The organism is Salegentibacter agarivorans, from assembly GCF_900113135.1.
GTDB lineage: Bacteria > Bacteroidota > Bacteroidia > Flavobacteriales > Flavobacteriaceae > Salegentibacter > Salegentibacter agarivorans.
The window spans coordinates 1-57671 of the sequence record NZ_FOOH01000016.1 but is presented as its reverse complement, the minus strand read 5'-3'; the positions used below and the strand labels follow the sequence as shown (position 1 = coordinate 57671).

The 57671-nt window shown below is 35.4% G+C and carries 61 protein-coding genes and 1 other RNA gene (1 of these 62 running past the window's edge); 26 read left to right on the top strand and 36 right to left on the bottom strand.

Annotated elements, in window-relative coordinates; genetic code table 11:
* From BM084_RS12620 to BM084_RS12520, 21 genes are all read right to left on the bottom strand, one after another.
* A protein-coding gene (locus BM084_RS12620) for a DUF262 domain-containing protein (RefSeq protein ID WP_093305182.1) crosses the window boundary here: on the bottom strand, window positions 1-379 show its start. It extends 1103 nt beyond the left edge of the window; the window shows 379 of its 1482 coding nt (coding positions 1-379); its start codon is at window positions 377-379; its stop codon lies off the left edge, out of view.
* 6 nt (window positions 380-385) lie between these two features.
* Window positions 386-925, bottom strand: coding sequence for a hypothetical protein (locus BM084_RS12615; RefSeq protein WP_093305180.1), 540 nt, complete (start codon window positions 923-925; stop codon window positions 386-388).
* A complete protein-coding gene (locus BM084_RS12610; protein WP_093305178.1) occupies window positions 922-2106 on the bottom strand; it encodes a restriction endonuclease subunit S in 1185 nt (394 codons plus the stop codon). Before BM084_RS12610 ends, BM084_RS12615 begins: the two co-directional genes overlap by 4 nt.
* Window positions 2097-4505 (bottom strand): type I restriction-modification system subunit M, encoded by a 2409-nt coding sequence (locus BM084_RS12605; RefSeq protein WP_093305176.1) that lies wholly within the window; start codon window positions 4503-4505, stop codon window positions 2097-2099. Before BM084_RS12605 ends, BM084_RS12610 begins: the two co-directional genes overlap by 10 nt.
* A 48-nt stretch (window positions 4506-4553) precedes the next feature.
* Window positions 4554-6077: a hypothetical protein gene (locus BM084_RS12600; protein ID WP_093305174.1), complete on the bottom strand. Its 1524-nt coding sequence runs from the start codon at window positions 6075-6077 to the stop codon at window positions 4554-4556.
* Window positions 6078-6126: 49 nt separating this feature from the next.
* Window positions 6127-6933 (bottom strand): PDDEXK family nuclease, encoded by an 807-nt coding sequence (locus tag BM084_RS12595; RefSeq protein ID WP_093305172.1) that lies wholly within the window; start codon window positions 6931-6933, stop codon window positions 6127-6129.
* A gap of 42 nt (window positions 6934-6975) precedes the next feature.
* A complete protein-coding gene (locus BM084_RS12590) occupies window positions 6976-7662 on the bottom strand; it encodes a hypothetical protein (protein WP_177195699.1) in 687 nt (228 codons plus the stop codon).
* An 18-nt stretch (window positions 7663-7680) separates the two neighbouring features.
* Window positions 7681-8616 carry a hypothetical protein gene (locus BM084_RS12585; RefSeq protein ID WP_143083657.1) on the bottom strand — a complete coding sequence of 312 codons (936 nt, stop codon included), beginning with the start codon at window positions 8614-8616 and terminating at the stop codon, window positions 7681-7683.
* Between the two features lie 5 nt (window positions 8617-8621).
* Window positions 8622-9881, bottom strand: coding sequence for a coiled-coil domain-containing protein (locus BM084_RS12580; RefSeq protein ID WP_093305166.1), 1260 nt, complete (start codon window positions 9879-9881; stop codon window positions 8622-8624).
* A 9-nt stretch (window positions 9882-9890) separates the two neighbouring features.
* A complete protein-coding gene (locus BM084_RS12575; protein ID WP_093305164.1) occupies window positions 9891-10292 on the bottom strand; it encodes a hypothetical protein in 402 nt (133 codons plus the stop codon).
* A 357-nt stretch (window positions 10293-10649) separates the two neighbouring features.
* Window positions 10650-10973, bottom strand: coding sequence for a hypothetical protein (locus tag BM084_RS12570; protein ID WP_093305162.1), 324 nt, complete (start codon window positions 10971-10973; stop codon window positions 10650-10652).
* Between the two features lie 431 nt (window positions 10974-11404).
* Entirely contained in the window at window positions 11405-11782 is a 378-nt protein-coding gene (locus tag BM084_RS12565; RefSeq protein WP_093305160.1) for a hypothetical protein, read from the bottom strand.
* A gap of 15 nt (window positions 11783-11797) precedes the next feature.
* On the bottom strand, window positions 11798-12838 hold the full coding sequence (locus BM084_RS12560) for a hypothetical protein (protein WP_093305158.1): 1041 nt from the start codon (window positions 12836-12838) through the stop codon (window positions 11798-11800).
* A 197-nt stretch (window positions 12839-13035) separates the two neighbouring features.
* Window positions 13036-13362, bottom strand: coding sequence for a hypothetical protein (locus BM084_RS12555; RefSeq protein WP_093305155.1), 327 nt, complete (start codon window positions 13360-13362; stop codon window positions 13036-13038).
* A gap of 58 nt (window positions 13363-13420) precedes the next feature.
* On the bottom strand, window positions 13421-13858 hold the full coding sequence (locus tag BM084_RS12550) for a hypothetical protein (protein ID WP_143083656.1): 438 nt from the start codon (window positions 13856-13858) through the stop codon (window positions 13421-13423).
* A gap of 161 nt (window positions 13859-14019) precedes the next feature.
* On the bottom strand, window positions 14020-14685 hold the full coding sequence (locus BM084_RS12545) for a class I SAM-dependent methyltransferase (RefSeq protein ID WP_093305150.1): 666 nt from the start codon (window positions 14683-14685) through the stop codon (window positions 14020-14022).
* A gap of 38 nt (window positions 14686-14723) precedes the next feature.
* Window positions 14724-15620: a helix-turn-helix transcriptional regulator gene (locus BM084_RS12540; RefSeq protein WP_093305147.1), complete on the bottom strand. Its 897-nt coding sequence runs from the start codon at window positions 15618-15620 to the stop codon at window positions 14724-14726.
* 112 nt (window positions 15621-15732) lie between these two features.
* On the bottom strand, window positions 15733-16221 hold the full coding sequence (locus BM084_RS12535; protein ID WP_093305144.1) for a YqiA/YcfP family alpha/beta fold hydrolase: 489 nt from the start codon (window positions 16219-16221) through the stop codon (window positions 15733-15735).
* Between the two features lies 1 nt (window position 16222).
* The gene (locus tag BM084_RS12530) at window positions 16223-16450 is read right to left on the bottom strand and encodes an ATP synthase subunit B family protein (RefSeq protein ID WP_093305142.1); all 228 of its coding nucleotides are present in this window, start codon (window positions 16448-16450) and stop codon (window positions 16223-16225) included.
* 113 nt (window positions 16451-16563) lie between these two features.
* Window positions 16564-16851, bottom strand: coding sequence for a hypothetical protein (locus BM084_RS12525; RefSeq protein ID WP_093305140.1), 288 nt, complete (start codon window positions 16849-16851; stop codon window positions 16564-16566).
* Between the two features lie 27 nt (window positions 16852-16878).
* Window positions 16879-17094, bottom strand: a complete 216-nt coding sequence (locus tag BM084_RS12520; protein ID WP_093305137.1) for a hypothetical protein — start codon at window positions 17092-17094, stop codon at window positions 16879-16881.
* 475 nt (window positions 17095-17569) lie between these two features.
* Between BM084_RS12520 and BM084_RS12515 the strand changes: the two genes are divergently transcribed.
* The 4 genes from BM084_RS12515 to BM084_RS12495 all read left to right on the top strand — a co-directional run bounded on the left by BM084_RS12515 (window position 17570) and on the right by BM084_RS12495 (window position 20906).
* The gene (locus tag BM084_RS12515) at window positions 17570-18637 is read left to right on the top strand and encodes a leishmanolysin-related zinc metalloendopeptidase (RefSeq protein ID WP_093305134.1); all 1068 of its coding nucleotides are present in this window, start codon (window positions 17570-17572) and stop codon (window positions 18635-18637) included.
* 641 nt (window positions 18638-19278) lie between these two features.
* Window positions 19279-19557 carry a helix-turn-helix domain-containing protein gene (locus BM084_RS12505; RefSeq protein ID WP_093305129.1) on the top strand — a complete coding sequence of 93 codons (279 nt, stop codon included), beginning with the start codon at window positions 19279-19281 and terminating at the stop codon, window positions 19555-19557.
* Between the two features lies 1 nt (window position 19558).
* Window positions 19559-20266 carry a hypothetical protein gene (locus tag BM084_RS12500; protein WP_177195698.1) on the top strand — a complete coding sequence of 236 codons (708 nt, stop codon included), beginning with the start codon at window positions 19559-19561 and terminating at the stop codon, window positions 20264-20266.
* Window positions 20250-20906, top strand: a complete 657-nt coding sequence (locus tag BM084_RS12495; protein ID WP_093305127.1) for an ATPase — start codon at window positions 20250-20252, stop codon at window positions 20904-20906. Before BM084_RS12500 ends, BM084_RS12495 begins: the two co-directional genes overlap by 17 nt.
* Before the next feature lie 190 nt (window positions 20907-21096).
* Here BM084_RS12495 and BM084_RS12490 read toward each other — a convergent pair whose 3' ends face one another.
* A complete protein-coding gene (locus tag BM084_RS12490) occupies window positions 21097-21303 on the bottom strand; it encodes a DUF5712 family protein (protein WP_093305125.1) in 207 nt (68 codons plus the stop codon).
* A 6-nt stretch (window positions 21304-21309) separates the two neighbouring features.
* A complete protein-coding gene (locus tag BM084_RS12485; protein ID WP_093305122.1) occupies window positions 21310-21666 on the bottom strand; it encodes a BfmA/BtgA family mobilization protein in 357 nt (118 codons plus the stop codon).
* A 1143-nt stretch (window positions 21667-22809) separates the two neighbouring features.
* On the opposite strand from BM084_RS12485, the gene BM084_RS12475 reads away from it, so the two are divergent.
* From BM084_RS12475 to BM084_RS12430, 10 genes are all read left to right on the top strand, one after another.
* Entirely contained in the window at window positions 22810-23382 is a 573-nt protein-coding gene (locus BM084_RS12475) for a hypothetical protein (protein ID WP_143083655.1), read from the top strand.
* 155 nt (window positions 23383-23537) lie between these two features.
* Window positions 23538-24200 (top strand): hypothetical protein, encoded by a 663-nt coding sequence (locus BM084_RS12470; RefSeq protein WP_093305116.1) that lies wholly within the window; start codon window positions 23538-23540, stop codon window positions 24198-24200.
* 163 nt (window positions 24201-24363) lie between these two features.
* Window positions 24364-25401 carry a serine hydrolase domain-containing protein gene (locus tag BM084_RS12465; RefSeq protein WP_093305114.1) on the top strand — a complete coding sequence of 346 codons (1038 nt, stop codon included), beginning with the start codon at window positions 24364-24366 and terminating at the stop codon, window positions 25399-25401.
* A gap of 113 nt (window positions 25402-25514) precedes the next feature.
* Window positions 25515-26138: a DUF4386 domain-containing protein gene (locus BM084_RS12460; RefSeq protein ID WP_093305111.1), complete on the top strand. Its 624-nt coding sequence runs from the start codon at window positions 25515-25517 to the stop codon at window positions 26136-26138.
* A 4-nt stretch (window positions 26139-26142) separates the two neighbouring features.
* Window positions 26143-26910, top strand: a complete 768-nt coding sequence (locus BM084_RS12455; protein WP_245764372.1) for a DUF6090 family protein — start codon at window positions 26143-26145, stop codon at window positions 26908-26910.
* 233 nt (window positions 26911-27143) lie between these two features.
* Window positions 27144-27677 carry a hypothetical protein gene (locus BM084_RS12450; RefSeq protein WP_093305109.1) on the top strand — a complete coding sequence of 178 codons (534 nt, stop codon included), beginning with the start codon at window positions 27144-27146 and terminating at the stop codon, window positions 27675-27677.
* A gap of 226 nt (window positions 27678-27903) precedes the next feature.
* On the top strand, window positions 27904-28404 hold the full coding sequence (locus BM084_RS12445; RefSeq protein ID WP_143083654.1) for a hypothetical protein: 501 nt from the start codon (window positions 27904-27906) through the stop codon (window positions 28402-28404).
* Window positions 28404-29201, top strand: coding sequence for a tetratricopeptide repeat protein (locus tag BM084_RS12440; RefSeq protein ID WP_093305105.1), 798 nt, complete (start codon window positions 28404-28406; stop codon window positions 29199-29201). The genes BM084_RS12445 and BM084_RS12440 overlap by 1 nt, the downstream gene beginning before the upstream one ends.
* 141 nt (window positions 29202-29342) lie before the next feature.
* Window positions 29343-30215, top strand: coding sequence for a carboxypeptidase-like regulatory domain-containing protein (locus BM084_RS12435; protein ID WP_093305103.1), 873 nt, complete (start codon window positions 29343-29345; stop codon window positions 30213-30215).
* A gap of 266 nt (window positions 30216-30481) precedes the next feature.
* On the top strand, window positions 30482-30823 hold the full coding sequence (locus BM084_RS12430) for a hypothetical protein (protein ID WP_093305101.1): 342 nt from the start codon (window positions 30482-30484) through the stop codon (window positions 30821-30823).
* Window positions 30824-30959: 136 nt separating this feature from the next.
* Here BM084_RS12430 and BM084_RS12425 read toward each other — a convergent pair whose 3' ends face one another.
* Window positions 30960-31337 (bottom strand): MotA/TolQ/ExbB proton channel family protein, encoded by a 378-nt coding sequence (locus BM084_RS12425; protein ID WP_093305099.1) that lies wholly within the window; start codon window positions 31335-31337, stop codon window positions 30960-30962.
* 81 nt (window positions 31338-31418) lie between these two features.
* On the opposite strand from BM084_RS12425, the gene BM084_RS12420 reads away from it, so the two are divergent.
* The 3 genes from BM084_RS12420 to BM084_RS12410 all read left to right on the top strand — a co-directional run bounded on the left by BM084_RS12420 (window position 31419) and on the right by BM084_RS12410 (window position 35366).
* Window positions 31419-32189, top strand: a complete 771-nt coding sequence (locus BM084_RS12420; RefSeq protein ID WP_093305097.1) for a LytR/AlgR family response regulator transcription factor — start codon at window positions 31419-31421, stop codon at window positions 32187-32189.
* Window positions 32190-32616: 427 nt separating this feature from the next.
* Window positions 32617-33804 carry an alpha/beta hydrolase family protein gene (locus tag BM084_RS12415; RefSeq protein WP_177195697.1) on the top strand — a complete coding sequence of 396 codons (1188 nt, stop codon included), beginning with the start codon at window positions 32617-32619 and terminating at the stop codon, window positions 33802-33804.
* A 179-nt stretch (window positions 33805-33983) separates the two neighbouring features.
* Entirely contained in the window at window positions 33984-35366 is a 1383-nt protein-coding gene (locus BM084_RS12410) for a S41 family peptidase (protein ID WP_093305092.1), read from the top strand.
* 35 nt (window positions 35367-35401) lie between these two features.
* Here BM084_RS12410 and BM084_RS12405 read toward each other — a convergent pair whose 3' ends face one another.
* Window positions 35402-36664 (bottom strand): site-specific integrase, encoded by a 1263-nt coding sequence (locus BM084_RS12405; RefSeq protein WP_093305090.1) that lies wholly within the window; start codon window positions 36662-36664, stop codon window positions 35402-35404.
* Between the two features lie 256 nt (window positions 36665-36920).
* Window positions 36921-37323, bottom strand: a transfer-messenger RNA (tmRNA) gene (gene ssrA, locus BM084_RS12400).
* A gap of 134 nt (window positions 37324-37457) precedes the next feature.
* Between ssrA and BM084_RS12395 the strand changes: the two genes are divergently transcribed.
* Window positions 37458-38663: an NAD(P)-dependent oxidoreductase gene (locus BM084_RS12395; RefSeq protein ID WP_093305087.1), complete on the top strand. Its 1206-nt coding sequence runs from the start codon at window positions 37458-37460 to the stop codon at window positions 38661-38663.
* Here the strand turns inward: BM084_RS12395 and BM084_RS12390 are convergent.
* The 5 genes from BM084_RS12390 to BM084_RS12370 all read right to left on the bottom strand — a co-directional run bounded on the left by BM084_RS12390 (window position 38645) and on the right by BM084_RS12370 (window position 41178).
* The gene (locus tag BM084_RS12390; protein ID WP_245764371.1) at window positions 38645-39049 is read right to left on the bottom strand and encodes a ribosomal maturation YjgA family protein; all 405 of its coding nucleotides are present in this window, start codon (window positions 39047-39049) and stop codon (window positions 38645-38647) included. The genes BM084_RS12395 and BM084_RS12390 overlap by 19 nt on opposite strands.
* Before the next feature lie 20 nt (window positions 39050-39069).
* On the bottom strand, window positions 39070-39852 hold the full coding sequence (locus BM084_RS12385) for an oxygenase MpaB family protein (protein ID WP_093305084.1): 783 nt from the start codon (window positions 39850-39852) through the stop codon (window positions 39070-39072).
* 34 nt (window positions 39853-39886) lie between these two features.
* Window positions 39887-40171, bottom strand: coding sequence for a hypothetical protein (locus BM084_RS12380; protein WP_093305082.1), 285 nt, complete (start codon window positions 40169-40171; stop codon window positions 39887-39889).
* A 75-nt stretch (window positions 40172-40246) separates the two neighbouring features.
* Window positions 40247-40549 (bottom strand): winged helix-turn-helix domain-containing protein, encoded by a 303-nt coding sequence (locus tag BM084_RS12375; RefSeq protein WP_075327642.1) that lies wholly within the window; start codon window positions 40547-40549, stop codon window positions 40247-40249.
* Window positions 40549-41178, bottom strand: coding sequence for a hypothetical protein (locus BM084_RS12370; protein WP_093305080.1), 630 nt, complete (start codon window positions 41176-41178; stop codon window positions 40549-40551). The genes BM084_RS12375 and BM084_RS12370 overlap by 1 nt, the downstream gene beginning before the upstream one ends.
* 121 nt (window positions 41179-41299) lie before the next feature.
* On the opposite strand from BM084_RS12370, the gene BM084_RS12365 reads away from it, so the two are divergent.
* The gene (locus BM084_RS12365; protein WP_093305078.1) at window positions 41300-42133 is read left to right on the top strand and encodes an endonuclease/exonuclease/phosphatase family protein; all 834 of its coding nucleotides are present in this window, start codon (window positions 41300-41302) and stop codon (window positions 42131-42133) included.
* Window positions 42134-42235: 102 nt separating this feature from the next.
* Here the strand turns inward: BM084_RS12365 and BM084_RS12360 are convergent, their stop codons facing one another.
* From BM084_RS12360 to kdsA, 4 genes are all read right to left on the bottom strand, one after another.
* Entirely contained in the window at window positions 42236-43093 is an 858-nt protein-coding gene (locus tag BM084_RS12360; RefSeq protein ID WP_075327639.1) for a universal stress protein, read from the bottom strand.
* 12 nt (window positions 43094-43105) lie between these two features.
* Entirely contained in the window at window positions 43106-44731 is a 1626-nt protein-coding gene (locus BM084_RS12355; RefSeq protein WP_093305076.1) for a BCCT family transporter, read from the bottom strand.
* A gap of 23 nt (window positions 44732-44754) precedes the next feature.
* Window positions 44755-45909 (bottom strand): hypothetical protein, encoded by a 1155-nt coding sequence (locus BM084_RS12350; RefSeq protein ID WP_245764370.1) that lies wholly within the window; start codon window positions 45907-45909, stop codon window positions 44755-44757.
* Between the two features lie 335 nt (window positions 45910-46244).
* Window positions 46245-47063 carry a 3-deoxy-8-phosphooctulonate synthase gene (gene kdsA / locus BM084_RS12345; RefSeq protein WP_093305074.1) on the bottom strand — a complete coding sequence of 273 codons (819 nt, stop codon included), beginning with the start codon at window positions 47061-47063 and terminating at the stop codon, window positions 46245-46247.
* 145 nt (window positions 47064-47208) lie between these two features.
* On the opposite strand from kdsA, the gene BM084_RS12340 reads away from it, so the two are divergent.
* The 4 genes from BM084_RS12340 (at window position 47209) to BM084_RS12325 (ending at window position 50277) form a co-directional block, all read left to right on the top strand.
* Window positions 47209-47694, top strand: coding sequence for a DinB family protein (locus BM084_RS12340; RefSeq protein WP_075327636.1), 486 nt, complete (start codon window positions 47209-47211; stop codon window positions 47692-47694).
* A 41-nt stretch (window positions 47695-47735) separates the two neighbouring features.
* Complete coding sequence (locus tag BM084_RS12335) at window positions 47736-47933, top strand: hypothetical protein (protein ID WP_093305072.1); 198 nt, start codon at window positions 47736-47738, stop codon at window positions 47931-47933.
* Between the two features lie 143 nt (window positions 47934-48076).
* Entirely contained in the window at window positions 48077-49876 is a 1800-nt protein-coding gene (typA, locus tag BM084_RS12330) for a translational GTPase TypA (protein WP_075327634.1), read from the top strand.
* Window positions 49877-50016: 140 nt separating this feature from the next.
* Entirely contained in the window at window positions 50017-50277 is a 261-nt protein-coding gene (locus BM084_RS12325) for a YgjV family protein (protein WP_075327633.1), read from the top strand.
* Here the strand turns inward: BM084_RS12325 and BM084_RS12320 are convergent.
* On the bottom strand, window positions 50274-50957 hold the full coding sequence (locus BM084_RS12320) for a cell division ATP-binding protein FtsE (RefSeq protein WP_075327632.1): 684 nt from the start codon (window positions 50955-50957) through the stop codon (window positions 50274-50276). The genes BM084_RS12325 and BM084_RS12320 overlap by 4 nt on opposite strands.
* Window positions 50958-51118: 161 nt before the next feature.
* Between BM084_RS12320 and BM084_RS12315 the strand changes: the two genes are divergently transcribed.
* From BM084_RS12315 to BM084_RS12305, 3 genes are all read left to right on the top strand, one after another.
* Window positions 51119-54136, top strand: coding sequence for a tetratricopeptide repeat protein (locus BM084_RS12315; RefSeq protein WP_093305070.1), 3018 nt, complete (start codon window positions 51119-51121; stop codon window positions 54134-54136).
* An 82-nt stretch (window positions 54137-54218) separates the two neighbouring features.
* Window positions 54219-55895, top strand: coding sequence for a TonB-dependent receptor domain-containing protein (locus BM084_RS12310; RefSeq protein WP_243870528.1), 1677 nt, complete (start codon window positions 54219-54221; stop codon window positions 55893-55895).
* Window positions 55896-56162: 267 nt separating this feature from the next.
* On the top strand, window positions 56163-57290 hold the full coding sequence (locus BM084_RS12305) for a hypothetical protein (RefSeq protein WP_075327629.1): 1128 nt from the start codon (window positions 56163-56165) through the stop codon (window positions 57288-57290).
* Window positions 57291-57671 lie beyond the last annotated feature (381 nt).

Genomic DNA, 57671 nt, shown 5'->3' with positions numbered 1-57671 from the left:
TATTCCTTCGGATACACTTTTCTGAATCGCTATGATTGAAGCTAAGCTTCTTAGATAAAGTAATTGCTTCCTCAGATTTTAACTGCCGTAGAATTAATATAAGGGTAGTAATACGTTGTTGCCCATCAATGACATAAAAATCACTTTTTTCATTTTCAAACAAAATAACGCTTCCAATTCTATAGGCACTCTTTACTTGTTTCCAACTTCCGTAAATATCTTCTAAAAGCTGTAAAACATTTTTCTCCTGCCATCTATATGGCCTTTGATAATATGGAATTTGTAAATCTTGACTTAGAACAGCGTTTACCTTCTTTATTTCTGCCTGAATTGTTTTATCCTGTTTGGTTGCTGCATATAAAACTTTAGCTTCAATCATTTAAATCTATTTTTTCACATCGTTAAATATTATCTGTGCCATTTGAAGATCCTCTTCGGTAATTTTTACATTCGCATGCCCTATTTTATTTAAATCATTAAAAAGGATATCTGCTTCAAACATATTTATCAATGCAGTTTCTATAGATTCTGCTACTTTTCTTTTTCGCTTATGTTCTATTGTTTCATCGTTAATGAATTCCTCAATTGGATAAAAACTGGTCGCGATTAAAATTTTCTTTTCAAATAAGGCTTTATCTATAATCTGTCTTTTACTTATACCCTTTATCTTCTCTAAAATGCCTTTTTTAAATAAAGCCTTTATTAATTGGGAGTCTGTTCCGCTTTTTGAATTATATGGATTAAAATGCCCCCATAATCTATAGAATGGAGAACGAGCAGCGGTATATTTTCTATCCCCTGTTTGCCCTATATAATAGAAGGTTTTAAGGTTGTGAACTACAGTTATTACATATACATAGTACCTTGATTGAAACCAGCTGCCATCAAAATTAATTTGTAGTTTGTCTTCTAAAACCTCACTCATACCAACCTTATTTTCCCGGTTAACAACTGCTGCATCATTCCTTGTTTTACATTTTGATACTTCGCTAGCCTTTGCTCCAGCTGCTCAATTTCTTTGTCCATATCAGAAAGAATTTCAGCTGTCTCTATTTGCTCCTTTTTAGATGGATATTCAATTTCCATTTGATTTAAAGCTCTGAAACTAATTGCTGCCATTGTAGTCGAACTTGACAGATTTAAGACATCATCATTTCTATACGTAAAAAGGTGGTAAAAGAATTTTGGGAAAATGGATGTTTTAGGGATCAAACGAAATAAATTATTAGCAATGACTCCATTAAATCCATAACCTAATAATCCTGGACTACCATATCTAACCATAAAGAGATCCGTGTCTTTTATAATATGAGAGGAATTAGGTTTACTAATATATCTTGGTAATTCTTTGTTATTGGTTAAATCCACAATCCTAACGAACCTAACTAAACCTTCTTTCTTTAATTCATATTGTTCTTCAACTGGACATTGCAACCCTTGTTTTAATAAAAATAATTCTTCCAAGGTTTTTACTTCCCACCCCTCCTTAGGCTTCAGCAGTTCCTGCATTGCGCCTTTTTTAATCATTGCTTTCTTGGCGATCTTTTTTTCAAGAGCCTGGATGAGGGCATCGGTATCACTCAGCACCCTGGCAATGGCTTTCTGTTCGGTGAGGGTTTGGGGGACGGCTGCAGTAACTTCTTTAACTTTGCTCGGACTGATTTCAAGAAAAGTACTACCACTTGCTTTACTTATAATTTTAGATTTTAAAGTAGAGAGTAAATAATAAATGTATTCATTGTAGTAGTCCTCATAAACTAACAAAGATTGAAATCCCTGATTTGTAGATGCTTCTTTGGTTAGAATTCCTAAATCTCCAATTCCCGCTCTGCTTGTGAGTAAAATAGTGCCAATAGGCAATATTTGAGCGGAGGAATTCTGAAGCCCTTCTAAGGATATTTTTCTTTTACTCTCCTTTAAATATTTTCGCTCACCGACTTCAGTGGGAGTAAACCAGGAGATATTTCCATTCCAATACTGTAAGACATTTGTCTTAGGCGTACCACCACCTATTACTTTTGCTATTTCACCAAGTGTTCTCACTTCCCAATCCTCCGGAATCAAGCCTACTTCTGTTTGTTTGTATTTGGTTGCTGTTAGTTCCATACAAATCCCATTTTTTCCAGATGAGCGTTTACGCTGGTTTCAAGTCCTTCTACTTCAGTGTTTATAGCTGGTAATGGAGTGTCATAACGGTCTGCCAGTTCTTTAATGCGGTTGGTAAGGCGCTGGCTAATCTGGTCTATCTCGCCGCTCAGGGCATTTTTAATAGTACTAAGCCATTTGTCATTCACTACCAGTTCTTTGATCTCGTCTTCATTTAACTGGGGATATTTGGTAAAAAGAGCATCGTCCAGTTGCTTTTCTTTTTGTTTGATCTCCTTGTTGGCAGCTGATAATTGCGTATGCAGTTTAACGTATTTCTTCAGAGCGTTTAATTCCTCCTCCAGTTCAGTATCCTTTTCTTTCTGAATTTCTTTGATGCGCTTGTTAGCATTGCCTTTATTGACTTTGTCAAGTTCAGCAAACAGTCCGTCTTCACCACTGTGCTCTTCTTCCAGTTCGGTTATTTGAGCAGAGAGAGTCTCCTTAGTATTTTCTAGTTGGGATATTTCCTCTTGTTCTTCAGAAAAATACCTGTTGATCACCAGTTCTTTGGGGATCAAATCGCAGGCCCAGCCTTTATCTACCATCTTCTTCTGTTTGTTTTCTATCAGGATGCGATAAGTTTCGGCTTTCCAGCCGTCATAGGAAATGATGTAAATATCGTCCTGCATTACCTCGTGCCAATAGCTAAGAAGATGTTGATACACATCGTAATTATTTATAAGTGGCTTCTCCCGGTAGGTTTCTAACAAGTTTTCAGAAATATCATTTATGGCTTCTTTTGGGTGACAATCTTTATCTAAAGCTTTTAGATAGGTTTCGGTGTCTTTCGCCCAACCGGTGTAAAGGTTATTCATTTCTTTTATAAAAGCTTCAAACTCCCGGTGGCTATAAATGCTGTTGTTTACCCGGTCGTTTTCAATTTTCAGTCGGGAATAGCCCGTGCGAAATTCCTCAAATAAATCAGCCTTTAGGTTGGGATACACCTTCCAGTACTTTTCCAGGGCTTCAATATCCTTATTGGGAATACCGCCATTAAGGTGAGCATCTATGTCCTGGATATCTTCTTTATCCTGCGCATCTATATAACGTGGTATGTTGAGATTGAATTCATTTTCTTCAATGGCCGCCACAGAGACCATTTTGCTGTAACCCTCTATTACGGTTTCCTGGTTGAATACATCGGTAATTCTGCGAATATCTTGCTCCCTAAGTCGGTTCTTATTCCCGTCTTTTATAAAACCTTTACTGGCGTCAATCATAAAAACAGCTTTTCGGTTACCGGCGTTTTCCTTATCGAGCAAAATAATACAGGCGGGTATGCCGGTACCATAAAATAAGTTGGCCGGCAAACCGATGATTCCTTTAATATACCCGCGTTGGATAAGATTTTTCCTTATCTCAGCCTCAGCATTTCCTCTGAACAGCACTCCATGTGGAAGGATGACCGCTCCTTTACCCTGGCGTTTTAGCGACCGAAGGATGTGTAGGAGGTAAGCAAAATCACCATTTTTGGAAGGTGGAATTCCGAAGCCTTCAAAGCGGTTGTAGCTTCCATCATCGGGAAGCGATAAACCATTACTCCAGCGTTTATCACTAAAAGGTGGATTTGCTACTACAAAATCAAACTGTTTGAGGTTGTTGTTTTCTTCAAATAGTGGTTTGGATAAGGTATTTCCCTGTTTGATTTCCGCTGTGGGATAATCGTGCAGGATCATATTCATTCGGGCCAGGTTGGCAGTCGCTGAATCTTTCTCCTGTCCGTAAAGCGTTACCTGTGTATTAGCGGCAGAACCTATTCTCAAAAGAAGAGATCCCGAACCACAGGTAGGATCATATACAGTGGTGTTGGCACTGGTCTGCGCATCTGAAATCCCTATAATCATCGCCATAATACGACTTACTTCAGCAGGAGTATAGAACTGGCCTTTGCTCTTTCCGCTTTCCGTAGCGAAATGGCGCATCAAGTATTCATAAGCATCCCCTAATATATCATCACCTTCAGCCCTGTTTTTACTGAAATCGAGTTCCGGTTTTTCAAAAATCGCAATCAGATTGGTAAGACGGTCGACCATTTCTTTACCATCGCCCAGTTTTGATACATCATTAAAATCGGGCATATCAGAAAGATTATTTGCCTCTTTTAATGGCGCAATAATTTTCTTGTTGATCTGGTCACCAATGTCTGATTTACCTTTGAGAGCTACCATATCTTTAAAGCTTGCGCCCGAGGGTATGGTAATAGGGGCATACAATTGCCCTGCCCATTTATCACTAATGTATTTGACGAACAACATTACCAATACATAATCTTTGTATTGGCTTGCATCCATGCCGCCTCTTAGTTCATCGCAACTCGCCCAAAGGGAGCTGTATAATTCTGATTTTTTAATTGCCATTTACGGGTGATTTGTTTTGTCTTAGATATGCTTCAAATTTAAATTTTTTTAAGCTGTCCCCTTAGCAGAAACAGGCTTTTTAATAAACAACTTTGGTTCTGTACCCCTGTTATCAAGCAGAATTTCATTTTCAGCCTTGAAGCCGGTAAGAATCTGAGAATTCATGGTTTCCAGGTTTTGGTAACTGGAATCACAAATTTCAAAAAATGAATCGAAGGAGTTTTTACTATTATTTATTAAAGAGTCTATATCTGATTTAGCCAGAATGGATTGTTGCTTCAATTCGGTATACCGATTGTCTAATTTCTGGTTAAACTCCAACACTGCATCCTTCAAAGATTTGTGAATAAGGTTTTTTCTTTTGAAGTTTTCAATTTCAGCTTTCAGCTCCTCTATTTTCCCTATTCGGTCTTCATCCATATTAGTTACAGACATATTCATTTTTAATTTAATGAGCTGGGTCATTTGGTATAACTCTTCAGCAGTAATAGCAAGTTTCAGGGCATATAGAAGCCCTAATTCCTCTATTTTCTGATTGATAGTTTCTACCTTGGTTTGGCTGCTACGCAAAAGGTTACCTGCACCGTCCAGACCAGAGTGCAATACGTTAACTGCCTTAGAATTTTTAATACCAGACATTCCTTTATTAAAAAGATGTTTTCCCTTTTCTAAAAAATTGGCTTCTTCCGCTAAAATAATTTCATCGTTTTCTTTATTGGAACTAACAGCCGAGACCAGTTTGTTTATTTCCTGCATCTTTTCGATACTGCTAATCACATACTCTTCGCGAATGGTCTTGAGATCATAGGAGATATGATCCAGATGGACAAAATCCTCCAGAACAAAATATCTTCTGTCAGCATACTTTTTTAATGAAGAAAAGGCATATTTCAATTTTGATTCACGTTCAATATGATGCAGACGTTCCAGACTACTCAGTTTATCAAGAACCTTATTTAACTGGTCTGAAAGATTATTAAAATAATACTGGCCTGTGACCATGGAAGCCATTTGAAAAACAATTAGGGGAGTGAATGCTGAAGGCCCCGCGGAATGAAAAGGTATATGTTCCACTATTTTTCCTTCTACTCTAACTGCTGTTCCCACACCATCTTTTAATGCCGATAATTGTGAAGCAGTTGCCGTAGTAGTATATAATCCACTAGAGGATTGAATTGTAGCGCCTGTCAGGCCACCTAAACCGGCAGCCGAAGAAAGAATGTTGCTCCAATTGCTTTTTTGCCCGGCTGTGGTATTTAACTCCAGCCAGTCACTTGCCACCAGATCATTTTCCTTTAAAGTAAAGGTGACTGCTGTATCCTTTTTTTTATTATCGATAGAAAAACTTCTAGCTAGTGGCAATTGGGGATTTTCTGAATTTTTTATTTCGCCTGCTTCCTCTTTAGAGGGTTGAAGGTACCTTATTTTATTTTCGGTAGATTGATCTTTTAACTTTTCAATTTCAGAAGTAATTGAAGTATATTGATCCAGGATTCTTTTTTGTGAATCCAACACATTTTTTTCTATGGTATCCAAACCAATTAAATCTCTAAGCCAGGTTTTTAAACTCATTTTTTTCTTTTTTGATTTTATAGAAGTTCAATGATAAGACGAGAGGACGTCAAATAATGTCGTTTCCGTTGTTGCTGCTGAATACCGAGAATAAACTGCTGTAATTCACTTTTTCAAAATCTATTTCTTCGGTTTCTTTATTATAGGAGTACAAGTACCACTCAAAACCATCTCTTTCAAAATTGGTCATACCGTGGATTGCCTTAGCAGTATGCTGGTCCTGAATACCGGTTATAAGTATTTTCCTGATCTCTGTTTTAGGATCCTCTTGCTTCAACATTCCAGCGTACCTTAAAACCTGTTCTACTGCTTTTTTTCCACCTCCTTTTAATTTCACCTCTACTACAACATTTCGCCCGTTATCCCTGGCAAAAAAATCCATTCGGTCCCGGGTTCGGTCCGGGCTGTGTTCAGGAATAACGTTGTAAAGGCTTAGTTTCTGTAAGTGACCTTTTTCATCTAATAATTTCTGAAGTTTCTTTTCATTCTTTGTAAAAACTCCATTGGATTTCACTGGGAAACTATAGATTTCGATTTTAGAATTCCAGGTGAGCTGTTTAGTTAGTGGAGGATAGGAATGAAGTTTGTTTTTATTCAAAAACTGAATTATTTCTTCGGTATTTTTAGTCCCTCTTCTTTTATAACCAAAAGCCCTGAAAAAACCACCTACCGTAATACTTTTACAGCCATTTTTCTTTATAGCCTCTTGTATGTCTTCCAAAATTTTCTCCTTGGTAATAGGACTCAGTCTTTTTGAAGACCTTCTTTTCCCGTTGCTCTTTTTTGTTTTGCTTTTTCCTGAATGTCTGGAGCCGGCGCTGATGGTCTTTAAAAAATTCTTGATGCTTTTATTCATTTTACATTCAGGTTTATAATTGAGAGGAAGGAGAATTGCTAACTAAAAACTGATTTTTTCATACTCATAGGATTTCCAATCATCCAAAATTTTTCCAATTGAAAATTCCTCAAAATAAGGCGGATCTGAGTATTCAGTTTTATACCAGGTGTCTGTATTCCCTTCAAGGCCTTCCCCAATCAACTCAGTTTTTATCTGCGCTTTCTTTGTGAGATAATTGATGCTTGTCTCTGTTTGTTTATTTCTATGATAGCTGCCTACGGTTAAACCTATCAGGGTGTATCGGACATGTTTATTTTTTCTAAATTTTGTTTCAATCCAATTACCATATCCATCGCCCGTATATATGGAAATCACAGCGTTTTCAATTTTCAAATTAACATACTCTTCATATCTTACCCTGTCATTGAAATCTTCATATTTAGTGGTTTCCGGTACAAAAATATCAGCTTGCTCTAAATAAAAGAAATCTGCAGATTCAGTTTCTAACTTCCATTCTGAATCATCGTGAAGATATATCGCAACTGACTTTTTCCTGGTGCTATTATTCCTAATTACAATTACCAGATCATCCTTTGAGTTCGCATTTAAATCGCCAAAGACCACATCCTTTAATTTGTAGCCATCGGGAATAAGACTACCAACGTCATCTCCGGAATCCGGAAATGATTGAGCTGATATTATTAAAGGAATCAGAATTAGAAATATGCAGAATTTTGATTGATTCAATTTTATAAGCATTACATTTTAGCCTAAGATAAAATCAGAAATAACCTTTTCCATGTTAGATGGGATTACGGCCTGTTTTATTTTGTATCGGTCTTTTGAGATTCCCATTTCTTCGAACCATTTGCTCCAGTATGCTTCGATAATATCTGGCGCATAAGGGTTCTCATCATTTAAAGAGTTGATACCTAGTACCAATACTTCCAGATCTTCAAGGTTTTGGTTTGCAGGAATAAAGCCTAGATCTTTTTCTTCCATTTCGGCTTTCCAGGAACTTTTTCTCAATTTAAGCCTGGCAAGACTGTTAGGGGTAAGATATGAAGTGCGATTACCTTCTGTCATCTGGGTTTTGTCATAATACATATATCCATCGGTTAAAATCACAAGGATATTTCTATGGCAGTCATCTACACTATAATCGCGAACGTTGTCCTTGAAAAATCGCCAGATATCTGAACCCGGGTAATTACTTTTTTCGCCATTGGCATCTGCCTGAGCCAATTCATAAAGTTTAATGGGTTCTTCACTATATAAATCTTTAGTTTCATCAATGAGATTAACTGACGCATCTTTAGTAAAAACGATATTTAATCTGTCCGCAATTTCATTGATCTTGCTGCTGGAAGGTTCCGGGTTGAAAAAGAGTTGCATACGGTCTTCAAGCAAGATTGATTTCTTACCATTGATATGTTGAAGGAATGCCCCTGCCAGGCTTTTTAAGTAGGCTGTATCTTTCGAAATGGTTTTATGAGCTTCGATCCTATCTGATAGGTCGAGTAAAACACTTATATTTAAATTGTTTTGCTTTTCCTTTGCCAGGTAAGCAGGACAATCTGGACTTGAATTGTTTACGGCTGCACTGGCAACCTCTTCTGTACTTTTAGTTTGATTATCATTCTTGCAGCTGGAAAAAACAATTATGGCCAGAGCTATGATAAGTTGATTAAAATTTCTCATTTTTCTCATGATGATTTTTTAAATATTTGGTTTTGGCTGGTAAATCCGTCAAGATCGTTTTCCTGAAGGTGTTTGTCATACGCTAAATGGCATTCTTCCAAAAGTTTGTCTTTTTGGCTTTTACCTAATGGTAATTCAGAGGATATATAATACATCCATCCTTCGAGGTATTTAGAAGCTAAATATTTATAATCTTTAATAGGAAAAATGAAACCTTCAATTATCGAATCTAGTTCGCTGATTCGTACTTCCAGGTTTTTAATATCCTCTTTTACAACTTCAATTTGGATTTTTATTTTTTCTATTTTCTCCTTAAGGTTTTTTATTTCTTTGTTAAAGGCGGCAATTTGCTTCTTAATCTTGTCCCTATCAGAATGTTCATGCATGATGAAATCAAAGACTAATCCCCATATGATGTAAGAAATAAATCCTGCAAAGATGATTACCCAGAAACCTGGACTTTCAAGGGCATAAGATACAGAAAAAGGTGGATCAGTTAATGACTTATTTAGATCGTAGAGTTTTTCTTCTATTAAGTAGGCCAGGATAGCATCGAATAAAAAGGTCACAACGAACAACATTCCTATTTTAAAATAATTTAAAAATCCGTTTTTCTGTTGAAACATGTGAATTAGGTATCCTAATCCAAAAAATACGAATGGAATGAAAATAACGAATCCAAATTCAAGTATTCCTGCTTCCCAAGCTTCGGTGAGTGCTTTTGGGTAGAACATTCCTCCAAACAAATCTGTCGACGGGTCGAATGTTCTGAAAAACCCTGAAAAGGAAGTGGAAATATAAAATATAAAAATATAGAGGGTAAGCGGGATGATCAAAGCAAGACCTATCCAGAATTTTGCACTTGCCTTGGAATCTACTTCTACGCCATATTTTTCAGGGTCTCTTTTAACATCAATTTTATCCTGTTTTAATTTTTCAATTCGCTCTTCTAGAACCTCTTCCTGCCCTTCAAGTTTTCCTAGATCTTCGTATTTAGTATTTAGAGCCGTGGTTTTACCTTTTTTTTCAGTTAGATAAGGCTGTTTTAATTTTACCTGCTCCTCTTCGCCTTCCTTGCATTTTCTCTCATAGGACTGAAATAGGGCATTTAATGAAGCTTTTAGGTTATTGATGTTTCCCTGGGCTCCTTTAGATGCTCCAAATCCTTGATTATGGTAGGACATGTAATCGTTAGAGCCTTTGGAAGAAGGTTCCGATGATTGCTTGGTATTCTTTAAAACGGTGAGATTTTTTAGGTTAGTCATTGGGTCAAATTAATTAAGTTCCTGTAAAATTTGCGATTTGGGAGTTCCCTGCTTGGCTTTTTCGAGTAGGTAAGTTGTTAATTCTTCTACATTTTCATCAAGGAACTCAAATTTTTTGCAATACTTTTTAAAGGCTGTCATTTCATCTTCTGTAATTTTCTCATCAGCCCATATCATTTGTGCAAAATCATATAAGTATTCAATTCTTTCTTCAATGCTATCTGGAATTGTTACTTCACCAATTGCTCCAGTTAAAATAGAATCAAGCTCACTTTTTGGAATGCCTCTTTCTTCTGCAAAATGATATAAAAGTTGCATTTCCATATGGTTAAAATTTTCGTCAGATAAGGCTATTTGATATAGTCTTAAAAAATGGCTTTTCAATTGTAAGGGAATACTGGTTTTTTCCATAATAATTTATTGGTTAAGGTTAATTGAAATTAATTGGGGAGTAATTCTTCTATATGGGTTGGTTAGAGTGATCGACAATTTGAGAAACCCGTTCTTCGAATTTTTAGCTCCTATGTGTAACTTTTTGGATTTTTTTTTCCGGTAGGAAATGGTATAAAGACAGACTAAGGCTATATGATATGCAATAGTTTTTAATACTCTATTGACTTTATTTAAAACAGAAGATCCCATGAAGGCAGATTAGTTTGGTCCGTCTTCTGGTAGGGCAAAAGATAGAAATTTCTGATATTTCAAACATAGCTTTTTTAAAATTGATAATCAAAAAAAGTGTTAAATTAGTAAGTATTAAATGGTTTTTTAGGTTTTGAGACCCATATCAAAACACATACTCACAAACCCAAAAGGCGGCCCACCGCTGGTGAACCAGAGGTGATTTGGTTCATTCTTTAGCACTTCTTCCGTTAATTTCAGGTAAAGTTCTCCGTGTTTGTCTTTGTTTTCAAATTCTTCAGAGAATTTTTCCTTTATATCATCTTGTAAATGTTCAAAATGCCGGTAAGAGTGCAAAAACAAAAAAACCATTGCAGGGGATGGATTGAACTGTCCTGGATCTAGTACCCGTTGCCCTGTTATAGGGCAGTAAAGGTTTTCTAATTCAGTTTTTAAATCAACTTCGGTCATAGCTGCATTTCTAAATAATTATAGAGTTGTTTCTGTGAACGAGTATTTAACTCTGTGCTCTGAAAAAAGAATATTGAAAATTTAAGGCAGGTGGTTCCCCTGGAAATGAATTTCTCATATTTAGTTGGTTAAGTTGCTGAAAGTTCTTTCGTGTAGGGGGCAAAAGAAGAACCTCTATTTTGAGGACCTTCCAAAAATATAAGTTTTCTCTCACAAAGCATAATTTTATGTTAATAAATTATCATAATTTCTTCAACATTGCAGTATTAATTAATGAGGTTCAATATTACTCAGCTTTAATCTGCGGATGCATATCCTCACCTAAAGTCACCTTACTTATATTTGTCAACCAAGCTTAAAAATTATAGGAAGGCAGTTTCTCACAATTTGGTATAGAGCTGAGTTATTTCGTTCTTCATCCTCAAGATTATTCACTTCTTTTTCCTTTCTGAAATTTTCAAGTTCCTGAATAGATTTTTTCTAATATTCACTCCCCAGGGATTATGATAATCTGGTGCTGCTTTCATCGCTTTAAGTAATTCCTCGGGCATAGATTCCCTGTTCTCGTAAAGCCAATAACTCAGTTCACGTAAATGCACCTTGAGAAAAATAAATCTTTTATAGAAAATACTTTGGGTAAACATAGCCCGGTTATAACTCTTTTTACTTCTATAACAATGCTCCAGGTATTCTTCCCTCGCCCTAAAATTCAGCTCTTGGTATAACTGGGTTATAGTTTTATGCTCAGCATCTATTTCAAGCAAATTGAATGGCTGGGTAAGCTTTTTGTATTCCTCTGGGTTCTCCATTATTTATAAATTATATTAAAGTCTGAACTTTGCCCTTGGAGAGCCTATTAAATAATCTGAGAAGAAGCTTAAAAGATGATTCCCATTAATAAATGCATCAGAGAAATCTGACAAATAATGGATATTTCCCTCTTTAATTTTACAGTCACTCACAATGCTTTTTTCATGAGCTTTTTTCTGGTTGTAAAGCATGATCATTTGTTCTATGATCTTAGTTGGAAGTTCTTCTATACTATGTAGTTTTTCACTGACCAGGATCGCGCATTTACTCATAGAAAGTTTTTCTTCAATAATTATAGAAGAAATATCTATCTCCCGGTTTTGGAATTCGTTTTGTAATGCCTGGATGATCCCTTCCCATATAGTGCTATTATTATCTCTTCCTACCCGGTTATTGTAAAATGCCTGAAGGTGGTTATTACTGAAATTTTTAAACTTCGCGTGATATTTTTCTCTCCAAACCTCAAAGGCAGCTTCTTCGTTATAAACTCCACTAGCATAAACTCTCCCGGCATTAGGAAAATGGATCTTTTGCTCCATAACTGCTATGCCTATAGGAGGGATTAAGGCAGAATCTTTATTGCAATAATCTTTTAAATTAGACAGGCAATAGTGCTTCTTCTCCAGTTCCTCCAGAACGTATTCCCTATCTTTTCTGAATTGCTCTCCCGTTTTTCCACAACGGATATTAAAAGCTGCGATAAATAGTTCTGAGGAATGAATTCCATTCCATCTAGAACCTAAATCAACGCTGAGATAAGGATTTCGGAATCGCTCATAGCTACTTTGGCAGCGTCTTGGCCACTCAGGAAGGCCTTTCGGGAACATCCATTCCATTACCTCTTCAAGATGCTTTTTAAGTTCTCGCAGTTTACTGAATTTAGGATCCTGGAAGAAATCTTCAGCTTCATATCCTTCACGGAGCAAACATTCGGTATGAAAAATATTCTCAGTGATGCGATAAAGATCTGAATACATTACCTCAATTTTTTTGTCAGTACGTACCCCTAATTTTTTGAGTTCAATTAGATGGTTTTGGTATGAGAGCTGATCCATATGTATAGTTTAGATGAGAATAAGAAAATACCCACCCCGGAATCAGTGGGTATTAGTTAACAAATCAAATTAATCAAAACAATCATTCCCGGTCGAAAAGTTAGATCATCATAAGCTTTTGCTTTTTTGCTAGAACAAATATAAAAGGAGGGCGCGACAAAGTGTGTCGTTTTAATTAATACCCAACTCGTAGGAATTTAATTTTTGGTATACCCCATATCAAAGCATAAGGTTGCTGATCCCATAGTGCCATAGGTGATCAGAAGTTTGTCTTGGGCCCACCGGAGGTGTCTCTTCATCGTTTTATATAAGAATTCACCGTTAATTGTTTCCCCGTTCTCATTAAAGTGTAAAGGAAATTTTTCTTTCAATTTCCCACTACAGTATTCAAAGTCCTGGATCTCTTCTACGTAAATAAAGAGCAGGCTGGGAGGAGTGTGGTATCCTTCTGGATGCAGCACAATTTCACCAGTAACTGGACAATAAAATTTTTCAAATTCACGATCTAAAATGATTTCTGTCATGCTAATTTTAATTTATCTATTCTTAACCAAAGCCTTTCTCAAGATGATATGAATACATTTATTTTGAAAGATCCAGTAGAGCTACCAGTACCCATCTATCTGGAATTCCTTCAAAATAATAAACCGGTTCGCCGTATTTATCCTTTCGTTTTAATACTCTACCATCTAAATACCAGATTTTCGGTCCGTACTTATCACGGTACCGGATGTAATATCCATCAAATTCGTATAAACGATCACCATATTTATTTTCCAGCTTTACCGTGTTGCCATCTAAATAATAAAGGCTTTTGCCGTATTTATTCTTTAATTTAATTTCTTCGCCATTCCAGTAGAATAGCTCCTCTCCATATTTATCTTTTTGCTTTAGCGTATTGCCCTCAACAAAATAAAGCTGCTCTCCATATTTATTCTCTTCTTTTACGGCCTGAGCCATAACGCTAGCATTGATTAGACAGCTGATGAGAAAAATATTTGCAATTTGTTTGATAGTCATTTTAAAATTTATTGGATAATAATTTTTAATTGTTCATTTTTTCCATTGATGAAAAAACGTATGTATTTCTCTCTTTTCACTCGTCGGATAGAAGTAAAATCTGGGCTTATCCCACGAATTCTCTTTAGACAGGCTACTCTTCATCTAAATTTGAGGAGGGTTTAAAATACTTTATAAAGCGTAGTTACTAAAACTCCTTTAGCTCTGGGAGCCTTAATTGATAGTAACTGTTTTTCCTCTTCAACCTTAAAATTAAATGGCGGCGCTAAAAGATTTACACCACTTTGTTTTTTTAGCCTGATTCCCTGTCCGGAAATAATATCTTGATTGGGTTCAAAGTTCCCTTGCGGTAAATGCTCTGTTAGAATAACATATTTAAAATCGTATAATTTTTCTACCACACTTTTTATTTCAGCATTCGATAAATGTTGCAAAACCTGTCTTAGAATCACACAATCTCCGGCGGGCAATTCATCTTTCGCGATATCCAGAGAATGAAATTCTAAATTTTCTGCTTTAAATGTTTTCTTGTTATGCGTTATAAGCTCTGGAACTATGTCTATGGCAATATACTTTTTGGAGTACTTCACCAATTCTTTGCCAATATTAAAATCACCACAACCCAGATCACATATTATCGGAGGAGTTTCAAAAGCAGCTAAAAAAGAGGTCAGAGTTTCCAAATATGGATTTATCAATTCGGGATTATGCGAGCCATCGCCAGAGAAAAATTCAGATTGATTACCGCCCCACAGGTTGTTCTCATATATCTGAGCCATAGCATCTTTAGTTGGCCAGGGCTTTTTTAGTTGATTCTTCTTCGTCATGATATTGGGTTCAGTTGACTTCTCTAGTATAAAAGCAGCTATTCATAGTTGCCTATACAAGACTTTAATTCCTTTTTGATTTCGGATTTGAGGCTTTCCGGTTCTACTACTTTTATTTGGTCGCCATAAGAGAGTATTTCCATTCTAAAATCGTAGGTAGGACGAATAAAATAACTAAACCTGATCTCATCATTATTTCTCAAAATTAACTGCTGACTATGGTGTAGTGGAAGTGATTCTACATACCTGCCTTCACGGGGTGTAAACGATAGGATAACTTTAACCGGTTCTTCATCTGTGCCGTTTATTATTCCGAAGCTATCTTTGAATTCTTCGTACGCCTGGTATTGAATTGGTTTAAACTTGTCTTTGGTAATTTCCAGATTTTTAATTCGATCGAGCGAAAAGTTTTTAATAATGTTATCCTTCGTATCTTCTGCAATAAGATACCACCGGTTCCGGGCTTCTTTAAGCGCAATGGGTTTCACCTTTCGATTACTAATTGAAGTATCCCAAAACTTATAATATTCAAAATCTACTTCTAAAAAATTCTGACTGGCGTGCAATAAACCCGCTAAATGATGGGTGCCCAGGGGTTTTCTTTCTTCAAAAATAAGTTGATTTCCGAAACTTTTTGAAAGCCTGATGGCATTTAAAAGGTCAAAATTTTCCCTTAATCTTTGAGAATGTGTTTCCTCGACATCTTCGTTGATGTAATATTTATTAGTACTTCGATTACATTTTATTACAATATTATGTATAGATGCAATATCCTCCAGATCTCGTTGAAAAGTACGTTGAGAAGTCAGGAGCTTTTCCTCAACAGAATCGGGATCATCAGCCATTTCATCCTGAACATCCTCATAACTCATAGGGCGTAACCTTAGCAGAGAAATAATTTTATAATGGCGTTTTATAGTTTGGCGTAAAGACATAGTTTTTTTGTTTAATTAGAACGGTAAGGGTCTAAGTTGAGCCTAGATACTTTTATGTTAGATGCCGAAACGAGTTCGGCATGACGTTTTAAATATTACTGACGAACCAGGTTTAAGCACAAATATCTTTAAAGAATTTTTTAACCTGATCAGTAAAAACATCTATAGGAATTCGATGACCTAATTGCGGCAGCACTTTGATATTCAGTTCTGATTTTTGCAGGTTTTGTCCTAAAAAGTTGAGGGTTTCTGCTGCATTCACCACATCGTCACTTCCTCCCAGTAAAATCTGTTTTGGAGAAAGTCCGCGAGTAAATTTATGGCTGAATTCTATTTCGCTGTATTTAACCAAAGGCGGATTAAACAATAAAGCCGGCCTGCCTATAATTTCTGAAATAGCATAAGCATTTAGCGCACCCATACTACTTCCCATCACTACATTAAATTCTGTATTCGGGAATTCCTTTAGGATAAGACCGGGTTGAAAATGTTTATCAGAATAATCTATATCAGGAGCGAAAACCCGGCCGTATCGTTCCAGTACTTCTCTTTTTTCGTCACTTAATTTGCTATTGAGTCCGTGTAGGTAAAGTAGTTTCATATTACTTGGTCTTTTCTTTTTTGGTTAGATCTGCTCTGAAAGATTTTCCGTCTTTTCCCCAATTCCAGATATCCGAAATTTCTTTTTTCTGCGGAAGCTCTCCATCTGGAACTGCTAATTTTTCTTTTACGATTCTTCTTAATTTGCGATTGGCTTTTTGCTTTTCAGTCTTTTCGGAAGTAGCGGTACAATTGGGAAGTATGGGTGTTTTTCTTTTGGATCTACTCATTATCTCGATTGTATATAACAAATTAAAGTATTATTGACGACAAAATATGACGCTTAAAAAAGATTGAAAATTTTATTTTTCAAATCTGAACAAGTATTTCAAATACCTCATTATTAATCTTCCTGCCCAAGCTCCTCTTCGGTAATTCTGTTAATGTTTGTAAGGGAGTTCATAAGATTTTCCAGTTCACCAAAAAAAGTCAGTAACTTATTTAGGTTATCATCTTTAGTTCCGCGAAATTGTTCAAGATCAAATTTATAGGTGTCGCCAGGCTTGAAAACTGTATTTACTTCAGAGTATTCTCCGGTCATTCCTACATTAATTATCCTGGTGAGCAGTTCCTCGTGCATTTCGAGTAAATGTCTATAGGTAAGAATTATTTTCTCTCTGTATGCTGTCATCGCTTTTTATTTAGATGTTTAAGATGATTAATTTTTACGGAAACTCCATTCCACTTCTCCCAGGTCGATCTTATTGATGTAATTTAATTCGAGATAAGTATAGATATTTGGAACTCCAACGTGAAGCGTAATTTCATATCCTCCTAAAGTCTCTTCTTCAAGGATTGTCCTGCCGCCATATTTGATTTCTTCCTGAATATGTTGGTATTGCTCTTCGGTAAGTGTTATCTCTAATTTTCTCATCGCTTTTATTTTGTACTGCAATAATAAGGGAGGTAAGCGTCATAATATGTCGTGTAGTAAAGATTCTCTATTTTAAAAATGAAATACTTTTTAGCAATGGTGAGTACAGCTAAGTATTTTTCAATTCTCTCTTCGGATAGATTTTCAAAATTTATAGCATAAATAATTTGGTGTTCATAAACGAAACCAGGTTAAACTCATAACCAATTAGGGTATTTGAGACTTCTCCCGAGAAAGAAAATATTTTGAATACTACGGATTTCCAAGAAACTGCGTTAAAATATCGAGTATAAGGCGGATAAATTATTCGTAATATATGATATGTATTACTTGTATTTTTTAAACAATTGTTAATTAAATCGATTGAACGCTTGTTAAACCTTAAAGAAATATTAGTATTCCTTCATATTTCTTTTAGTTTGCAGGACTATTATTCATTAACTGTTTTAATACAGTTCTAAAAAAATTATATTTTATGAGAAATATTTTAACAAGATTAAAATTTAAAGGTTTATTTTCCGTCGCTATAGGTGCGGCTTTATTTGTTTCCTGTTCTGAAGACTCTGTAGATTCAGTTCAATCAGATATGGATACAACTGCAAAGCAAGAATTTGAATTGCTTGCCCCAGATAATGGCTTGATTAAAATTGATGCTAAATTAAATACTGCGAAAAGTAATATTAATAAAAAAAGGGCTACAGATGCAGCAGGAGTTGATCGTGGTCGTTTTAATATTTCGATAAATTATTTAGTACCTGTCACGGATAGGCAGCGCGAAGTATTTGAATCTGCTGCTGCTCGATGGGAACGAATCATTATTAAAGATGAATCTTCTATACCAGAAGAAGAAGTTGCAGGAGCAATACCATCGGCTTTTTTAGGTTTTCCAGCTTTAAATGCTAATGGTCCTATTGATGATGTAGTGATTGAGGTAGTTCTTATACCTATCGATGGACCTGGACGAGTTCTTGGCTCTGCTGGCCCGAGATTTGTTCGTACCAGTAACCGTTTAACTATTAGTGGAATTATGCAATTTGATACTGCTGATCTTCAGTCTTTGGATGATAGAGGTTTATTTGAGAACGTGATTGTTCATGAAATGGGACACGTTTTAGGAGTAGGTACCTTATGGAATTCTGGAGATAAAATGCTTAGTCAAGGACCTGCTAGTAATCCATATTTTACAGGAAAAAAGGCGAATGTATTTTGGAATGCTGAAGGTGGAGAATTTGAACTTCCAATTGAAAATATGGGAGGTCCCGGTACAGCCGGTGGTCATTGGAGAGAATCGCTATTGCGTAATGAACTCATGACCGGATTCATAAATTTAGGAGAAAATCCATTAAGTCGAATAACTGCAGGCTCTATGAAAGATCTTGGTTATGGAGCGGCAAGTGTTGGTGAACAATACGATCTTGCTAAAGGTACACCAGGAGTAAATATAAGCGAGCTTGATGAAATGAATGCCGATGGTAGCCAGGGAATCAATATCGCTGACCATGAGGTTCTACTTGAACCAATTGGAGAAGTTGTAGATAAATAAGAATTTATTGGAGCTTTTAAGAAATTAAAGGTTTAAATAGTTTAGAAAATAACCTGATTCATTTAGAAAATGAATCAGGTTTTTTTTATGTATTAATGTATCCAATAAAGGCCATAAAAATATTTTTTAGAAAACAAGATTAGCCAGTATATAAATGCTTTACGTGGAATTCTGAACAGAAGAAAGATCAGGGTTTCAACCAACCTGTAAAATATGGCATTGTAAATATCATTTCCCTGTTTGAAGTAATCTTTAATCAAGCTGGGTAATTGCTATAAAAAACTTTCAGAAATTAAGGCTAGGAAAGTTAGAATTACCAAATTCCCGGGCGGAATTACCTGGGCTTTTGAGCAAAAAGTGAACCGTGAAAATGACTGTAATTTTCGGTATGTGAACGTAACTCCGAAAAAGCCATTTCTATTCCTTTTTGAAAATTTTTTATCCTCAAAATTGCCCAAACTCTTCAATTTTAGCCTCGTTTACATCTATTTAGGTAAGATGTTAAATTTTCTCGTAGTCCGGTAGACATAGTGAAATTAATTTCCTAAAGCTGCTCAAATTTGCCTAGAAGTCAAATCAACGAAATCCCGCCGTATAAAAAGTATAACCATCGGTGGGATTTTAAACTAAAACTTTTAAAAATGCCAAAAGAAATAATTACTACCGATGATCTAATGAATTTTAAGCTTGAGTTATTAGAGGAGCTTAAGAAATTGCTTAGAGAGCATTCAACTGGAATCCATAAGAGGTATTTGAAATCTTCGGAAGTGAGAAAACTACTGGATATAAGTTGGGGAACTTTACAGAATATACGAATAAATGGTAATCTTCCTTACACAAAAATAGGAGGTACAGTCTTTTATGATTGGGAAGATGTACAACGATTAATGGAGAAGTATAAGATAGATAATAGTGATTAATATGAATTACATAAAGCACCTTACCGAGGTTTTTTATCGATTTAATGAAGATAGCCGTTTAAATCCCTCACACGTGAGCATTTACTATGCTTTATTTCAGTATTGGAATGTTTTTAGGTTCTGTAAGCAATTCTATATACAAAGGCAGGAAATTATGGAAGCTTCAAAGGTTGGTTCGCTTTCAACCTACCATAAATGCGTTAGGGAATTAAGTGACTGGAATTACATTTTGTATATGCCTTCTAAAAACCCCTTGAAAGGCAGCCAGGTTAAGATGTCCATTTTTTGGACTAGTGAGGAACAAGCAGAAGATGAGCATTCAATTTGTAGTGTAAATGACCTGGATAAGTATGAGACTTTTTTAGAACAGGTTGCAGAAGAGTCCGGTAAGAGTAACGAAATAGCTCCGGTATATGAAACAAACAATATTAAACATATTAAACAGAATAAAACTTATTGGCCAAAAAGTGAATTTGAAGTTTTAAAATATTTTAAAAAAAAAGGCTGGCCAGATAATGAAGCTTCCAAATTCTATTTACACTATGAAGCTGTTGGTTGGAAAATTAATCGTGATACCCCGGTAGTAAACTGGCAGGCTTTAGCACACCGATGGATGAAAAAGTCTAAAGAGATTCAGCAAGATTTAAAACAGAAGAATCCTGATTATTTAAAAATTAAAAAAGAAAAGAACTATGGAAAACCCTTGTGAAATAATAGAAAGCGGAGTAGTTTACAAGATCGGGGAATTTAAAGGAAAAGAAGTATTTTATGATTTTCCATTGATGCTTGAGTATCTCCAGGTAAAAGGAAAGTTGCTTTTTGGAAAGGAATTTCGCTTATACAAAAAAGATGAAAAATTACTTTTTAAGCTCTGCAATTATATAATTGCAGATAAGGAAAAATGCCAGAAATTCGATATTGATCCTGCAAAAGGAATTTTACTAACCGGGCCCGTGGGCTGTGGAAAAACTAGCTTTCTTAAGCTTTTGCGTTATCTGGTGCCACACCAAAAGGAATATCAGGTTATTCCCTGCAGAAATATAGCTTTTGCTTTTCACCATCTGGGATACAAAACAATTGAAGATTATGGGAATAATAGTTATTTATGTTTTGATGATCTTGGTGTTGAACCGGCAGGAAGATTTTATGGTCAGGACTGTAATGTGATGGGAGAAATTCTACTTTCCCGATATGAATTGTTTCTTAATCATAAAATAAGGACTCACGCTACAACAAATTTAGATTCCGATGAACTTGAAGAGCGCTATGGATCCAGGGTAAAAAGCAGAATGCGCCAGCTATTTAATTTAGTTTCATTTGATGAAAAAACAGTTGATAAGAGGAAATAGCCGAAATCTTAATTTCAATTAGGGTTCGATAACAAAAATCTCATTTTAACCATTGAGAAATTATAAAAACTTACGTTTTAACCTCCATAATTTCATCTGACTTTATAGTTATTAAAAAACCGAATTTTCATTTTCATAAAATTTGATCTCATTTGAGATCTAAATACCTCACATAAGAGTAAAACTTCGGTTACTTCGTTTCCAATTTAGCGGTATTGGTATCTACTTCTTTTGCAACTTCTTCCGGAGAAATACTATTTTCTTTCTGATTAAAGATAAATTCCTGGTCTTTTTCCATCCCGGGAAGCTGGTTCTCTTTCTCTGGGCAATCAACAAAACCTGCAGCGCTTTGAGCATAATTTGCTCCCAGTTTTTGTGAAGTGATAGTGATATACATAATAAATTATTTATAAAAATCAGGATGAGTATCGTCTTCCTCGTAATCCCTTTTGCGATTAGAGTAATTGTTTTTAGGATCTGCTGCTTCCATGAGCGATTCCAAAATGGCTAAAGTGGGGTTTACTTTATTCTTTTCCATATCCCTCGTTATTGCGATCACGGCATTAATTCTTTTCTTTATGATATTTTCAATTCGCCTCCCAGTGGGGCCAAAATTTTCTTTTGGGGAAATCTCATTGTAAAGGAAAAAATCCAACATCCCTGCCAGTGCCTCTGAATGTGTTTTGTAATGTATTCTGGAAAATTGTTGAAAGCGTTCCGCGGTTTTCTTTTCGAATGTGATGTTCTTAACCTCCTTCATAATTCAGTCATTTTTTGAGATTTACTGGTTTTTACAACCATTTTACTGGGCTTTAGAGGCCAAAACCAGTAAATCCCTATTTTTATAGTATTTAGCATATTTTTTAAATAATTGATAATCAATATTTTAAAATAGAAAAGGTAATTCCTAACGGGGCTCTGCCCGTTACCCTCTTGCTCTACCTTTTCGTCCCGCAGGGACAAAAATCTTGACTATTAAAATGAATTTAATAGCCTTTTAAATGTTTAAAAAACTGTATCCTGTTTTTATGATTTGAAAAGAAAATCTTTGAAGTTTACTATAGAAAAATGACCAAATAATTGAGATTTATATAAACTAAGGTTTAGCTCGATTTTAAATTTTATTTCTTCCATAATTGCTTTTTGAGCTTTTTTGGTGTGATTTACTTATTGTATCCTGAGCGTTTTCCTTTTTTGATTTTTTTAATTCCGATTCCTTTTGTGGGTTTTGTATGATTTCATTTTTCCGTTATTCGATTTACTTCCCGTAGAGCCTTCACTGTTACCTTTTTTTGATGCTGAACCATTTTCAAGATTTAGAATTAGGGAGAACTTATAAAAAGGGAGCGCAGGGACCGGCTTTATGCAGTATGGACTAACTTCTCAATCTTGGTATTTTGCATTACAGAAAAAGGTAGTGGCAGTGAAGGCCGGGAGTTCTTCAGATATGGAAAAGGAAGAATAGGAGGGGAGCTGGAAGCGGAATTAAATTAATTATGGAGTCCAATTTAGCGGACTTCATCGAAAAACTTCGAACTGTAATGGAGCGATCTGATTTTTCATCGGGTTAGCGTAATGGAAGTCGCAATTTCTTTGATGGGGTCCATGATCTTTACAGAGAAGCGCTTTTCCCGGAATGAAGCTTTGGCAAAATGTAGCGGGAATGGGCTGAACGGGTTTTGATACATATCACGATGTATCCCATTCCTTAATATCTAGATGTAAATTTGTATTTCAATATTAACAACAACGTTATAAATCTTCAGGAGAAGTCTGTCCAGCTTATAATTTTACTGTAATGCAAACTGAATTTGATTGAGAGGAAGTCTATAACCGATGATTAAAAAAAGTATATTACAGGTGATATAGCGAGATAATTGTAATATTCACAAAAACGAGTGATATGAAAATAAAAAACTTATTCATTTACGTAATACTCCTTAGCTTCATAAATGGGTATTCTCAACAGGACGATTCATATGAGTTAAAAATACTATTTTCCGGTATGATAGAAAATCATAAAATTGACTATCAGAAATCAGAAAAAAATTCAAGAATTATTGTAAGCCGGCTTGTCTCTAACTCCCCAAGCAGTGAAAATGATTATCTAAAAATGAAAGAGTTAATTGCGGAAAACAAAGAATATGCTTTAAGAAAAGTAATTCAAATTACAGAAAAGTATAAAGAATATGAGAGAGATACTTTATATATAGAATCTGAAAATTCTTTAGAAAAAACGGTCACTGACTTTGTTCAAAATTGGAAGAGAATAAAAAATAATATGAAGTTAAATCCGGATAAAAGACTAATTTTAGATGGGTATGGGGTAGTTATTTTCCTAAAAACAAATGAACTTAATTATGACCACATTTCCGCAAGAAGTCCGAGTTCCACTTCTCATCCCGAGATATTTGATTTAATTTCAAAAGTGAAAGCTTTTTATAAAAATGAGGCTAAAAATCCAATACTCGAATAAAATACTACAGCTAAAATCGTTAAAGAAAATAGCTTAGGTTTAGCTTAAAATCTATAATTTAGAACTCTAAATTGAACCTGGTTTAGCCGACAAGTTAGCTCTTCCCTACACGCTACTTACCTTAACCGTAACCCTTGGCTCCAATACTTTAAAAAATGACGAACAAAATTCTACTTCTATTTCTTATTACTATTTTATTTTCATGTACTTCCCAAAAAGAATCTAATTATGCTAGCGAATTATCAGGTTGCTTGAATGAGAATGATATTAAGGTTCTAAATGAAGCAACCTTAATATTCAAGGCAGAGTTAGCAAAGCATTACAATCAAAAAAATGACAATAAAAATTTCAAATCCTATATCGAAGATTTAAGTTCTATGCCTCCAAATCATGATTTCGCTCCAGACTTTTATGTAAATGAAAAGGCTGTTGAAATAATCAAAAAACTGAAGGAAAATAGGACATTTCAGAAAATTTGGGTAAAGTATGAAGTGAATAATTCTGAACAAGAAATAACTCTAGTTTCATTTTCTGATGAGATAGAAGAAGAATCTGAACAAGAAGAATTGATTACATATGTTTTAAATCCAGACGGAGATTATTTAAAATGCATAAATAGTAATTATACAAATGAGACTATCAAAGAAGTTTTAAATGCTCAAACAAAATATGGTGATATTTCGCCTTCTATTATTGCAGGAGCAATGAATTCAAAATTAAAAAAGGAAGATTTCCAAAATGATATGACTAAGCTAGTAGTTGCTTTTGCTCTATATTATAATATGGTAAATCTTCTAACAGATCATCCGATTAAATAAATACTGGAGCCAACAACGCATCGCAAATGGCAGCCTTAGAAAGAAAAGAACTAAATTAGTTTCCTTGACAAGCAAAATCGTTAATCCGAAAAAACCTCCTACCTAGTCTACTTGTCTACAATCATAAGCCTGGTGGCTAATTTTTAACAGGTGCTGAAATACTATGAAAAAGAAAACAAGGACTTTGATAATTAGAGCAATATTGTTCGCTGCAACAATTGTTTCCTTATACTTTGTCCCTTGGCCTATAGTAAAAGCCTGGATAACTCCGTTACCCGATTCAATTCAAAAACAGGTAAATAAAGCAGAGGATTACGGGTTTGATGGTATAATTGTATGTATAAACAAGAAAGGGAATCAATCAGAATTTTATACTTCGGGCTACAATAACAGAGAAAATAAAACCCCCGCAGACCCGAATTCATTATTTAAAATTGCTAGCGTAAGTAAGTTGTATAATGCCTTAGCTGTTGCAAAGCTAGTTAATGATGGAAAATTATCATTAGACAAAACACTCGCCGATTATTTACCAGAATTGAAAGGTAGAATAGAATATGCCGATAAAATTACTTTACGAATGTTAGTGCAGCATAGAAGTGGTATTCCAAACTTTACTGACACTTATATGTATTGGGTTGCTCCTAAGGAAACCACTGATGAACAACTTGCTTTGGTTTTGGATAAACCTGCCAATTTTAAACCCAATGAAGATTATGAATATTCCAATACCAATTACTTATTACTTGGAAGAATAATGAACCGGGTTCTTGGATATGATAAATTCAAATATATTCAAAAAGAAATTTTAGATCCTTTGAACCTAAAACATACTTTTAGTTCAATTCAGGATGTAAACATAAATGATGTAATGAGCGGTTACTATGTGGGCTATGATAAAGATCTAAAAACAGATAATGTAGGTTCCATGTTGGCAACGGCAGAAGATTTGAGCAAATTCATCAGAGCTTTAAATGAAGGTTCTGTTTTTAGAGATAAAAAAGAACAAGAGATATATTCTTCCATTTATGGATATGAGCACACTGGTTTAATACCAGGTTATCAGACTATTGCCAAGTATCATAAAGATTTAGACGTGGTAGTAATACAATTTACAAATACAGTAAATTTTGACGGTTATAATTGGAATATGTCAGAAATAATGTACAATCGTATTGTAAAAATAGTTAAGGAAAAAGAATAAGCGAAAATTTAAAAAAATATATTAATTTTAATTGGTAAGATGCTATACTATAATAGTTTACTTTCTTTCTCCAATGCTAGACTTAGGGAGTTATTAAAAATTAATATGTTGAAATGGAACCAAGAAGATTATCAATAATTACCGGTTTAAGTTATTGGATAATTTTTTTTGCTGCCATATTCGCCAATTTTTTTGTTCTTGAAGCCATCGTCGAATCGCCTCTTGAAACCGTTCAGAGTAATGCTTCAATAGTCAGATTTGGCATACTGGCATTTCTGATCACTGTTGTATTTGACGTGGTGGTTGCTTGGGGGCTTTACAAGTTATATCAAAGAAATCTTTGGACCGGTTTAAGTATATCTTTCAGGATGATGCATGCAGCCATTATGGGTGTAGCCATATTTGCGCTTCCATTTGCACTAAAATCTACCACAGAAACTGAAATTCTAATACAAGTTGATATTTTTAATACCATCTGGCTAATAGGCTTGTTCTTTTTTGGAATCCACCTGATCCTTTTAGGCCTAATAATCAGGAAACCTTTAATTATTGCATGGTTTCTTACCATTGCGGGAATTATGTATATGGTTGATACTTCTGCACATTTTTTAATTTCTAATTATAGTGATTATCAATCCATATTTTTAATACTGGTCGCTATTCCCAGTATTATAGGCGAAATGTCATTTGCAATTTGGCTTATATTAAAAGGAGGTAAGAGTTCCACTGAAATTTAAAAAGATGATAAGATTTTTCAGAAAGATCAGATTGAATTTATTGTCAGAGAAAAAGTTCACCAAATACTTATTCTATGCCCTGGGAGAGATCATCCTGGTGGTAATTGGGATTTTGATCGCGCTGGCGATCAATAATGCTAATCAAAATCGAATAAACAACAATTATGAACAAACATATTTACTTGGTTTAGAACAAGAATTTGAAACCAGTAGAATGAAGTTAAAAGAATTGATCGCAGTAAATAAAGACAATGCTAATAATTCCAAAAAAATATTACAATACACAACCTATAAAAATGAAACTCCAACTGAAGCAGTCTTTTCAAATCTTCTGTATAATACCTTCTCTAATGATATTGCATTTAATCCAAATAATTCACTTTTAAATGAAATGATCAATTCCGGTAATCTTAAGAACCTTTCAAATACAGAATTAAGAAGACAGCTAACTAACTGGCTGTCTACTATGGAAGATATTTCAAGACAGGAGAATGAATTAAGTGTTCAAAGAGAAAAGGTCCTGGATATGTTCAGAACAGATAAGAGCAGCCTTAGGACAATTTTAGAACAAACAAGCGTGTATAATCAGATTGGTTTACCGGAAAGTGAAAATGAGGTTAGCAACTTGCATTTATTAAACTCCACAGAATTTGAGAATAATATTCTGATGTTTATTTTCACCAGTTACGCGACCGAACAGGCACATTACTTACCTACAATACAAGACCTGGAATTTATTTTGCACTTGATTAGAAAAGAAATAAAAGAATGAAAATCAACTCGGTGAATATTTTAATTCCAGGCATTAAATAACAACGCTGTCAATTACATTTACTACATCTAACATACGAACCAAGAATGCACTCCAAAGGCATATGGATAATATGATATAATTTTTGAGAGTTATTAGCTAATAGAGTTTAATGCAATTTTCACCAGAACATTGACGCAACCTTTTTGTCATTCTCGCATCTTATAGTAGAATAACCAATTTTAAATTAAAAAATGAAAAAGTTATATCTTATTGGAATTTTAATCATCAATCTCGTAATATTAGGCTCTTGTGATAAAGAAGATATTTCAACGGATATTGGGGACTTAAAAGGAAGTTGGTTTCGTTCGGATAAAAACAAAGTTTCAGCTGGCCCAAATGAACCTTCTTTTTTCAGAGGTGAATCGCACATAAATTTAAGCTTTGGGGAAAACGGGGAATTTATCAAAAAAAGAACAACTCTTGGATTATATGAAGGAACCAGCCTCGAAGATACCACATCAATAGTAATTGAATCAGGAACGTATACCGTTCAAAATGATAGCATTAAAATAATTCTTGACAGGCGAACTTGGCGGGATTCATTTTATGAAGATATGGAGGATTTCGAAGATAGTAATTACGATCCTAACAAATACGGGGACATCACTTTTAAGATCATTGACGATGAACTAAAATTAGAATATTTTATTCATACCGATGTTGTCTCAGAAGATCAGGAAAAACCAGGAGTAGATAAGTTTGAGGAATCATATACTAAAATGTAGAACTGTACTTTAAAATTAATAGCGTTTTTCATTTCTTTTGGCTTTAGTAGGGTGTTTCACTAATAAGTATAACCCCGGGAGAAGAAAATAGTTTTGGTTTAGCTAAATTCTCTATTTTAGAAGTCTAAATCAATATTAGTTAAGCCGACAAGTTAGTTCTTCCCTACACGCTAATTCCCTTAACCGTAACCGTTGTATATAACTATGCAGCATCTAATAAATAAAATTGAAAAGTAAAACGAACATTTTCCTTTTGATTAGTTTTCTATTTGCACTGAGCATTACAGCATGGGGATATTATCAGGCGACACATAGAATTGGAGAGTTAGAAGCTAATGACAGAATAGATGACAATGATTTTGAACTTTGCAATGAAGATAAGGTTGCTGAGTATTACGGAATGAATACCGACTATATTGGAGGGAAAAAAGCAATAAAAAACAGAATTTTGAGTGAGCTACAATTTTTAGATTTCAAGGAATCTGGGCTGTTGACTTATAGATTCGTTGTAAATTGTAAAGGAGAAATTGGTAGATTTAGGTTAAAGGCAACTAATAAGGATTTACAAAAAACTGAAGTTAATTCTAAGAATATTCTAGAGATTGAAAAAGAGCTGAGAGCACTTAAAAATTGGAATCCAGCCATAAACAAATCGGGTTATACTTATGACAGTTATTACGTTTTAAATTTCAAAATAGAGAATAGTAAAATTGTAGATATATTTTAATGAAGAAAATTTTTAAAATATTAAAAATTCTTTTGACTGTTCTTTTCACATCTTATTCAATATTTGTGATTTTATTTCTATTCTTTTCGGATAAAGAAAAGAGATATGATTTTGCTTCCCACTTGCAAGGAGATTACCTTTCACAATCAATGTTTGAAATATTGAAACTCCAAAATCCGCAAAACGATGAAATTTATTTTGAACAATCAGTTCCTTATAACAAAAGAGGGTTTTACAAGGAAGGTTTCCAACTTCTTAACAAAGCTGTAGAACTAAAGCCTAAAATGCATTTAGGGTACAGGGGTTATATGAAACTTCGATTCCTAAGAGATTTTAAAGGAGCTTTAAAGGATTTTAATCGGTTAGATTCATTAACTCCAAATTTCGTAGACTCACCCTGGGGTGAAGATATTGACTTTTTAATGGGAGAAGCATATTTTGGACTAGAAAAATATGATAAAGCCATAACTCACTTTGGGAAAAGTATAGAGAATCAAGGAGAAGGCTGGGTTGATATTCAGGCTTTTGTTTACACTGGGCTTTCAGAATATAAATTAGGGAATTTTGATGAGGCAAAAATACAGTTTGAAAAGGCATTAAGCCAATCTAAATATACTGTAGAAGCTCATTTAGGCTTAGCTAAAATTTATTTAGAAACTGGCGATTTGACTAAAGGTAAACTTCATTTAGACAAAGCAGAGAAATATTTCAGTTATAAAAGAAATGACCCTTATAACGAATATTTAAATGAGGTATATGAAAGTGATATCGTAACATTAAGAAGTTCAGGAACATAATTGCGTAAACTAACTTATATTAAAAATTGGGGGCACAGAAAAGAACGAAATTAATTTCCATAAGGATAAAAAACCTTAAACCGATCAATTGGAGTTCCCAGCCGTTAACACCTTCTACAAATTGTGATGAAAATTTAGTAAATGAATAAAACTTACCTTACTTGCCTATTAATTATAATTTTGGTTTCCACGGGATTTTCGCAAGAAATATTACTAAAAGGAGAAATAACAGATAAAGGTAAAACAGGCCTACCCTTTGTAAATATTGGAATTCCTTTGAAAAATATTGGTACCGTTTCAAAGGAAAATGGAGAATACAAACTTAAGATACCTTCAAATATTTCTGAGCTCGATACAGTGATATTTTCCTATATAGGTTATAAGACAGTAAAAAAGTCGGTTGCTGAATTACAGGACCCTAAAGGAAAATTGATTCAGATGGAAATTGAAGAAAATCAATTGGATGAAGTGGTATTTGAGACGAAAAAATTCAAAGACAAAAAACTAGGAAGAACTAATAATGGTCTTGGTTTAATGCATTTAAATTTTTATACAGTTTACGAGAAGGAAATTGATGATAGATTAAGCAAGGAAAGAGGAATGAATTTTAAACTTAGAAAAAATTGCCGGCTTGAAAGATTTCATTTTGCAATTTCTCAAAATGAATTTAAAAGTTTAAAATTTAGGATTAACATCTATAATTTAGTAGAAGACCAGCCTCAAGATTTATTAATATCGGATAACATTATTTTCAAAATTGAGAACGAACAAACTGGTTGGCAATCTATTGATTTAAATCGTTACGATATCTATCTTAAAGAAGAAATAGGTGAATTTTTATTAACTATACAATGGGTGGAAAGCAAAAAAGCTGAAGCTGATAGTAAGTTCTTTTCTATTCCAGCAAGTAAATCCCCATTTCATAAAATTTATTTTAGGGATAAAGCAATGGATAACTTTGAATCTCAAACCGGAAGTTTGAGCATGTATTTAGATGCCAAGTGTTCTAACTAGATAAAAACTAGTGGTAATAAGCTTTGATTCGGGGGTTTTGATTGTGCTTTTAGATTAGAAAACGGGCAATTTGTTAATGTAACAAAGAATGGACTCTGGTAAAAGGAATACAATACAATGCTTCATATCGGTTAATCAACAATAGCCGGCAGCGTTGTAAGAAAATAATTAAATTGCTCAAGCCAGTACTTTAGCTTCCTGGAAAAACCAAACGCTTAAAGTAAAAAACGTTACTTTTATGGAACTGGTCTGTAAATTAAATTCTAATGTTAGAACTGGGAAAAGTTTATTTACCAACGTGGCTTTCCTATGACCCGGAAACAAATATGATTTCCCTGGATTTACCTGAAATTCATACTCCGGATTATTTTAAGAATGTTTTTTATTCTTTGCAATTAGCTTTTAGTGGGACTCGTGTTACAGTTATGTACTATGGTGAAGATGACACTTACCTCTCACAGGTTCTTTACTTTGAGGATTGGGAGATTGCCGGGGGAGATTTAGAATCAGAAAGTTTCGGTAAAATTCAGGAAAGAGCTTTGAAGGCCCTGGGTAATTATATTCCAGACCTTAACAGGGAGGTATTTGATCTCTTTAACGAAGAGTAGACTCCATTAAACGGTGAAATTTTTCACTTGGATTTATGGAAAACTACATTATATTTTCTTACCTGTGATAATCGTTTTTAAAGTCTTTAACTGCTCTTAGTTCTGGTTTATTTTTTAAGGTTTGAAAAATGATGTTCTACTTAATTATCAGAACTCTTTTCAAGAGAAACCAGAGTATTATAGAAAATGTAAAAATAAAAATACCGTAAACAGTAGGGATCATTGAAATTTTAAATCCTTCTGCAAACAGTTCACGTGATGCCTCCACTTCTCCAAATCTGATCGCTCTAAAAGCAGAGAACAAGCCTATCAACTGACCAAGAATTCCAATAATCAGAGCAAAGATGCCTAAAGACTTTACAGTGTTTATCTTTCTTAAGGTTTGTTCAGAATTATTTATTTTGCGAGTAGAAACAGTGATAAAGAAAACCACCGAAATGATAAGAATTATAAGTAAAATAATGGTCAGAATTCCCATAAAAATTGGGCCTCCTTTAAAGAACAATTCTATCATTTCTTTAAGTTTAAATTACGGAAGAAGCAGTTATGCTGTTTTCTGTTTCCCAAATATAGCGAGTTTCGTTAATCTGAAAGAATGAAAAAGTCCTTACTCATTCAGGTTTTTTATTGGAGCTCAGTTCTTTTGGTCTTTACACTAATTTTCGGCTTTAGCTGGGAGAGTCCTCTTTTGGCCTTCTATTTTTCAGCTTTGTTACTTCCAATTCTTATAATTACCACCTATTTTTTTAATTCGTATTTGGTACCGAAGTATCTTTTAACCGGCAGGTATAAAAAATTTGCGCTCTATTTCTTTTATATGCTGGTGGTTTCGCTCTATTGCGAAATGCTGGTCTCTTTATTTTCGTTCGTAATTATTGCAGAAATGGATAAAGCAGTGGTAAACCTAGAAGGTATCTCTATTTTTACCCTGGGCATAAGTCTTTACCTTGTTGTATTTTTAACAGCTTTTATAAGGCTGGTTATACGTTTTCAGCAGAAAGAAGAACTCGTTGCCAGTCTTGAATCTGATAAAACAAAAAACCTACAAGAGAATTTACTGGTTCGGGCACAGCGTAAAAATCATCTTATTCCGCTGGATGAACTTCTTTATATCGAGAGCCTAAATGATTATGTGAAAGTAGTTACCACAGAATCTGAACTTATCACCAGAGAAAAGATCACCAGCCTAAACGATAAATTACCAGATAGATTTATAAGAATACACCGGTCTTTCCTTGTAAATTCTGAGAAAGTGACTTCATTTACCGCTACCGAATTAAGCATTTTAAATACCACTCTACCAATCAGTCGAACTTATAAAAAACAGGCTGTCGAAATTTTGGAAAGCTTTCAGCCAAACTCCTAAAGGAAATCGAATCATTATTTAGTAAAACCTTTCTATAAACTCCTTAACCTAATAAAACCGGGCTTTTATCGGTAGAATGCAGTTTTAGTTACGGATTCTACCTTGCTTTGAATAACCTGCATTAGCGAAATTGTGAGCCTACAATTATAAAAAAATCATCATGCAGTTATTTGAAATTCTCTTATTATCTATTTCAACTATTTACCTTGGATTCCATCTGTTTTATCAGAAAACTATTGAACCAAAATATATTTCTGGAGTATTAATATTAGTACTTTTAGTTCACTTGTTAGTGGAGGGTTATCGATGGCAAATGATTCCAACTTATTTGCTCTGGGTAATTGCTTTTATCTCCGGTTTGCGGAGGTCAAAAAAAAGTTCCAGAACATTTATAAAGGTTTCTAAATGTATTGGGTTATCACTTTTTTTGATAATCGCAATTTTTCTTCCTTCTGTTCTACCCGTATTCGATCTACCGGAACCCGAAGGTTCATATTCCGTTGGTACTCGCGATATTTTATTAGAACTAAACCGTGAAGAGGTAATTACAGAAGAGGAGGATGACAAGCGTAAGCTTATGGTAAAAGTATGGTATCCTTCAAGCAATAGAGAAGGCGAAATCGATCCATATATTGATCAAGGAGGAAGACACGGGTTTGCCCAGAAATATGGACTTCCAAATTCGACATTTAACTATTTGGATAAAGTAGATACACACGTATATAGAAATGCCGACGTTGCTGAGGGAAAATTTCCTGTGCTCGTTTTTTCACATGGGTATAACTCTAAAGCCAATAACTATTATGCATTATTGTCCCAAATCGTAAGTCAGGGCTATGTGGTATTCGCGGTCAATCACACCTACGAAAGTACAGGAAGTACTTTTCCTGATGGATCTGAAATTTATTTCAATTATGAATATGCTCAAGAAATTGAACAGGGGACCTGGGAAGATATGGAACCGGTGGTCGCTGCTTTTAAGGAGGATCTATCTTTTAAAGACCGACATCCTATCGTAAAAAAGGGATTGAAAAATTATTTCGTGAGAGAAATGCTTGAGCGTTGGTCTAAAGATCTTACAGGCGTTGTGGATCATATAGATTCCTGGAACACGTCTGGATTTTTAAAAGCAAAGTTGGATACAGACAATATTGGCGTTTTTGGTCATTCTAGAGGAGGAGGTGCGGCCGGAGAAGCATTATTAACTGATAAAAGGATTAAGGCAGGAGCTAATGTTGATGGCGTGCAGTGGGGACGTATAGTAGATAGCGCTTTTGAAGATCCTTTCTTATATATTTCTGCAGACTGGCCAGAAGATAAAGAAGACCTTAACGCACATGCCTATATTAATAAAAGCCGATCAATGTTCTATGAAGCCAGGATACTTAACACAGGCCATAGCAACTTTATGGATATACCGTTTATGATTCCGTTAGAAATGCTTAGCGAAGCCGGAGAAATTGAACCTGAGGTAGGCATTGAAATTACGAGCAGGCTAATCACATCATTTTTTGACAAACATCTTAAAAACAAAGAAGTAGATTTTAATTTGCTGGCTTCAGAATATGGACTGCTGAATCTTAAAACCTACAAAGGTGATCTTGTAAATAATTAAATCTAAATCTGTAATTTTTAGATAAGCTTTAGTTTGCTGAAAATGATTATTTTAGAAGATGTCTATTGCTGAAAAATGGTAGCTGGGATTCAGTGTTTTGCATTTGTAAATTTTTGTCGGCTGGTCCTAAAAGAGTTGCAACGACTTAATTAAAATTTAGTCTTTAGCTAAAATATAATATGAGATACAACCAACTTATTTTAATGCTTTTTGTTCTTTTTACTTTTTCTATTGGTTATTCTCAAACTAAAGAATTTTCAAAAGAAGAAGTTTTGAAGGATTTGGACACCTTAAAGGACCTACTGGAAAAAAGCCACTATAATTTATATGCTTATAATCCAAAAAAGGAGTTTGACCTAAACTTTGATGAGGTGAAGAATTCAGTTGAAGAAGATTCGATCTCTTTTAAAGAGGCCGTGGGAATATTTCAAAGGGTGATCTCAAATGCTAATACCGGTCACGCTGAGGTTGATTTTCCAGCCAAGTCCTATATAGATTTTGTTCAGAAGGGGGGAAGAATATTTCCCCTGGAAATCGCCCTGGAAGATGATAAAGCTTATATAAGAAAGAATTACTCCGATAAACAGAATATTAGAACCGGTTCCGAAATATTAGAAATAAACAATGCAAAAATTGATGAGATTCTCAAATTGATGTATCCGCATATTTCTGCCGAAAGACCTTACTTGAAAAAAGCAAAGATCGAGTTTTGGTCTTTCCCACGACTATATTGGCAAATTTTTGGGGAAGAAGAAAACTTTTCCGTTTTAGTAAAAGAAAACAACCAATTAAAAGAATACAGGCTCCAGGGAGTTGCCGCCCTGGAAGATTACGAATATAAAAGAAAAGATATTTTAAGCTCTGACAGACGAGTAAAATTTTATAGGAATACCGCCTATTTAAATCCCGGGAATTTCAGTGGAGATGAAGAAGATTATCAGAAATTTATTGATTCGGCTTTTGCCGTTATAAAGGAAGAATCATCAAAAGATCTAATTATTGATTTGAGAAATAATGCGGGTGGGGATAATTCATTCAGTGATTATCTTATTTCTTATTTTGCTCATAAACCCTTTCGTTGGAACTCAAGTTTTACCTTAAAAACAAGTAAATATCTAAAGGAAAATACCAGGTTAAATAACGACACTACCAATGTTTATTTTCAGGAAATTTTAAAACAACCCAATGGAAAGATTTTTCCTTATCATTTTGAAGCAATGCAACCCCAGGCACCCGGTAAAAGATACAATGAGAAAGTATACATCTTGATAAACAGGCAAACCTACTCTCAGGCTGCGGTTGCTGCCGGTTTAATTCAGGATTATCAGTTCGCTACTTTGGTAGGTGAAGAAACTGGGGATTTCCCATCCTTATACGCGTCATTATTTACTGTCTATTTACCAAATACCAAGATTCCTGTAAAGGTTCCTAAGGGCTATATGGTAAGAGTAAACAAAAGCGAAAAGCCTGAAGGAGTCAAACCAGAAATAATGATCAAGGATCACTTGTTAGACGATGAAGATGAGATATTGGAAACCCTGTTGCAGAGATTGGATTCTTAATTCAAACAAGGACTCTTTTTATTCAAGGACTCTTTTTATTTTTTCTTCTTAGAATTGGTTTTTTTTGAGTCTTTAGCGGCTTTTTCTTCTAGTTTCTTCCTTAACGCTTTCATATCCTCACTAATTTTTCTATCCACAATTTTTGCGTAATGTTGGGTCGTTCTCAGATCCTTATGGCCTAGCATTTTACTTACAGACTCTATAGGCACTCCATTGGAAAGTGTTACAGTAGTCGCGAATGTATGGCGGGCGAGGTGCGTGGTAAGTGTCTTTTTTATTCCACAAAGCACAGCAATCTCTTTTAAAAAAGCATTATAGTTTTGATTTTTGGGGACGGGAAGAACTAAGTCCGCGTCTTTTACTCTTGGATAATCTTTATAGCGTTCAATAATCTCTTCAGCTATTGGAAGTAAGGGGACGCTGGTTATAGATTTAGTTTTCTTTCTTTTTGTTCTTATCCATCTTCCACCATCAATACCTTTAATAATATCCTTTTCAGAGAGTTTCTCTAAATCACCATAAGCTAAACCGGTATGACAACTGAAAACGAACATATCCCTAGCAATTTTTAAACGGTCAAAATGAAGTTCCTTCTCTATCAGGGCTTTCACTTCATCTTCATTTAGAAATTCCCGATCTACGGTTTCATATTGAACCTTATAATTATAAAATGGATCCCTATCCATCCATTGATTGGCTAGTGCTATACGAACTATCTTTTTAAAATTGTTGACGTATTTCAAGGCTGAGTTATGATTACACTTTCTTGTAGTTTTTAAAAAATATTCAAATCTTGTAATATACTGGTGGTCTATATCTTTCATTCGGAAATCCTCAGTTTTATAAACTTCCTTTAGAAATTGCTCCATGTGGTTATAACAGGTCCAATATCGCTTAGCGGTGCTCTTAGAGATACTTTTACCGGAAAGACGATCCATTTGTTCATTATGCTCTTTAAACACCTCTAAGGTCATTTTAGATTTATGTTTCGTTTCACCTTTTAGTTCTTTAATCATTCTGGAGGAAGTGATTTGTTCATCGTTATCAGATAGTACCTGATGAATCTTATTTAACCTGTGCCGAATATTGTTAATATGGGTGTTGATCTCTTGAGAGATGTGATTATTTCCCATCACTTTCTCTAATTTTGAATTCCATTTTTCGGGTTCTATCCTTCGGGTGATACTATATTCTTTTCTCTTACCATTTACGGTAAGCCTAAGATATATGGGGGCTAAGCCTCTTTTATTGATCTTTGAATTTAAGAGGTGAAAATGTAAGTGAAAGTCAGTTCTCATAATAATGAATTTTTTAGGTCTCGATTCGTAATAAATATACCTAAAAAAGGGTCTCGATAGAAAACTTTAACTTTGCGTAAAGGTTTGTAAAATAGGGTTTTAAGTGTCAATCGAGACCTATTTTTCAATTTTAAAATAGGTCACCGAATAGGTCTCGATTTATTTGATATTATTTGGGATATTTTGATATTCCTAAAAACAAAAAACCCCGTAAATCCTAGGATTTCGGGGTTTTTGATACATTTTGAAATGTAAAAAGTGGAGTCGGAGGGGTTCGAACCCTCGTCCAAACAAGCAATTCAGATGCTTTCTACACGTTTAGTTTTCACTTAAATTGTCGGGAAAAAGTCTGGCCGAAAACTACCTAACTTCTTCCGTATCCTCAATTAGATTTTAGAACTGCATCAAGGTCCTACAGTTCCTATATTTACTTTATCGGTGCCCCTAATGCGAATGCCGTAAATCAAGGCCTTCGCGGGACATCTTGGCTCCCTGTCTTACAGGGACTAAGCAATCCTACTGTGATTCGGATTATGCAGCCAAGGCGTAGTTATCTTCGCCGTTTAAAAAAGTGTGAAATATGAGATTTACGAGCTATATCCCAGCGCTCGACGTGCTTACAACTCAATTAGACTCGCTGTCAAAACCAAGTCGACCCCATAAATAAAGAACATTGTTATTTCCGCAAAGGCGGAAATCCAGTCAGTTTTTAGCTGCTCTGAGCATGCAAAGATACAATTTTAAATTCATACCTTTGAGTTACACACATAGAAGTACAAAACCCATACCATAAATGATAAAATTTGCACTGATTAAAGAAGAAAAAACGCCATCAGACCGTCGCGTAGTTTTTTCACCTAATAAATTAAAAGAACTCGTAAAAAAGTTTCCGAAAGCTAATTTTAAAGTGCAAAGTTCTAATATTCGTATTTTTACCGATCAGGAATATCGAGATGCCGGTTTTGATGTTACTGAAGATGTTTCAGATTGCGATGTTTTACTGGGTGTAAAAGAAGTTCCACTACCGGCGTTAATTCCGAATAAAAAATATTTTTTCTTTTCCCATACCATTAAAAAGCAACCTTATAACCGCGATTTGCTTAGGGAAATTCTAAAAAATAATATCGAATTATACGACCACGAGGTAATAGTTAATCAAAAAAATCACAGGCTTATTGGTTTCGGCCGATATGCAGGTCTGGTAGGAACTTACAATGGATTTAGAGGAATTGGTTTAAAAGAAAATCTATATACTTTACCGAAAGTAAAATCTCTGCCAGATCTTGATGCCATGTTGGCAGAACTCGATAAAATTAAAATTCCGCCAATTAAAATATTACTAACCGGCGCAGGAAAGGTGGCCCGGGGCGCAAAAGAAATTTTAGATCATTTAAAGATCAGAGAACTGGACGTGGAGGATTTTCTGGAATTTAAAGGAGAAGAGCCGGTATATTGCAATATAGATGTGCTTGATTATAATAAAAAGAAGGATGGCTCAGCGGGCAGTCATAAAGAGTTTTTTAAAGAACCCGGCAAGTACGATTCTAACTTTTTGCGTTTCGCTAAATGCAGTGATTTCTTTATATCGGGACACTTTTATGGAGATGGAGCGCCGGTATTTTTTACTGCTGAAGATGCAAAATCTAAAGATTTCCGAATAAAATATATAGCCGATATTTCTTGCGATATCAATGAGCCTATTGCCAGTACAATTAGACCTTCTACCATAGCTGAGCCTTTTTATGGTTACGATCCTGCAACTGAAGCCGAAGTAGATTTTCGCGAAAAAGAGAGTATCCTGGTTATGGCGGTAGATAATTTGCCTTGCGAATTACCAAAAGATGCCAGCGCAGGTTTTGGCGAAATGTTTATGGAACATGTGATCCCGGCTTTCTTTAATAATGATAAAAATGGAGTCTTAGCCCGAGCGCAGATGACTCAAAATGGCAGGTTAACTTCAAAATTCAGTTATTTACAGAATTATGTAGACGGAGTGTAGGTTCTGTTTATAAGAATTTCTAAAATAAGACAGCTTAAAAGTCCTAACAGGTAAGCAACCAAATCCCAAACCGAAAAACTGCTACCTAGTATTATCATTATAGGTTTGGGTGGCTGGTATTGGAGTAATTTTACGATATCAATGAGCTGGAGAAATTCTATTTTAAAGGAGAATATCAGAACAATAAATAGGCTTTTATAAATAGAGAATCGGCTTATTCCCATGAGAAAGCAATAAAGCATTATTACCACCAGGAAATCCCCAAGGTAAGGTCTTATAAAATCATCTTTTATAAAGCTGGCGATAAGAATTTCAATAATTAACAGGGAGAAAAAGCCAATGAGATAGTTTCTTCTGCGATTTCGGTTAAGTTTAAAGATGCTCAATTTTTAATTCTTTAGATTCCTCATTTTTCTTGCGTGGTATATGCATTTTGAATGTCCAGCGATTTGATCTCTTCTTGATATTCTGAAGGTAGGATCAGCGATTTAAGAAGTCCGTCTATTTTTATAATTCTGCTAATTTTATAAATAGGGATCACCGGGTTTAAGAAAGAAAACTTACGCAAATTTAAATAGTTACGAACGCTAACGGGAGTAATAAGGCTTTGTGTTTCCATTAATAGCCTGTAACGCATTAACCCCAGGTGTTTGCGGTACTGTTGGTAAAGGTCTTTGGTATATTCTCCATACTTAAGGTTTTGCTCCAGGTGTTCCTGCCGCATCTTTTCAAATTCGTGGAAATTCTTTGGTAGATATTTTAAATTCATTCTTTTACCTACCCTAAAAAAAACATCAAAAACTTCTTTTTTTTCAGAAAGTTCTAGCTTGCGTTCCAGGATTTCAAAAGACCTGATAGAATAATCTATAAGCATAAAAAGCACGTCCCGGTAAGCCCAGTCTGGAATATTTTTTCCGCGTTTATTTTCCAGCGAAGCGTGAATAGAATTTATATGATCTATTGCCTTAAGTGCCGACGATTTTTCAGCAAAAACTATTTCCCGGGCATAGGAAACCGTTGAGAAAAGCCTGCCAAGCGGATCTTGAGGTAAACGGCCGGTATAATAAAGCCAGTCTACAGCTTTATTGAGCGCAAACTCTGCCGAAGCCCCGGCGAAAATAAAGAGAATGGTATCACCCTTTCCCCAAATTTCGCGAACTATAGAGTTTTTATTTACAAAATATTGCATTAAGCGATTTTAAAATATTGTTCTGATAGTTTTTTTAACTTCCGGCAAAAGGAGTTCCAAAAACACCAACAGCAAGTTCTGCCCAGATCATAAAAAATACTGCAAGAATAATTCCACCGATTATAAGTCGGTTTTTACTGCTGGAAACCTTTCTCAACACAAGGTCAATTCCCAGCCCGGTAACCAGGAGTAAAATTCCCATAATAATAAAATCTGAAACAGTCCAAACCACTTCACTGCTAAACTGCATCGCGATAAAGGGAATCAATAAAAGTGCTCCCACGATAAATAGGATAATTAAAAATCGGTTAGTTTTCATAATAATAAATTTGATTAATAGTTATTTTAAGTACTTTGAATTTCAAAGTTGAATGATAAAAAAATAGGTTTATCCTTATTGCCTCTGTTGCTTTAATAAGTTTTCAATGGCGTCTATATGTTTCTGAAAATCCTTTCGGCCGGTTTTAGTGGCACTGTAGCGTGTATTTGGTTTTCGGTCTATAAAAGATTTTTCTACCGTTACATAACCTTTCTTTTCCAGGGCTTTAATATGGCTCGCAATATTACCATCGGTAACTCCCAAGAGTTCTTTTAGGCTTGTAAAATCAGCATATTCATTTACCATTAATACACTCATTATTCCCAGGCGTACCCGGTGATCAAAAGCTTTATTTATATCACTTATAATATTTTTCATTAAGCATTTTTTCTGTCATACTTATTGTACATCCAGATACCGTAGGCAATATGAAAAAATCCGAAACCAACTGCCCAAAAATATAATCCGTAGCTCAAAAACTGGGTTGCAATAAGGCCCAGGACTAAATTTGAATACCCTAAACTTCTAAGATCGCCAAAAGTATATTTGCTGGCATGAATAAGGGCAAGCCCGTAAAAAATAAGCATAAAGGGAGCTATAAGTCCTATAAGATTATATTGCAAAAGGATTAAACAGAAAATTCCACCTGATGTTAAAGGAGCAAAAAAATTGATAAGTAATCGTTTGCTGGTGCTATCCCAGCTTTTTTCGTTTGTTTTTTTAGCTTTCCTGGTGGTTAGAAAAACCGCCGTACCAATAGCCAGAAGAAGAACAGCAAGAGCTAATAAAAATAACTGCGTCAATATTTTCGCGTCCATTGAAGCCGGGCTCAGCGAATCTATGGCTGAATTATGCCCATCCAATAAACCTTTTCCAACTATAGCTCCAATAATTGCATAGCCACCTGCAAAAACTCCCGCGAGCCCGCTTAGGGAAATAAATCGAGAAGAGCGGTTCATCATGTGCTTGATGTCGCTTAGGTCTTGAACATACTTTTCATTTTCCATTATAAAGTACTTTGAAATACAAAGTAAAATAAAAAACTTTAATTATTAGTTAAAAATCATCAAAATATTAAATTGGCCTGTTTTTTTAATTTTTTTCCGAACTTTATCCAAAATCAGAAATATGATAAACCGAAATTTCTTTGTTTTACTGCTTTTCATTTTTACCGGAACTACTCTTTCTAGCCAGGAAGTAGAACTGATGAGTTACAATATTAAATATGCCAATGAAAATGATGGTGAAAATTCCTGGTCTAATCGCAAGAACCATATAACCAAACAAATTAAGTTTTACGAACCCGGGATTTTTGGAGTTCAGGAAGCTTTGGCGATTCAGTTAAAACATTTCAAAGCCGAAATGGATAATTACAAATATGTTGGAGTAGGGCGAGACGATGGGAAAGAAGCCGGTGAATTCAGTGCTATTTTTTATAATGCTGAAGAGTTTGAAATGCTGGAAAATGATACTTTTTGGCTTTCGGAAACTCCAGCTGAAATTTCGGTAGGATGGGATGCTGCGATGGAAAGGATTTGTACTTATGCAAAATTCAAAGAGAAAAAATCGGGAAAAGTATTTTGGGTTTTTAATACGCATTTTGACCACGTTGGAGAAAAAGCTAGGGAGAACAGTGCAAAATTAATCTGGGAAAGAATTTCAGCATTAAATAAAGAAAATCTGCCGGTGATTTTAATGGGTGATCTAAACCTGGAACCCCATACTGGCGGAATAAGATTTTTAATGCGAAAAATGAATGATTCTAAAGCGGTGGCTAAACTCGATTTTGGACCAGAAGGTACTTATAACGGTTATAATTTTAAGGAATCCGTAACTCGAAGAATTGATTATATTTTTACTTCAGATGAGATTGAAGTTAAAAAATATGGCGTTTTGAGTGATTCCAAAGACCTAAAGTACCCTTCAGACCATCTGCCGGTTTGGGTGGAAGTTGATCTTTAATAGACCCATTTCTGGAGATATTTTTTAAAACTTTTCTCTATAATCTATCCGTAAAAATTCGTCATCCTAAACCAGGTTACAGGATGACGAATTTTATTAGAACTATTTAGAAATCCATAACGGTACTTCGGGGTTTTTCCCGAATAATTCTTCGGTTACACTTCCCACTAATAGGCTGGAAATATTATTCGCACCTTTATCTGCCACAATTAAAATATCAACGTTATTTTTCTTTGCACATTCCAATAAATTGCTGGCCACACTGGCGTCCCTGCCGGGAATAATTAAGGGAGTCACTTCGCCCTGGTAATCTAATTTGATAAGAAATTTATCTCCTTTTTCCCTGGCGTGTTTTTCAATTTTCGGGGCCATTGCTTCTTTAGGAACATAAGGTGAAAATTGCACCGGTACCGAATATACATGTGCGGCAGTTACAGGAGCCGAAGTAGCCTTTTGAAGCATTTGAGCTATTGGAAATATTTTTCGGGATTCACGGGAAAAATCGGTTCCTGCCCAAATTGTTTTTATTTCTGGATGAAAGTCTCGTGGAACAGAGAGAATATCACATTTTAAAAGACGCAGCAATTTATTGCTTACAATTCCGGTTCCTTTTTTTCTGTTCTTGTTTCCAACCATCACCAGGTCTATATAATATTTATTGGCGATATAATTTATCAAAGATTCGGTATAAGGGTCTTCCGAAATAAGAACTTCCCATTCTGCCTTACTATTAAAATGGGTTTCTACTTTTTCATTGAGTTCGTCGCCAATTATCTCATCAAGATTTACATCTTTCATTTGTTCATCAAAAAGCGAAGAAATCTCATATTTCTTAATATTATGAACAAAATATACTTTTTTAATCTTTAGCGTCTCCGATAGGAATGAAGCATATTTTATAACTGAATTATCAATGTCTGAAAGGTCTAAGGCAACCAGAATGTTGGTGAATTTTTCCATAATGCCTGTTTTTTAGTTTTGGTTATTGTTTTTCCCGAGGTTTCTTTTCTTAACAATATCATTCACGATATCTTCATAATTTTCCATCTCCTTTTGTTCTTTTTTATCCTGCATTTCTACCAGGTCTTCTTTTAAACCTTTGTAGAGAGAGTAGCACATAATAAGCAGAATAACAGCAAAGGGTAATCCCGTAACTATGGTTGCGGTTTGGAGCGCTTGTAGCCCGCCACCAATTAATAAAACTGCGGCTACAGTTCCTTCGGTAACTGCCCAAAAGATTCGCTGACCTTTTGGTGCATCTATTTTTCCTCCAGAAGTTAAACTATCAATTACCAAAGATCCAGAATCTGATGAGGTAATAAAAAAGCCGGCAATTAAAATTACTGCTACTACATTTATTACCATAGAAAGCGGGTAATCTTCAAAGAAAACAAATAGGGCAGTGGCAATATCATCGTTAACGGCGTCTATTATACTCATATCCCCACCAAGCGCTTCCTGGATTGAAACACTACCAAAGGCTGAAAGCCAGAAGAAAGTTACTAAAGAAGGTACTAATAATACACCTAACACAAATTCTCTAATGGTTCGTCCTTTAGAAATACGGGCGATAAACATCCCAACAAATGGCGACCAGCCAATCCACCAGCCCCAGTAAAACACAGTCCAGTCGTTTTGCCAGGAGCTATTAGTGAAAGTTTCACTCCAGGTAGAAATTTCAATAAAATTGAAAAGATAACTTCCGGTATTTTCAACAAAAGATCTAAAAATAAAAACGGTAGGACCAAGCACTAAAGCCAGGCCAAGCAAAAGCAAGGCAACCCGCATATTCCATTCACTAAGAAATTTAACGCCTTTATCTACCCCAAGAACTACTGAAATTGTGGCAATAAGCGTAATTCCAGCAATCAATAATACTTGTGTAGTAATTCCGCTGGGAATATTGAAAACGTGATCTAAACCAGAGGCAATTTGCTGAACCCCGAACCCCAGCGATGTAGCTAAGCCAAATAAAGTAGCTAGAACCGCAAAAATATCTATTGCATCTCCAATTTTTCCATAGATTTTATCTCCCAAGAAAGGATAAAAAATAGAACGTATAGTTAGTGGCAAACCTCGAGTGTAGGTGAAATAAGCAAGTGCCAGGCCAACTAAGGCATACACTCCCCAGGCGTGAAAACCCCAATGTAAAAATGTGAAATTCATAGCTTCCTGCGCGGCAGCTGCAGTTCCTGGTTCACCGGTTGGAGGTGCTGTAAAATGCATTACAGGTTCGCCCACACTAAAGAATAACAGCCCAATTCCCATCCCTGCGCTAAACAGCATGGCAAACCATGAGAGGGTTTTAAATTCGGGTTTGGCATTTTGGCCACCTATGCGCATATTCCCAAATTGCCCGAGGGCCAGGTAGACCAGGAAAACCAGGAATATATTTACACACATGATAAAAAACCAGTCGGCATTATTGGCAACCGCGGTTTGAATATCTGCAAAAATAGTTTCTGCCTGTTTTTCAAAAATGAGGGTAAGAGCGATGCTTACAATAATTATAAAGGATGAAATAAAGAAAACGGGACCGTTTACTTCTAATCCAAAAATTGACTTTTTCTCATCGCTTCTGGTAACTTTCTTTGCCATATAAGTGGTTTTCAGAAATTAAATTAAAAATAGTAGCCTATGTTGATGTTGAATCTTGCTTCCCATTTTGCATCAGGGTTACCGACTGCAAAATCGTCTACAAAATTACCTCCCAACCAGGAGTGATTATAACCGGCGGCGTAATCTATATAAGTATAAACATGCCCGGCGGTAACCAGTACTCCTGTAACGTTCATATAAGAATCAGTAAAATTGCTCTTATGTTTTTGCATATAACCAAAATCGTTATAGAATTCCAAATTAGAAACGGGCCCCAGGTTTACAGGGATATTTCTTGAAATTGCCAGGGAATATAAATTAAAGTCGGCAGCAACTTCATAAGGTGCGCCATAAGCACCAAAACTTAAAGCTTCCCTGCTTTCTCCTTCGGCATTAATTGGATTATGCGAAGCGGTTAAAGCCTGGGCTTTTAAATTCCAACGATTTTGAGTGATTTCGTAATGCGCGGCCAAACCGTAATGGTTTCCGGTTTCCTGAGTGTCTAAATTATATAGGCCGCCATATTGTGCCGAAACGCCTAATCTATTAGCAGCCTTATCCCCAAATTTATAAACAAATTTCCCGTTAAATTGATTTATTTCTTTGTTTCTGCCTACAACGTCATAAGAATATCTACTGGTAGAAGATTCGGTATCACTGCCAAATCGCAATTCTTCCGAATTTTTAAAGAAAGCAAAGTGATATTCATATTTCTCCCCGGCGTGAATATATTTTATGCCCATATCGTGATCGTCTTCCAGCCCCATATAATAGGTTAAATTAAAGAACCAGTTGTGGGAATTATATTGCTGAATACCAAATGGAACCTGGGTAAGGCCAATTTGAATTTCGTCTATATCATTAAATTTATATCCCATCCAGCCTTGCTTCATTACGCCACCGCCAAAAGCGTCAGAATATAATCTATATTCAGCATTTAAGTAAACCTCTTTATATTTTGCATTGAAGTTTACTCTAAAAATATCGTAACCAAAATCACCACCACGGTTTTTTTGTCCGTCTTTCCAGGAAGAAAGGTTGTAATTATAACGAAGCGCACCACCAACAGATACTTCTGGTTCTTCCTGCGCAGTTAAAGGAGCTACTAAAAATATACAGAAAATAGCTAAACAGAATTTCCAGGTAAATACACCTTTCGAAATAGGTTGTTTTTGCATTAAGGTTTAGGTTGGTTGAATTTCAAATTAACTTAATTTAAAACGGAAACTCTTAATAATGAATTAGATTAACTTTTATTTAATTAAATATAACAGCTGTTAAGAGAGCTATAGGTTTTGTTTACTAGCAGGAGATAATTAAAGCTATGGACAATAAATGCCCTCCAGCAGCTTTAAAATATAAAAGATTGCAACTGAAGAAAAACAACCTTAAATTTTGATAATTTTATTAAATAGGGTAGTGCAATAACAATCACACCCAAGACATATGACCGGGTGTTTTGATAAAATATGTGGTAAGTAGAACGACATCCACCTTGGACTTAAAGAAATTTTTATAAGCTATTTACCGTTTTTCTTATTGCAACTAAATTACCTAGTAATTTCTCTAGGTAATTAAGATCTAGCATATTGGCGCCGTCACTTTTAGCGTTAGCCGGGTCAAAATGAGTTTCTATAAACAGGCCATCTACTTTATTTACTATTCCTGCGCGGGCAATAGTTTCTATCATTTCTGGTCTGCCCCCGGTAACACCGCTGCTTTGGTTGGGTTGTTGGAGAGAATGAGTAACATCTAAAACGGTAGGAGCAAATTCACGCATAGTGGGAATTCCCCTAAAATCTACAATCATATCCTGGTAACCAAACATAGTCCCACGATCGGTAACCATAACCTGCTCGTTATTGCAATCTGTTACTTTGGTAACCGCGTGTTTCATACTTTCAGGACTCATAAATTGTCCTTTTTTAAGATTAACCACTTTTCCGGTTTCTGCGGCGGCAACTACTAAGTCTGTTTGCCGCACCAAAAATGCTGGGATTTGGAGAATATCTACATATTCAGCAGCCATTTTTGCGTCGCTTATTTCGTGAATATCGGTTATAGTAGGGATCTCAAAAGTTTCAGAAACTTTTCGAAGAATTTTTAAGGCTTTTTCATCTCCCATTCCTGTAAAACTATCAATTCTGCTGCGATTAGCTTTTTTAAAAGATCCTTTAAAAACGTAGGGAATTTCCAGTTTATTGGTTATTTCAACTACTTTTTCAGCTATTCTCAGCGCCATTTCTTCCCCTTCAATTGCACAGGGCCCGGCTAGTAAGAAAAAATTGTTAGAATTAATATGTTTTAACTGCGGAATCTTTTCAAGTTTCATAAAATGGGAATTAGGAAAGCAAAGATAACAGAATTAAGCGGGTGTTACAATTCAAAAAATAAGTGTTTTCCCGAGTTTAATTTTCTACTTACTACATTATACGTAAGAACTATTTGTTGTAATTTCCCGTGGTAATTTTTAAAATATGGAGCTGCAACATTTGCTAATTTCTGAACTACAACACGAAGTTGTGCTTACCGAAAAATTTTTGAAACGTATTCCTGCCGATAAATTGGAATGGCGACCACATAAAAAATCAATGAGCATAAAGCAATTGTCGAATCATCTTGCTGAAATTCCAAGTTGGATAACCGCTACTATGGAAATGGACGAAATGGATATGGTTGGTTATAAATCTCCAGATTTTGATAGTATTGAGGAAATTCTTGAAATATTGCAGAATAATACCTCTGAAGCCGAAGCTGCTTTAAGAAAACCGGATAGTGAATACGAGAAAAACTGGAAAATGATGCAGGATGGCAAAGTGTTAATGGATATGCCTAAATATTCTGTTCTTAGAATGATGGTTCTTAATCAATTGCCACACCACAGGGCGCAATTGGGCGTTTATTTTAGATTACTTGATATACCGGTGCCGGCCACTTATGGGCCATCAGCCGACGAAAATTAAAAGATCAATTTTAAATTCTTAGCTTTGCAAAAAATTTAGCTATGCAAGGATTAAAAGAACAGTTCAGTAATTATTATACCCCTAAGCGTTTACTTATCAACGCACTAATAATGACGGCTGCTACCATTTTCTTTATCTATCAAAGACCCGAAGAGCCTTTGTTAGGTGTTGGTTTCGGAACAATTGCGGCTATTTATTTTGGTTTTTTCGTTTATAAAAAGCTAAAATCTACTTCCTGATTTTATTAAATTGCATTTTCAAAATTAACCTTTTGAATATCAGTTAATTTGCTTCTATGTTTTTTATTTTGAATTAGTCGCCTTAGATACTTGTATCTTTAAAATTAGCCGTACATTTGCAGCCTTAAAAATGAGGCGCTTATATGACAGCTATTAAAAACATCGCGATTATCGCGCACGTAGACCACGGTAAAACTACCCTGGTAGACAAGATTATGTATCACTGCCGTTTGTTCAGGGACAACCAGAACACCGGAGATCTTATCCTGGATAACAACGATCAGGAACGAGAACGTGGTATTACTATTACTTCTAAAAACGTATCGGTAGTCTATAAAGACACCAAAATCAATATTATTGATACTCCTGGTCACGCCGATTTTGGTGGAGAGGTAGAGCGAGTATTAAATATGGCCGATGGGGTTCTATTATTGGTAGATGCCTTTGAAGGTCCAATGCCGCAAACCCGTTTTGTGTTGCAAAAAGCTATAGACCTTGGTTTAAAACCTTGCGTTGTAGTGAATAAGGTAGATAAACCAAACTGTACTCCAGATGAGGTACACGAAAAGGTTTTTGACCTTATGTTTGAATTAGGTGCTGAAGAATGGCAGCTTGATTTCCCAACCGTTTACGGTTCAGCGCTTAACAACTGGATGAGCGACGATCCAGATGTAAAAACAGATAATATTGAACCGCTTCTTGATATGGTACTGGAACACATTCCATCACCTAAAGTACAGGAAGGTTCTCCTCAAATGCTTATTACTTCTTTAGACTTTTCTTCTTTTACAGGAAGAATCGCTATAGGTAGATTACAACGTGGGCATTTAAAAGAGGGAATGCAGGTTTCATTAGTGAAGCGTGACGGAAGTATAAAAAAGACAAGAATAAAAGAACTTTTTATTTTTGAAGGTTTAGGCCGTAAAAAAGTAGACGAAGTTCAACCAGGTGATATTTGTGCTATTGTTGGTCTTGAAGGTTTTGAAATTGGTGATACTATTGCTGATATTGAAAACCCTGAAGGGCTTAAGACCATCGCTATAGATGAGCCTACAATGAGTATGCTTTTCACTATTAACGATTCTCCTTTCTTCGGAAAAGATGGAAAGTTTGTGACTTCAAGGCATATTAAGGAAAGACTTACCAAAGAATTAGAGAAAAACCTTGCGCTTAGGGTAAAGGAAACCGATAGTGCCGATAAATTTTTGGTTTATGGCCGTGGGGTAATGCACCTTTCTGTACTTATTGAAACAATGAGAAGAGAAGGTTACGAGCTTCAAATTGGACAGCCACAGGTGATTATCAAGGAAATTGATGGTGAAAAATGTGAACCGGTTGAAGAACTAACTATAGATTTACCTGAAGAAGTTTCAGGAAAAGCGGTAGAAATGGTAACGATGCGAAAAGGAGAAATGCTAAGCATGGAAACCCGTGGCGAACGTATGATTATTCAGTTTATGATTCCTTCCAGAGGAATTATAGGTTTGCGTAACCAGTTGCTTACTGCTACTGCAGGTGAAGCAATTATGGCTCACCGTTTTAAAGAATATCAGCCGTTAAAAGGTGGAATTCCACAGCGTCAAAACGGTTCTTTAATTTCTATGGAACGCGGAAAAGCAATTCCTTATTCTATTGATAAATTACAGGATAGAGGGAAGTTTTTCGTAGATCCGGGAGAAGAAATTTATGAAGGTCAGGTAATTGGTGAAAATTCCCGTCAGGATGATATGGCGGTAAATATTACCAAAACCAAAAAGCTTTCTAACGTCCGTTCTTCTGGTGCCGATGATAAAGCGAAGATTGTACCTGCACTTAAGTTCTCTTTGGAAGAAGCCTTAGAATATATTCAGAAAGATGAGTATGTTGAGGTTACTCCAAGTCACTTAAGGTTGCGTAAAATTTATCTTACCGAAAACGAGCGTAAGAGAAATAAAATAGTTTAATCACTCAACTTTAAAGAGTTTGTTTGCTAATTTTCAAAAGGCGTCATGCTGAACTTGTTTCAGCATCTAATAACTTAGAACCTGAAACGAGTTCAGGTTGACGTTAAAAGAGAATTTTCAAACAAACTCTTCTTTTTTATATGGAATTCCTGGGAATTAGTCTTACTGAATGGATAGGTTATCTAGCCTCCTTTTTTGTAGCGATTTCTTTCTTTATGAAGAATATCATAAAGCTTAGAATTGTAAATAGCCTGGGTTGTGTCTTTTTTATTGTCTACGGAGTTTTAATAGATTCCTGGCCGGTAATTATTACCAACGCGGTAATTGTTTGTGTAAATTTCTATTACCTTTTTATCAATAAAAAACCGCACAGGGTAAAAGCTGATGAAGTTCAGCCTTAAACCGATTTTTGAACAACTTCAAAAACACGCTGCCCATCGCATTTTAAAGTTTTTGAAGGATATTTAAGCAGTAAAGCATAATCGTGCGTGGCCATAAGAATGGTGTTCCCATTTTTGCTAATTTCCTGAAGTACTTCCATAACTTCTACTGAAGTTTGCGGGTCCAGGTTTCCGGTAGGTTCATCGGCAAGAATAAGTTCAGGGTCGTTTAAAAGAGCACGTGCAATAGCTACCCGTTGCTGCTCTCCGCCAGAGAGTTGATAAGGAAATTTAAATCCTTTAGATTTCATTCCTACTTTATCTAAAACCTCGTCAATTTTAAGATCCATTGCTTTTTGGTCTTTCCAGCCGGTTGCTTTTAGTACAAAAAGTAAATTGTCTTTTATATTTCTATCGGTTAACAATTTAAAATCCTGGAAAACCACACCAAGTTTTCGTCTTAAAAAAGGAATATCTTTTTCCTTAAGTGTACGCAAATTAAAGTCTACAATAGTTCCCTCACCTTCGGTAAGTGGTAAATCGCCGTAAAGTGTTTTCATAAAACTACTTTTTCCGGTTCCGGTTTTACCAATAAGATAAACAAAATCGCCTTTGTTTATGTGTACATCTACTTCAGATAAAATAAGGCTTTCACGCTGATAAATAGCAGCGTTATTTAATTCCAGGACGGTATTAGACATAAAGTTTTAGGCTTTTCTTCAGTGTAAAAATATCGGTAAATATACATTTTTCAAAAGGCGCGGGTTTACTTTTTTTTACATTAACATAATTATCACTTTATATCGGCGTTAATAAAGCAAGGTTTAAATTATCTTTGAATACTCAACTTAAAAATCAATAAATGACACCTAACAAAATTTTACTGTTTGTTGTTTTAATTTTCTTCTCTTTTAAAGGAATTTCTCAGCGATCGGCTAACTATACCCACGATCTCGCTGAATTTAACAAAGCTCTTGAACTTTATAATAATCAGCAATTTTTGGCTGCCCAAAACTTGTTTGATGAAGTAAAAGAGCAAACCGATGACGAGAAAATTGAAGGAGATTGTGCTTACTATATTGCCAATGCGGCCGTAAGGTTAAACCAGCCCGGTGCAGACCGGTTAATGGAGCGCTTTGTAAGTCGTTATCCCACCAGCACAAAAACTAATTCGGCTTATTTGGATGTAGCCGATTATTATTTTCAAACCGGAAAATATTCCCTAGCCCGCAAGTGGTATGATAAAGTTGATGAAAAAAGTATGAGCAGGGCAGAAAGGGAACGCTATTATTTTAATAATGGCTACGCCTATTTTAGAGCTAAACAATACGACCAGGCCCGCACATATTTAGAAAGGGTTCGGGATTCGCAGGAGTTTGGTTCGCAGGCAAAATATTACATTGGTTATATGGCCTACGAGGGTGATGATTATGAGGAAGCCAATCAAAATTTTGAAGCGGTACGTAGTAACGATAGGTACAGTGAAGACCTTTCTTATTTCCAGGCCGATATGAACTTTAAACTGGGTAATTTCGAGGAAGCTATAAAACTGGCTAAAGAACAATTACAAAGTTCTAATCGTATAGAACGTTCGCAATTAAATAAGATTATTGGTGAAAGTTATTTCAACTTAGAGCAGTATGAAGAGGCGCTGCCTTATTTAAAAGAATATGATGGTGAACGCGGAAAATGGAATAATACCGATTATTACCAGTTGGGTTATGCTTATTACAAGCAGGGAGATTACGAAAAAGCAATCTCTGAATTCAATAAAATTATTGATGGAAAAAATGAGATTGCCCAAAACGCCTATTATCATTTAGCGCAATCTTATTTAGAATCTAACCAAAAACAGCAGGCTTTAAACGCATTTAAAAATGCCAGTGAAATGGATTTCAATTCTCAAATCCAGGAGGATGCGTATATGAATTATGCAAAACTCAGTTATGAGATTGGGAATAGTTATGAAAGTCCGTCGCAGGTTTTAATCAATTATATTGAAAAATACCCGGAATCTGAAAACCGGGAAGCCATGGAAAGTTTACTTATAGATTCTTTCCTTACTTCAGGAAATTTTGAAGAAGCGATGCGCTTGCTGGAAAACAATCGCAACTTTAGCGATAAACAAGCCTATCAAAAAGTAGCTTACTATTACGGACTTCAGTTATATGAAGAAGGTGATTATGAAAGAGCGATTAATAATTTTGAAAAAGCGCTTTCTGAACCCAGAGATCAAAAAATTACGGCTAAAGCTACTTTCTGGAAAGCCGAAAGTGAATATAACATCAACCGAATTGATGATGCGATAATAGGTTATCGGGAGTTTTCCGGAATGAATGCTGCACAAGGCACCGATGAACTGGAAAACCTGGATTATAATCTTGGTTATGCATATTTCAAAAAAAATGAATATTCGAGAGCAATTGAATTCTTTAAGCGTTATTCAGCGAATGGATCTAGCGATGTTGCCCGTAGAAATGATGCTTTATTGCGTTTGGGTGACACATATTTTGTAAGCAGCCAATATTGGCCGGCCATTGAAGCCTATGATGAAGCACTTTCGCTAAGCGGCGATAATGATTATGCTGCGTTTCAAAAAGCAATGAGCTATGGGTTTATTGATAGAAGAGACACCAAAATTTCTGACCTAAAAAGCTTTATAAATCAATATTCTCGTTCTTCTTTTAGAGACGATGCAATGTACGAATTGGGAAATACTTATGTTGCTGCAAATAATATTTCTGAAGCCTTATCTGCTTACGACAGGCTAATTAGAGAAGTGCCTCAAAGTGCATTTGTACCCAAAGCAATGCTTAGACAGGCGCTTATTCATTATAATGCCGATAACGGCAACCGTGCTTTAGAAAGATTAAAAAAGGTGGTAAACGATTATCCTAATACACCTGAAGCTATGCAAGCCGTTTCTACAGCAAGAATGGTTTACGTAGATCTTGGCCGAACCGATGAGTATGCCAGCTGGGTACAAAATATAGATTTTGTTGAAGTGACTGATGCCGATTTGGATAATACTACTTACGAGTCTGCAGAAAATCAATATTTCAAGAATGAATATGACAGGGCGATTAGTGGCTTTGAAAATTACCTGCAACGTTTCCCAAATGGAATTCATTCTATAAACGCGAATTTCTATTTAGGACAAATGTATTTTAGAAATGGAAACAAGCAGAAAGCGGCTGCCAATTACCGTTCTGTAGCCAATAAGCCTAAAAATGAATTCACTGAAGATGCGCTTTCAAGGCTATCTGAAATCTTACTTGAAAATAAAAATTACCGGGAAGCGGTAAGTTATTTAGAAAGATTAGAGAAGGAAGCGAGTTCTGAACAAAATGTGATTTTTGCACAATCTAACCTTATGAAATCTTATCTTGAATTAGACCAGCCAGAAAAAGCTGCAACTTATGCCGATAAGGTGTTGGCTAATTCAGAGTCAGATTCTGAGGCGAGAAACGATGCGCGTGTAATAGTGGCACGTGCTGCTTTTGCTTCCGGAAATATGAGTAAAGCAAAAAATGCTTATTCAGAAGTTCAAAAAACTGCTAAAGGAGAATTAGCTGCTGAAGCTTTATATTACGATGCTTACTTTAAAAATGAAAGTGGAAATTACGAAGCTTCTAACGCAGCGGTGCAAATCCTGGCAAAAGACTTCTCTGGCTATAAACGCTGGGGCGCTAAAGGCTTGGTTTTAATGGCCGATAACTTCTACGAGCTGGATGATGCTTACCAGGCTACTTATATTCTGGAAAACGTAATCAATAATTTCTCTAATTATCCTGAAATTGTTCAGGAAGCTAAGCAGGAATTGTCCAGAATAAAGACAGAAGAAGCAAAAACCAATTCTTCGGTAGAAGCGAACAACTAATTCAACTTTCAATCTAACATTTAAGAATTTCTATATGCAAATGTTTTCAATAAAAAGAAACCTGTTTTTAAGTCTGTTTTTAATGAGTGGGCTTCTTTTTGCTCAGGATCCTATAGACAGCGAAACTGTAACCGTAGTAAAACCATATACCCCAACAGTTAAAGATGCAAATAAAATAAAGCAAACTCCCAAAGAGTCAGATTCTGTACGTACAGAAAAAAGACCGGTGCAGTACAGTATATTTTCAGTGCCTGTAGCTTCTACTTTTACACCCGCAAAAGGGCGTGCTACCACAGTAGAAAGAGAACGCCCGGTAAAGGTTTACGATAATTATGCAAGTCTTGGATTTGGAAATTATGGCAACCTTTTAGCTGAATTTTACAGTAACCTGGAAGTGAACCGCACCGATAATTTTGGGGTTTATTTAGACCATAATTCGTCCCAGGGTGGAATTGACGGGATTGCGCTAGACGATAAATTTTATGATACCGAGCTTAACCTAAGTTATAACTCAAAAACGAGGAATTTAGGTTGGAAAACCGAAGTAGGAGCGCAGCACCAGTTATTTAACTGGTATGGTTTACCGCAAGATGCTAATTTTAGCAACGAAGAAATAAATTCAATAGATCCTGCACAGAATTATTTTTCAGCTTATGCAGGAGCCGAAATTGAGCTTTACGATTCTTTTTTCGATAATGCCCGTGGTACTTTTAGGCATACCGGAGATTCCTATTCTTCTTCAGAAAATCATTTTGATGCCCGCGGTACTTTTGAACTGAATATTGCCGATGAGCTAATCACCACAAATATTTATACTGATATTGTAAACGGACAAATGGGAGAACAATTCCTGGCAACCGATACTTATGATTATACTTTTATGAATTTCGGTATAAATCCCAGTTTATTAATTTTAAGAGATGACCTTACGTTAAATCTTGGTGTTGCATTTTTCTATAGTCAGGATGTAGAAAATAGTGATGGTAATTTTTATATCTATCCTAAAGTAACCGCTAGCTATAGATTAGGTGGCGATTATTTCACCCCTTACGCCGGTTTGGAAGGTGGCCTGCAACAAAACACTTATTATAGTTTTATACAGGAGAATCCTTACGTTTTTCCGGGCTTGGTAATAAAACCTACAGATAATGAGTATAATGCTTATGTTGGTGCCAAAGGAAAGTTAAGCAATAGTATTTCTTATAATTTCAAAACCGGTTATGAGTCGCAATTTAACAAAGCATTGTTTAGGCGAAATGCCCGGGCTAACGATATCACTACCGAAAATTATGCCTACGGAAATTCTTTTGAAGTGGTTTATGACGATGTAAAAACCCTTTCGGTTGCCGGGGAATTAAATGTAGATGTAAACCGAAATTTTAGATTGGGAATTAATGCTGAATATTTTAATTACAGCACAGATAACCAGGTTGAAGCCTGGAACCTTCCAGATTTTAAAGCTTCATTAAATGCCGATTATCAAATTAATGAAAAGTGGTATACCGGCGCTAATTTATTTTACGTAGGCGAGCGTTTTGACCAGGAAAGAATTGCTTCAGCAGGAGAGCCTTCTATGAATACAATTAGCCTGGATAGCTATTTTGATGTAAACGCTCATTTAGGCTATAGGTTTAACGATAGGCTTTCAATATTTGCTAAAGGAAGTAACCTTTTAAATAATGATTACCAACGTTGGACAAATTTCCAGGTACAGGGATTACAAGTACTGGCAGGAGCGACTTATAAATTCGATTTTTAATAGAAAAGCCATCTTTAAATTAAAAAAAGCATCATTTATTGATGCTTTTTTTTGTTATTAATAATATCTTGGGCCAGTTAATAGCCGGTAGGTAGCTTCAATTCAAGTGCTTATAGGAGTTTGTAAGGTAAAATTCCTTAACAATAACACAACATTGGAAATTCAAAATTAACAATAGAACTAACTAATATTGTATCCAAATTTTTAAGGGGGTCTTTTGGTAAAGACCAAAATCTAAGTATCAAAACTATTAAAAAAGCTACTTAAATGGCAAAAGGCAAAAAGTTTAAAAGGAGTGACCGGTCCCGTCCCTATTTGAATATTCTGGACTTTATGGTTCAGGAAAAGGCATTCCTTGCAATTGTTATAGTTGGTATTATTATGGCCGGAATTTTTACCGGTAATAAAACTGCAGCCATGTGGCTTGGTTTTTTCTTCGCTGCCTATGCAACGGTAGCTAATGATAGTATCCAGTCTTTGGGAACTTTTATTGAAAGTAATAAAGCCAAACGTTGGTGGATTCTATGGCTCTACGTAGGTACCATCTTTTTGGGAGTTGTAAGTTTCAGTTGGTTTTATTTTGATGGAGATGTGACCTTTCAGCGTTTGCTGAAACCCGATGGAACCTCACCTTATCCGCACCCTGAATCTTTCAGTTTCTTTCAAATTATAGCACCTTTGGTGCTATTAATCCTCACCAGGCTTAAAATGCCGGTTTCTACCACTTTTCTTATTTTAAGTGTGTTTAGTGCCGATACCTCTGGGATTACCTCGGTAGTTTGGAAGAGTTGGACAGGCTATATTATGGCTTTTATACTATCGTTTTTAGTATGGTATCTTTCTTATAATTTTATAAAAAAATACTTTAAAAGCAGGAAATTTAATCACAGCTGGACGGCAGTTCAATGGATTGTAAGTGGTACACTGTGGGGAGTTTGGGTAATGCAAGATGGAGCTAATATAGCAGTATTCCTTCCGCGAAGCCTGGACACTTTCCAATTTATAGTCTTTGCCTTAACAATATTTGGTGGCCTGGGACTATTATTTTACTTAAGGGGAGATAAAATTCAGGAAGTGGTGAGTGAAAAATCCAGGATTTCTGATATTCGTGCAGCCACCTTAGTAGATTTAACCTACGTAATCCTGCTTATTTACAAACTATTTATAAGTACCGTACCAATGAGTACCACCTGGGTTTTCCTTGGAATTATTGGTGGGAGGGAAATTGCAATTAGTTTGGCAAGAACTAAAAAAGGTAAAAAACACCGTAAGAAAGCCGGTAAGATGATCTTTAAAGATTTCTCTTACGCGATGATTGGTTTATTCGTTTCTGTAGCACTTGCTGCAGCGGCAAACAAAAGTATTCGCGATCAAATTATCAATGCTATTTTTTAAGCAGTAATTAAATAAAACTCATAAAATGCGCCTTTAACGGGCGCATTTTTGTTTGCCCTGCATGCAAACAATTCCGAGGCTTGAAAGAAAGCCCGCTCACCTGATCGGAGGGAAGAGCAATGTAAAGTCAAGTGCGTCACTGGCAACGGTGGTGTGTGAAGGAAGACCTAGCAAGTTAGTGGAACATAGAGAAATCGAACCGATTCTGGCATATATTGGGGGTAAGGTTGCAAAAAGTGCCGATGCCCAAAATCCGAATAGCAATATATGTTAAAACGGATGGCTTCACTAACAGGAATGTTTGCTTAACGGGGGAAGCCTGATTATTCGCCTTTCCAGGCTAAGCAGAAACAAGTCGAGAGACAAGGATTTGTTATGGAA

Coding starts and splice junctions, on each gene's coding strand:
- BM084_RS12615 (WP_093305180.1), bottom strand. CDS start 925: ATGAGTGAGGTTTTAGAAGACAAACTACAAATTAATTTTGATGGCAGC.
- BM084_RS12610 (WP_093305178.1), bottom strand. CDS start 2,106: ATGGAACTAACAGCAACCAAATACAAACAAACAGAAGTAGGCTTGATT.
- BM084_RS12605 (WP_093305176.1), bottom strand. CDS start 4,505: ATGGCAATTAAAAAATCAGAATTATACAGCTCCCTTTGGGCGAGTTGC.
- BM084_RS12600 (WP_093305174.1), bottom strand. CDS start 6,077: ATGAGTTTAAAAACCTGGCTTAGAGATTTAATTGGTTTGGATACCATA.
- BM084_RS12595 (WP_093305172.1), bottom strand. CDS start 6,933: ATGAATAAAAGCATCAAGAATTTTTTAAAGACCATCAGCGCCGGCTCC.
- BM084_RS12585 (WP_143083657.1), bottom strand. CDS start 8,616: ATGAGAAATTTTAATCAACTTATCATAGCTCTGGCCATAATTGTTTTT.
- BM084_RS12580 (WP_093305166.1), bottom strand. CDS start 9,881: ATGACTAACCTAAAAAATCTCACCGTTTTAAAGAATACCAAGCAATCA.
- BM084_RS12575 (WP_093305164.1), bottom strand. CDS start 10,292: ATGGAAAAAACCAGTATTCCCTTACAATTGAAAAGCCATTTTTTAAGA.
- BM084_RS12570 (WP_093305162.1), bottom strand. CDS start 10,973: ATGACCGAAGTTGATTTAAAAACTGAATTAGAAAACCTTTACTGCCCT.
- BM084_RS12565 (WP_093305160.1), bottom strand. CDS start 11,782: ATGGAGAACCCAGAGGAATACAAAAAGCTTACCCAGCCATTCAATTTG.
- BM084_RS12560 (WP_093305158.1), bottom strand. CDS start 12,838: ATGGATCAGCTCTCATACCAAAACCATCTAATTGAACTCAAAAAATTA.
- BM084_RS12555 (WP_093305155.1), bottom strand. CDS start 13,362: ATGACAGAAATCATTTTAGATCGTGAATTTGAAAAATTTTATTGTCCA.
- BM084_RS12550 (WP_143083656.1), bottom strand. CDS start 13,858: ATGACTATCAAACAAATTGCAAATATTTTTCTCATCAGCTGTCTAATC.
- BM084_RS12545 (WP_093305150.1), bottom strand. CDS start 14,685: ATGACGAAGAAGAATCAACTAAAAAAGCCCTGGCCAACTAAAGATGCT.
- BM084_RS12540 (WP_093305147.1), bottom strand. CDS start 15,620: ATGTCTTTACGCCAAACTATAAAACGCCATTATAAAATTATTTCTCTG.
- BM084_RS12535 (WP_093305144.1), bottom strand. CDS start 16,221: ATGAAACTACTTTACCTACACGGACTCAATAGCAAATTAAGTGACGAA.
- BM084_RS12530 (WP_093305142.1), bottom strand. CDS start 16,450: ATGAGTAGATCCAAAAGAAAAACACCCATACTTCCCAATTGTACCGCT.
- BM084_RS12525 (WP_093305140.1), bottom strand. CDS start 16,851: ATGACAGCATACAGAGAGAAAATAATTCTTACCTATAGACATTTACTC.
- BM084_RS12520 (WP_093305137.1), bottom strand. CDS start 17,094: ATGAGAAAATTAGAGATAACACTTACCGAAGAGCAATACCAACATATT.
- BM084_RS12515 (WP_093305134.1), top strand. CDS start 17,570: ATGAGAAATATTTTAACAAGATTAAAATTTAAAGGTTTATTTTCCGTC.
- BM084_RS12505 (WP_093305129.1), top strand. CDS start 19,279: ATGCCAAAAGAAATAATTACTACCGATGATCTAATGAATTTTAAGCTT.
- BM084_RS12500 (WP_177195698.1), top strand. CDS start 19,559: ATGAATTACATAAAGCACCTTACCGAGGTTTTTTATCGATTTAATGAA.
- BM084_RS12495 (WP_093305127.1), top strand. CDS start 20,250: ATGGAAAACCCTTGTGAAATAATAGAAAGCGGAGTAGTTTACAAGATC.
- BM084_RS12490 (WP_093305125.1), bottom strand. CDS start 21,303: ATGTATATCACTATCACTTCACAAAAACTGGGAGCAAATTATGCTCAA.
- BM084_RS12485 (WP_093305122.1), bottom strand. CDS start 21,666: ATGAAGGAGGTTAAGAACATCACATTCGAAAAGAAAACCGCGGAACGC.
- BM084_RS12475 (WP_143083655.1), top strand. CDS start 22,810: ATGAAAATAAAAAACTTATTCATTTACGTAATACTCCTTAGCTTCATA.
- BM084_RS12470 (WP_093305116.1), top strand. CDS start 23,538: ATGACGAACAAAATTCTACTTCTATTTCTTATTACTATTTTATTTTCA.
- BM084_RS12465 (WP_093305114.1), top strand. CDS start 24,364: ATGAAAAAGAAAACAAGGACTTTGATAATTAGAGCAATATTGTTCGCT.
- BM084_RS12460 (WP_093305111.1), top strand. CDS start 25,515: ATGGAACCAAGAAGATTATCAATAATTACCGGTTTAAGTTATTGGATA.
- BM084_RS12455 (WP_245764372.1), top strand. CDS start 26,143: ATGATAAGATTTTTCAGAAAGATCAGATTGAATTTATTGTCAGAGAAA.
- BM084_RS12450 (WP_093305109.1), top strand. CDS start 27,144: ATGAAAAAGTTATATCTTATTGGAATTTTAATCATCAATCTCGTAATA.
- BM084_RS12440 (WP_093305105.1), top strand. CDS start 28,404: ATGAAGAAAATTTTTAAAATATTAAAAATTCTTTTGACTGTTCTTTTC.
- BM084_RS12435 (WP_093305103.1), top strand. CDS start 29,343: ATGAATAAAACTTACCTTACTTGCCTATTAATTATAATTTTGGTTTCC.
- BM084_RS12430 (WP_093305101.1), top strand. CDS start 30,482: ATGTTAGAACTGGGAAAAGTTTATTTACCAACGTGGCTTTCCTATGAC.
- BM084_RS12425 (WP_093305099.1), bottom strand. CDS start 31,337: ATGATAGAATTGTTCTTTAAAGGAGGCCCAATTTTTATGGGAATTCTG.
- BM084_RS12420 (WP_093305097.1), top strand. CDS start 31,419: ATGAAAAAGTCCTTACTCATTCAGGTTTTTTATTGGAGCTCAGTTCTT.
- BM084_RS12410 (WP_093305092.1), top strand. CDS start 33,984: ATGAGATACAACCAACTTATTTTAATGCTTTTTGTTCTTTTTACTTTT.
- BM084_RS12405 (WP_093305090.1), bottom strand. CDS start 36,664: ATGAGAACTGACTTTCACTTACATTTTCACCTCTTAAATTCAAAGATC.
- BM084_RS12395 (WP_093305087.1), top strand. CDS start 37,458: ATGATAAAATTTGCACTGATTAAAGAAGAAAAAACGCCATCAGACCGT.
- BM084_RS12385 (WP_093305084.1), bottom strand. CDS start 39,852: ATGCAATATTTTGTAAATAAAAACTCTATAGTTCGCGAAATTTGGGGA.
- BM084_RS12380 (WP_093305082.1), bottom strand. CDS start 40,171: ATGAAAACTAACCGATTTTTAATTATCCTATTTATCGTGGGAGCACTT.
- BM084_RS12375 (WP_075327642.1), bottom strand. CDS start 40,549: ATGAAAAATATTATAAGTGATATAAATAAAGCTTTTGATCACCGGGTA.
- BM084_RS12370 (WP_093305080.1), bottom strand. CDS start 41,178: ATGGAAAATGAAAAGTATGTTCAAGACCTAAGCGACATCAAGCACATG.
- BM084_RS12365 (WP_093305078.1), top strand. CDS start 41,300: ATGATAAACCGAAATTTCTTTGTTTTACTGCTTTTCATTTTTACCGGA.
- BM084_RS12360 (WP_075327639.1), bottom strand. CDS start 43,093: ATGGAAAAATTCACCAACATTCTGGTTGCCTTAGACCTTTCAGACATT.
- BM084_RS12355 (WP_093305076.1), bottom strand. CDS start 44,731: ATGGCAAAGAAAGTTACCAGAAGCGATGAGAAAAAGTCAATTTTTGGA.
- BM084_RS12350 (WP_245764370.1), bottom strand. CDS start 45,909: ATGCAAAAACAACCTATTTCGAAAGGTGTATTTACCTGGAAATTCTGT.
- kdsA (WP_093305074.1), bottom strand. CDS start 47,063: ATGAAACTTGAAAAGATTCCGCAGTTAAAACATATTAATTCTAACAAT.
- BM084_RS12340 (WP_075327636.1), top strand. CDS start 47,209: ATGGAGCTGCAACATTTGCTAATTTCTGAACTACAACACGAAGTTGTG.
- BM084_RS12335 (WP_093305072.1), top strand. CDS start 47,736: ATGCAAGGATTAAAAGAACAGTTCAGTAATTATTATACCCCTAAGCGT.
- typA (WP_075327634.1), top strand. CDS start 48,077: ATGACAGCTATTAAAAACATCGCGATTATCGCGCACGTAGACCACGGT.
- BM084_RS12325 (WP_075327633.1), top strand. CDS start 50,017: ATGGAATTCCTGGGAATTAGTCTTACTGAATGGATAGGTTATCTAGCC.
- BM084_RS12320 (WP_075327632.1), bottom strand. CDS start 50,957: ATGTCTAATACCGTCCTGGAATTAAATAACGCTGCTATTTATCAGCGT.
- BM084_RS12315 (WP_093305070.1), top strand. CDS start 51,119: ATGACACCTAACAAAATTTTACTGTTTGTTGTTTTAATTTTCTTCTCT.
- BM084_RS12310 (WP_243870528.1), top strand. CDS start 54,219: ATGAGTGGGCTTCTTTTTGCTCAGGATCCTATAGACAGCGAAACTGTA.
- BM084_RS12305 (WP_075327629.1), top strand. CDS start 56,163: ATGGCAAAAGGCAAAAAGTTTAAAAGGAGTGACCGGTCCCGTCCCTAT.